Annotated in this window: 61 protein-coding genes (1 of these 61 only partly in view); 49 read left to right on the top strand and 12 right to left on the bottom strand. The window is 70.9% G+C overall.

From position 1 onward, the window contains the following. Both LE181_RS18075 and LE181_RS18070 read right to left on the bottom strand, forming a co-directional pair. Positions 1 to 295 carry the 5' portion of an ImmA/IrrE family metallo-endopeptidase gene (locus LE181_RS18075; protein WP_225662329.1) on the bottom strand. 239 nt of this gene lie to the left of the window's left edge, so the window shows 295 of its 534 coding nt (coding positions 1-295); it begins with the start codon at positions 293 to 295; its stop codon lies off the left edge, out of view. Positions 296 to 913: 618 nt separating this feature from the next. After that, entirely contained in the window at positions 914 to 2,107 is a 1,194-nt protein-coding gene (locus tag LE181_RS18070) for an amidohydrolase family protein (protein WP_225662328.1), read from the bottom strand. 274 nt (positions 2,108 to 2,381) lie between these two features. On the opposite strand from LE181_RS18070, the gene LE181_RS18065 reads away from it, so the two are divergent. From LE181_RS18065 to LE181_RS18040, 6 genes are all read left to right on the top strand, one after another. After that, positions 2,382 to 2,879, top strand: coding sequence for a hypothetical protein (locus tag LE181_RS18065; protein ID WP_225662327.1), 498 nt, complete (start codon positions 2,382 to 2,384; stop codon positions 2,877 to 2,879). Position 2,880: 1 nt separating this feature from the next. Further along, complete coding sequence (locus LE181_RS18060) at positions 2,881 to 4,182, top strand: DUF6545 domain-containing protein (RefSeq protein ID WP_308103151.1); 1,302 nt, start codon at positions 2,881 to 2,883, stop codon at positions 4,180 to 4,182. A 138-nt stretch (positions 4,183 to 4,320) separates the two neighbouring features. Further along, positions 4,321 to 4,728 (top strand): cell division protein SepF, encoded by a 408-nt coding sequence (locus tag LE181_RS18055; protein ID WP_225662325.1) that lies wholly within the window; start codon positions 4,321 to 4,323, stop codon positions 4,726 to 4,728. 24 nt (positions 4,729 to 4,752) lie between these two features. After that, the gene (locus tag LE181_RS18050) at positions 4,753 to 5,901 is read left to right on the top strand and encodes an AAA family ATPase (RefSeq protein WP_225662324.1); all 1,149 of its coding nucleotides are present in this window, start codon (positions 4,753 to 4,755) and stop codon (positions 5,899 to 5,901) included. Beyond that, entirely contained in the window at positions 5,898 to 6,302 is a 405-nt protein-coding gene (locus LE181_RS18045; RefSeq protein ID WP_225662323.1) for a nucleotide pyrophosphohydrolase, read from the top strand. Before LE181_RS18050 ends, LE181_RS18045 begins: the two co-directional genes overlap by 4 nt. 119 nt (positions 6,303 to 6,421) lie before the next feature. Beyond that, on the top strand, positions 6,422 to 6,880 hold the full coding sequence (locus LE181_RS18040) for a DUF6099 family protein (RefSeq protein WP_225662322.1): 459 nt from the start codon (positions 6,422 to 6,424) through the stop codon (positions 6,878 to 6,880). A 59-nt stretch (positions 6,881 to 6,939) separates the two neighbouring features. Here LE181_RS18040 and LE181_RS18035 read toward each other — a convergent pair whose 3' ends face one another. Continuing rightward, entirely contained in the window at positions 6,940 to 7,161 is a 222-nt protein-coding gene (locus LE181_RS18035; protein ID WP_225662321.1) for a hypothetical protein, read from the bottom strand. Positions 7,162 to 7,456: 295 nt separating this feature from the next. On the opposite strand from LE181_RS18035, the gene mmuM reads away from it, so the two are divergent. After that, positions 7,457 to 8,368, top strand: coding sequence for a homocysteine S-methyltransferase (gene mmuM, locus LE181_RS18030; protein WP_225662320.1), 912 nt, complete (start codon positions 7,457 to 7,459; stop codon positions 8,366 to 8,368). 19 nt (positions 8,369 to 8,387) lie between these two features. Here mmuM and LE181_RS18025 read toward each other — a convergent pair whose 3' ends face one another. Next, complete coding sequence (locus LE181_RS18025; protein WP_225662319.1) at positions 8,388 to 8,825, bottom strand: hypothetical protein; 438 nt, start codon at positions 8,823 to 8,825, stop codon at positions 8,388 to 8,390. Positions 8,826 to 9,344: 519 nt separating this feature from the next. Here LE181_RS18025 and LE181_RS18020 point away from each other — a divergent pair. From LE181_RS18020 to LE181_RS17975, 10 genes are all read left to right on the top strand, one after another. Continuing rightward, positions 9,345 to 10,916: a 3' terminal RNA ribose 2'-O-methyltransferase Hen1 gene (locus LE181_RS18020; protein WP_225662318.1), complete on the top strand. Its 1,572-nt coding sequence runs from the start codon at positions 9,345 to 9,347 to the stop codon at positions 10,914 to 10,916. After that, positions 10,913 to 13,504 carry a polynucleotide kinase-phosphatase gene (locus LE181_RS18015; protein ID WP_225662317.1) on the top strand — a complete coding sequence of 864 codons (2,592 nt, stop codon included), beginning with the start codon at positions 10,913 to 10,915 and terminating at the stop codon, positions 13,502 to 13,504. The genes LE181_RS18020 and LE181_RS18015 overlap by 4 nt, the downstream gene beginning before the upstream one ends. 214 nt (positions 13,505 to 13,718) lie before the next feature. Continuing rightward, positions 13,719 to 13,904 (top strand): hypothetical protein, encoded by a 186-nt coding sequence (locus LE181_RS18010; RefSeq protein ID WP_225662316.1) that lies wholly within the window; start codon positions 13,719 to 13,721, stop codon positions 13,902 to 13,904. 137 nt (positions 13,905 to 14,041) lie between these two features. Further along, complete coding sequence (locus tag LE181_RS18005; RefSeq protein WP_225662315.1) at positions 14,042 to 14,452, top strand: VOC family protein; 411 nt, start codon at positions 14,042 to 14,044, stop codon at positions 14,450 to 14,452. Positions 14,453 to 14,526: 74 nt separating this feature from the next. Beyond that, positions 14,527 to 15,048 (top strand): helix-turn-helix transcriptional regulator, encoded by a 522-nt coding sequence (locus tag LE181_RS18000; RefSeq protein WP_225662314.1) that lies wholly within the window; start codon positions 14,527 to 14,529, stop codon positions 15,046 to 15,048. Next, a complete protein-coding gene (locus LE181_RS17995; protein WP_225662345.1) occupies positions 15,048 to 15,716 on the top strand; it encodes a VOC family protein in 669 nt (222 codons plus the stop codon). The genes LE181_RS18000 and LE181_RS17995 overlap by 1 nt, the downstream gene beginning before the upstream one ends. Positions 15,717 to 15,847: 131 nt before the next feature. Beyond that, on the top strand, positions 15,848 to 17,080 hold the full coding sequence (locus LE181_RS17990; protein WP_190110497.1) for an arginine deiminase: 1,233 nt from the start codon (positions 15,848 to 15,850) through the stop codon (positions 17,078 to 17,080). Between the two features lie 112 nt (positions 17,081 to 17,192). Further along, positions 17,193 to 18,194 (top strand): ornithine carbamoyltransferase, encoded by a 1,002-nt coding sequence (gene argF / locus LE181_RS17985; protein ID WP_225662313.1) that lies wholly within the window; start codon positions 17,193 to 17,195, stop codon positions 18,192 to 18,194. Between the two features lie 224 nt (positions 18,195 to 18,418). After that, on the top strand, positions 18,419 to 19,246 hold the full coding sequence (locus LE181_RS17980; RefSeq protein WP_225662312.1) for an enoyl-CoA hydratase family protein: 828 nt from the start codon (positions 18,419 to 18,421) through the stop codon (positions 19,244 to 19,246). Then, positions 19,243 to 21,495, top strand: a complete 2,253-nt coding sequence (locus LE181_RS17975; protein WP_225662344.1) for a bifunctional salicylyl-CoA 5-hydroxylase/oxidoreductase — start codon at positions 19,243 to 19,245, stop codon at positions 21,493 to 21,495. The genes LE181_RS17980 and LE181_RS17975 overlap by 4 nt, the downstream gene beginning before the upstream one ends. Positions 21,496 to 21,528: 33 nt before the next feature. Here the strand turns inward: LE181_RS17975 and LE181_RS17970 are convergent, their stop codons facing one another. Both LE181_RS17970 and LE181_RS17965 read right to left on the bottom strand, forming a co-directional pair. Continuing rightward, complete coding sequence (locus LE181_RS17970) at positions 21,529 to 22,365, bottom strand: PaaX family transcriptional regulator (RefSeq protein ID WP_225662311.1); 837 nt, start codon at positions 22,363 to 22,365, stop codon at positions 21,529 to 21,531. Continuing rightward, positions 22,358 to 23,998: an AMP-binding protein gene (locus tag LE181_RS17965; protein ID WP_225662310.1), complete on the bottom strand. Its 1,641-nt coding sequence runs from the start codon at positions 23,996 to 23,998 to the stop codon at positions 22,358 to 22,360. The genes LE181_RS17970 and LE181_RS17965 overlap by 8 nt, the downstream gene beginning before the upstream one ends. A gap of 139 nt (positions 23,999 to 24,137) precedes the next feature. Between LE181_RS17965 and LE181_RS17960 the strand changes: the two genes are divergently transcribed. From LE181_RS17960 to LE181_RS17950, 3 genes are all read left to right on the top strand, one after another. Further along, complete coding sequence (locus LE181_RS17960; protein WP_225662309.1) at positions 24,138 to 25,439, top strand: acyl-CoA dehydrogenase family protein; 1,302 nt, start codon at positions 24,138 to 24,140, stop codon at positions 25,437 to 25,439. Further along, positions 25,436 to 25,834: a RidA family protein gene (locus tag LE181_RS17955; RefSeq protein WP_225662308.1), complete on the top strand. Its 399-nt coding sequence runs from the start codon at positions 25,436 to 25,438 to the stop codon at positions 25,832 to 25,834. The genes LE181_RS17960 and LE181_RS17955 overlap by 4 nt, the downstream gene beginning before the upstream one ends. 67 nt (positions 25,835 to 25,901) lie before the next feature. After that, positions 25,902 to 26,525: a TetR/AcrR family transcriptional regulator gene (locus tag LE181_RS17950; protein ID WP_225662307.1), complete on the top strand. Its 624-nt coding sequence runs from the start codon at positions 25,902 to 25,904 to the stop codon at positions 26,523 to 26,525. Between the two features lie 25 nt (positions 26,526 to 26,550). Here the strand turns inward: LE181_RS17950 and LE181_RS17945 are convergent, their stop codons facing one another. Continuing rightward, positions 26,551 to 27,777 (bottom strand): FAD-dependent oxidoreductase, encoded by a 1,227-nt coding sequence (locus tag LE181_RS17945; protein WP_225662343.1) that lies wholly within the window; start codon positions 27,775 to 27,777, stop codon positions 26,551 to 26,553. 72 nt (positions 27,778 to 27,849) lie between these two features. Further along, positions 27,850 to 28,527 carry a histone deacetylase gene (locus LE181_RS17940; protein ID WP_372458398.1) on the bottom strand — a complete coding sequence of 226 codons (678 nt, stop codon included), beginning with the start codon at positions 28,525 to 28,527 and terminating at the stop codon, positions 27,850 to 27,852. A gap of 665 nt (positions 28,528 to 29,192) precedes the next feature. Here LE181_RS17940 and LE181_RS17935 point away from each other — a divergent pair. The 4 genes from LE181_RS17935 (at position 29,193) to LE181_RS17920 (ending at position 32,032) form a co-directional block, all read left to right on the top strand. Then, positions 29,193 to 30,128 carry a hypothetical protein gene (locus tag LE181_RS17935; RefSeq protein WP_225662306.1) on the top strand — a complete coding sequence of 312 codons (936 nt, stop codon included), beginning with the start codon at positions 29,193 to 29,195 and terminating at the stop codon, positions 30,126 to 30,128. Between the two features lie 37 nt (positions 30,129 to 30,165). Next, positions 30,166 to 30,720: a hypothetical protein gene (locus tag LE181_RS17930; protein ID WP_225662305.1), complete on the top strand. Its 555-nt coding sequence runs from the start codon at positions 30,166 to 30,168 to the stop codon at positions 30,718 to 30,720. A gap of 284 nt (positions 30,721 to 31,004) precedes the next feature. Then, the gene (locus LE181_RS17925) at positions 31,005 to 31,451 is read left to right on the top strand and encodes a GntR family transcriptional regulator (protein ID WP_225662341.1); all 447 of its coding nucleotides are present in this window, start codon (positions 31,005 to 31,007) and stop codon (positions 31,449 to 31,451) included. Positions 31,452 to 31,462: 11 nt separating this feature from the next. Beyond that, positions 31,463 to 32,032, top strand: coding sequence for an HD domain-containing protein (locus LE181_RS17920; RefSeq protein WP_225662304.1), 570 nt, complete (start codon positions 31,463 to 31,465; stop codon positions 32,030 to 32,032). Here LE181_RS17920 and LE181_RS17915 read toward each other — a convergent pair. Further along, positions 32,020 to 32,493, bottom strand: coding sequence for an NUDIX hydrolase (locus tag LE181_RS17915; RefSeq protein ID WP_225662303.1), 474 nt, complete (start codon positions 32,491 to 32,493; stop codon positions 32,020 to 32,022). The genes LE181_RS17920 and LE181_RS17915 overlap by 13 nt on opposite strands. Continuing rightward, positions 32,490 to 33,260: a helix-turn-helix domain-containing protein gene (locus LE181_RS17910; protein WP_225662302.1), complete on the bottom strand. Its 771-nt coding sequence runs from the start codon at positions 33,258 to 33,260 to the stop codon at positions 32,490 to 32,492. Before LE181_RS17910 ends, LE181_RS17915 begins: the two co-directional genes overlap by 4 nt. Before the next feature lie 482 nt (positions 33,261 to 33,742). Here LE181_RS17910 and LE181_RS17905 point away from each other — a divergent pair, with 482 nt between their 5' ends. The 21 genes from LE181_RS17905 (at position 33,743) to LE181_RS17805 (ending at position 47,260) form a co-directional block, all read left to right on the top strand. Next, positions 33,743 to 33,988 (top strand): hypothetical protein, encoded by a 246-nt coding sequence (locus tag LE181_RS17905; protein WP_225662301.1) that lies wholly within the window; start codon positions 33,743 to 33,745, stop codon positions 33,986 to 33,988. 93 nt (positions 33,989 to 34,081) lie between these two features. Continuing rightward, a complete protein-coding gene (locus LE181_RS17900; RefSeq protein WP_225662300.1) occupies positions 34,082 to 34,549 on the top strand; it encodes a transcriptional regulator in 468 nt (155 codons plus the stop codon). Positions 34,550 to 34,631: 82 nt separating this feature from the next. After that, positions 34,632 to 34,919, top strand: a complete 288-nt coding sequence (locus LE181_RS17895) for a hypothetical protein (protein WP_225662299.1) — start codon at positions 34,632 to 34,634, stop codon at positions 34,917 to 34,919. Continuing rightward, positions 34,919 to 35,398, top strand: coding sequence for a WhiB family transcriptional regulator (locus tag LE181_RS17890; protein WP_225662298.1), 480 nt, complete (start codon positions 34,919 to 34,921; stop codon positions 35,396 to 35,398). Before LE181_RS17895 ends, LE181_RS17890 begins: the two co-directional genes overlap by 1 nt. Continuing rightward, positions 35,395 to 35,598 carry a hypothetical protein gene (locus LE181_RS17885; protein ID WP_225662297.1) on the top strand — a complete coding sequence of 68 codons (204 nt, stop codon included), beginning with the start codon at positions 35,395 to 35,397 and terminating at the stop codon, positions 35,596 to 35,598. The genes LE181_RS17890 and LE181_RS17885 overlap by 4 nt, the downstream gene beginning before the upstream one ends. Further along, positions 35,595 to 36,248: a GGDEF domain-containing protein gene (locus LE181_RS17880; protein WP_225662296.1), complete on the top strand. Its 654-nt coding sequence runs from the start codon at positions 35,595 to 35,597 to the stop codon at positions 36,246 to 36,248. Before LE181_RS17885 ends, LE181_RS17880 begins: the two co-directional genes overlap by 4 nt. Further along, positions 36,245 to 37,516, top strand: a complete 1,272-nt coding sequence (locus LE181_RS17875; RefSeq protein ID WP_225662295.1) for a DUF2637 domain-containing protein — start codon at positions 36,245 to 36,247, stop codon at positions 37,514 to 37,516. The genes LE181_RS17880 and LE181_RS17875 overlap by 4 nt, the downstream gene beginning before the upstream one ends. Next, positions 37,516 to 37,896, top strand: a complete 381-nt coding sequence (locus LE181_RS17870) for an RRQRL motif-containing zinc-binding protein (protein ID WP_225662294.1) — start codon at positions 37,516 to 37,518, stop codon at positions 37,894 to 37,896. The genes LE181_RS17875 and LE181_RS17870 overlap by 1 nt, the downstream gene beginning before the upstream one ends. A 31-nt stretch (positions 37,897 to 37,927) precedes the next feature. Further along, positions 37,928 to 38,170 (top strand): hypothetical protein, encoded by a 243-nt coding sequence (locus tag LE181_RS17865; RefSeq protein WP_225662293.1) that lies wholly within the window; start codon positions 37,928 to 37,930, stop codon positions 38,168 to 38,170. 5 nt (positions 38,171 to 38,175) lie between these two features. Next, positions 38,176 to 38,478, top strand: a complete 303-nt coding sequence (locus tag LE181_RS17860; protein WP_190107636.1) for a hypothetical protein — start codon at positions 38,176 to 38,178, stop codon at positions 38,476 to 38,478. A gap of 90 nt (positions 38,479 to 38,568) precedes the next feature. Further along, complete coding sequence (locus LE181_RS17855; protein WP_225662292.1) at positions 38,569 to 40,737, top strand: cell division protein FtsK; 2,169 nt, start codon at positions 38,569 to 38,571, stop codon at positions 40,735 to 40,737. 140 nt (positions 40,738 to 40,877) lie between these two features. Then, positions 40,878 to 41,129, top strand: a complete 252-nt coding sequence (locus LE181_RS17850) for a hypothetical protein (RefSeq protein WP_225662291.1) — start codon at positions 40,878 to 40,880, stop codon at positions 41,127 to 41,129. Positions 41,130 to 41,162: 33 nt separating this feature from the next. Further along, positions 41,163 to 41,351: a hypothetical protein gene (locus LE181_RS17845; protein ID WP_225662290.1), complete on the top strand. Its 189-nt coding sequence runs from the start codon at positions 41,163 to 41,165 to the stop codon at positions 41,349 to 41,351. Between the two features lie 14 nt (positions 41,352 to 41,365). Then, positions 41,366 to 41,974: a hypothetical protein gene (locus LE181_RS17840; RefSeq protein WP_225662289.1), complete on the top strand. Its 609-nt coding sequence runs from the start codon at positions 41,366 to 41,368 to the stop codon at positions 41,972 to 41,974. Position 41,975: 1 nt separating this feature from the next. Continuing rightward, positions 41,976 to 42,146 (top strand): hypothetical protein, encoded by a 171-nt coding sequence (locus LE181_RS17835; protein ID WP_225662288.1) that lies wholly within the window; start codon positions 41,976 to 41,978, stop codon positions 42,144 to 42,146. A gap of 62 nt (positions 42,147 to 42,208) precedes the next feature. Further along, complete coding sequence (locus LE181_RS17830) at positions 42,209 to 42,433, top strand: hypothetical protein (protein WP_225662340.1); 225 nt, start codon at positions 42,209 to 42,211, stop codon at positions 42,431 to 42,433. A 25-nt stretch (positions 42,434 to 42,458) separates the two neighbouring features. Beyond that, positions 42,459 to 42,926 (top strand): single-stranded DNA-binding protein, encoded by a 468-nt coding sequence (gene ssb / locus LE181_RS17825; protein ID WP_225662287.1) that lies wholly within the window; start codon positions 42,459 to 42,461, stop codon positions 42,924 to 42,926. An 86-nt stretch (positions 42,927 to 43,012) separates the two neighbouring features. Beyond that, positions 43,013 to 43,948, top strand: coding sequence for a bifunctional DNA primase/polymerase (locus LE181_RS17820; RefSeq protein ID WP_225662286.1), 936 nt, complete (start codon positions 43,013 to 43,015; stop codon positions 43,946 to 43,948). Positions 43,949 to 44,150: 202 nt separating this feature from the next. Further along, on the top strand, positions 44,151 to 45,560 hold the full coding sequence (locus LE181_RS17815) for a DNA primase family protein (protein WP_225662285.1): 1,410 nt from the start codon (positions 44,151 to 44,153) through the stop codon (positions 45,558 to 45,560). An 88-nt stretch (positions 45,561 to 45,648) separates the two neighbouring features. Continuing rightward, on the top strand, positions 45,649 to 45,891 hold the full coding sequence (locus tag LE181_RS17810; RefSeq protein WP_225662284.1) for a helix-turn-helix transcriptional regulator: 243 nt from the start codon (positions 45,649 to 45,651) through the stop codon (positions 45,889 to 45,891). A gap of 91 nt (positions 45,892 to 45,982) precedes the next feature. Beyond that, complete coding sequence (locus LE181_RS17805; protein ID WP_225662283.1) at positions 45,983 to 47,260, top strand: tyrosine-type recombinase/integrase; 1,278 nt, start codon at positions 45,983 to 45,985, stop codon at positions 47,258 to 47,260. Positions 47,261 to 47,272: 12 nt separating this feature from the next. On the opposite strand, the gene LE181_RS17800 is transcribed toward LE181_RS17805, so the two are convergent. After that, a complete protein-coding gene (locus LE181_RS17800; protein WP_225662282.1) occupies positions 47,273 to 48,802 on the bottom strand; it encodes a helix-turn-helix domain-containing protein in 1,530 nt (509 codons plus the stop codon). A gap of 130 nt (positions 48,803 to 48,932) precedes the next feature. On the opposite strand from LE181_RS17800, the gene LE181_RS17795 reads away from it, so the two are divergent. The 3 genes from LE181_RS17795 (at position 48,933) to LE181_RS17785 (ending at position 51,342) form a co-directional block, all read left to right on the top strand. Beyond that, on the top strand, positions 48,933 to 49,868 hold the full coding sequence (locus LE181_RS17795) for a DUF1648 domain-containing protein (RefSeq protein ID WP_225662281.1): 936 nt from the start codon (positions 48,933 to 48,935) through the stop codon (positions 49,866 to 49,868). A gap of 1 nt (position 49,869) precedes the next feature. Next, the gene (locus LE181_RS17790; RefSeq protein ID WP_225662280.1) at positions 49,870 to 50,232 is read left to right on the top strand and encodes a GntR family transcriptional regulator; all 363 of its coding nucleotides are present in this window, start codon (positions 49,870 to 49,872) and stop codon (positions 50,230 to 50,232) included. A 216-nt stretch (positions 50,233 to 50,448) separates the two neighbouring features. Next, the gene (locus LE181_RS17785) at positions 50,449 to 51,342 is read left to right on the top strand and encodes an alpha/beta fold hydrolase (RefSeq protein ID WP_225662279.1); all 894 of its coding nucleotides are present in this window, start codon (positions 50,449 to 50,451) and stop codon (positions 51,340 to 51,342) included. Between the two features lie 3 nt (positions 51,343 to 51,345). Here LE181_RS17785 and LE181_RS17780 read toward each other — a convergent pair whose 3' ends face one another. Next, positions 51,346 to 52,458, bottom strand: coding sequence for a PP2C family protein-serine/threonine phosphatase (locus LE181_RS17780; RefSeq protein ID WP_225662278.1), 1,113 nt, complete (start codon positions 52,456 to 52,458; stop codon positions 51,346 to 51,348). Positions 52,459 to 52,829: 371 nt separating this feature from the next. On the opposite strand from LE181_RS17780, the gene acnA reads away from it, so the two are divergent. Further along, positions 52,830 to 55,544, top strand: a complete 2,715-nt coding sequence (gene acnA, locus LE181_RS17775; protein WP_308103149.1) for an aconitate hydratase AcnA — start codon at positions 52,830 to 52,832, stop codon at positions 55,542 to 55,544. Positions 55,545 to 55,668: the final 124 nt, after the last annotated feature.

Here is a 55,668-nt window from a genome sequence, read left to right as displayed (position 1 = left end):
CGTCGATGCCCGAGCGGTGGTCGCACACCATGTGGCCGATCTCGTGCATGATGATGTGCTCTTGGTGCAGGGGGCTGGTCTGCTCGTCGTAGAAGACGTAGTCGGCGCGCTCGGTCGCCAGCCACATGCCCGAGGGCGTGCCGGGGGCGGTGGGCGTGGGCAAGGGCAACAGGTGGAGCGGGCGGGAGCGTTCCGCCGCGAGGCGGGTGCAGAGTTCCTGGGCGGAGAAGGGTTCCGGCAGAGGGATTTCGCCGATCACCTTCTCGCACTGCCGACGCAGCCGCCTCCAGTGCATGTCGGTCCGCTCTCCGTGACTCGTCGGGACAGGAGGGCACACGACCTCGTACCCGCGTCGCATCATGCCACCACTGGGGTTCATGCGGGGGATGAGGACGGGGGCTTCCTCGCGCCCTGTTCCAGGTCGCGGAGCCGGCGGATCATCTCCGCGGCCATGCGCCTGCCCTCGGGGGAGAGGGCCGCGAGGTTGCCGCGAGCGCCTTGCAGGACGGCTTGCCGTCCCCGCTGGACTCGGCACGCACGATGAGCAGGTGATCGAGCTTCTCGGCCGCCGTCAGTGGGCGTCGGACATCGTCGTCCTTCTCCCCGTTCATGGGCTGCTGTCCCCCTCTTGCCTGGCATCGGTGAATGCGCCCGCTCGACCGCCGACAGGCTGTGGGCCACCCACACTTTGCCAGATACCGGGCGCAACTGGAACTGGTTCGATGTGCACTTGAAGGTTCGCCCTGGCTCACATCGAGCGGGGTGCACCGTCCCGGGTCGGTACTGGTGCATGCCGCTGGTGACCGCGTGCCCGCAGAGTTCGCGCACCGATTCCGGCAGGCGGTTCGGGGCGCCCACGGGGCCGCCGATGGTGCGGGCCGACGTGGCGGCGCCTCAAGTGTGGCGGCCGGGCTCAGCCGGTGGCCGTCGCCCCGCGCAGGACGGGACGGCCGGCGCGGTGGACCGCACGGACCTCGCCTATCGCCCTGATGTCGTGAACGGGGTTGCCCGCCACGGCCAGCAGGTCGGCGTCGTAGCCCGGTGCGATGCACCCCTTGCGGTGCCCCAGACCGCAGGCTTCCGCGGCGAGCGAGGTGGCCGACACGAGCGTCTCGGTGTTCGTGGCGACCTGTGAGGCGAAGTAGACCAGGTCGCTGGGGAGCACGTCGTGCGGCTTGTGCGGGTTGATGCCCGCGTCGGTGCAGCAGACGACGCGCACGCCGTTGCGGTGCATGTACGCCTGGTTCTCCCAGTACGGCTCGATGGTCGCCAGCACGTCGGCGGGCATGCCCTCGCGCGGCCTGACGACCGTGCAGCCGACGAACGTGCCGGCCGCCGCCATCGCCTCCACCGTCTTCTCGTCGCGCCGCACTCCGGACGGCGTCATGAACGTGCAGTGCTCGATGCCGTCCACCCCCGCGGCGACGGCGTCGGCTATGCCGGCCGCCGCGTGGGCGTGCGCCGTGACGGGCAGGCCCCGTTCGTGCGCGGCGCGCGTCACGGCCTGCAGCTCCGCAAGGCCGTACTGCGCGCCGCCGGGGTTCGAGCCGCGCGTGGACATGCCCCCGGTCGCCATGATCTTCACGAGGTCGACGCCGCGCTCCGCCCGGGCGGCGACGGCGGCCACCGCCTGCTCGCTGCCGTCGGCCTCCCCGCCGAGGTACCAGCAGTGCCCCTCGCTGCGCGTGATGGGCGGACCGGCGGCCACGATCTGCGGGCCCGCGGCACCGGCGGCGTACTCGTCACGCAACCGCAGGGACAGATAACCCCGGTCGCCGAGATCGCGAACGGTCGTGATGCCGGCCCGCAACGCGCGCGTGGCGTGCTCGCGCATCCGGGCCAGCACGAGCTCGTCCTCGTCGTGCACCATCTGGTGCTCGGTGGGACCGCTCGGGTCGAAGACGAGGTGGCTGTGCGCGTCGACCAGCCCCGGGAGCAACGTGACGTCGCCCAGGTCGGTCAGTGCCACCCCCTCCGGGGGGAGGGCGCCGGTGAGGTCGACGTCGGTGATGCGGCCGTCGTCGACCAGAACCATGACCGGGCCGGTGTGCAGGGTGCTTCCGTCGAACAGGCGCGCGGCTCGGATGGCTGAACGGGAATCGTCCACGGACGTCGCTCCAAAGGGTTCGGGGGTGGTTCGGGGGGTGTTGGCACCGACGTAACCTGCCGGAACGGCCGACGGCTATCAGATCATTCCCCAAGTGTCCACCGGGATGTACAGTTGAACAGCTGATCGGACGGGCGGGGGGACTTGGGGGAGTCACCGGGTGGGACGCGAACGCGTCGGGGGATGATTTCCGGCGCCAGCCAGGACGTTTCGCGCACCCCATCGGAGAGAGATGAGTCGGCGATGCCCGCCCACGCAAGGAAGAGGTAAGCCCATGACTGGTAAGCATGTGCGGGCCGTCGCCGAAGAGCTCGTCACACAACTCCCCGAGCTTCCCCGCCCGTGGGACATCGAAGCGCTGTGCCGCGCGTTGTCCCAGCAGCGGGGCCGGCCCCTGACCCTGCATCCGATGGACCTGCCGGCCATGCCCTTCGGGCTGTGGTTCGACGACGGGTCCGGGGACCGCATCATCTACCGTTCCTCGGCCACCGGTTACTACCGCGACCACATCGTCCTGCACGAGATCTGCCACATGCTGGCCGGGCACGGCAAGTCGCCCGAAGAGCTGCTCGACGAGTCCCAGGCGGAACGCGCGGCCGGCGACGGGCAAGCCGAACAGACCGCGGGCGGCAAGGCGTGCAGCAACGCCGAGGAGGAGCTCGCCGAGACGTTCTCCACCATGGTCCTGAAGCGCGCGGGCCAGCTGCAGCCGACGGGCGTCAGCGCAGTGGAGCGGCGTGCGGAACAACTGCTCGGAGCCGGCTTTGCATAATGTGCCGGACTGGGTGGAGAGCCTGCGCGGGCTCATCCTCTTCATCGTCTGGGCCGTTCTGGTCCTCCGCATATCCGCGCTCTGGCGCGCCCCCCAACGCCCGGTCTGGATCGTGCTGCTGGTGCTGGCCACCGGCTCGCTGATGATTCAGGCCCCGGTGGGCAAGTGGCTCGACAGCACCACCGGCGTGGCCAAGGCCGGCGAGCTCTCCGTCGCCCTGGTGGCGCTCACCGACTTCGCCGCCGTCTGGTGGTTCGCAGTGGCACTGCACCGGGCCGGCCACGCCACGCCCGCCTGGCTGCGCCGCGCACCGGCCGTCAGCGCGGCCATCATGGCGGCGCTCGCCGTGGCCTTCTTCGTCGTCACCCCGGCGCCCGACCGCTTCGGGGCACAGGCCCACGGCTGGTGGGCCGGGTACGCGGTTGCCTGGATCACCTTCGGCCTGGTCACGGCGGTGGGCGCCGGCGCCCTGTTCTGGCGGCACGGCATCACCATGCGCAGTCCCGTCCTGCGGCTGAGCATGCTGGCGCTCGCCGTCGGCACCACCGCCGAGCTGCCCTACCTGGTGATCCGCGCCATCCGGTGGTTCACCGAGGCGCCGCCGACGCTCGCCCTGGTCGGCTTCTGGTGCTCGTTCACCCGCTTCGTCCTCGTCGCCCTCGGATGCTCTCTCGCGGCACTCGAACCGCTGCGGCGGGCGGCCCTGTACTGGTACCGCCGGCAGCGTCTGTACGGCCTGTGGATGCTGCTCCGGCAGGCCACGCCCGAACTCGTCGTCCTCACCCCGCGCTCGCGCACCGCGGACCTGCTGACCTTCACCAACCCCTGGGAGCAGCTCCACCAGCGCGTCATCGACATCCGTGACAGCATCACGTTCCTGCACGACGGCTGGGCCTCGCCGCAGCTGCTGCAGGAGGCGGCGCGCCACGCGCGCGGCGGGCGGGATGAGGGGTCCGGCGGGCAGGCCGAGGGGTCCGGCGAGCGGGCCGAACAGGACAACAGCCGGGCCGAAGGAGCCAACGGCCAGGACGAAGGCGAAGGGGCCAAGGGCCGGGACGAAGGGGAGCGGCTCGTCGCCGTGGCGTGCTGGATCGAGGCCACGCGGCGCGACGCGCTGGCCGGCGCGAGCAAGCTGCACCACGAGCTCGACAAGGACCTCCTGCCGGACGTGCAGGCCAGCGAGTCCACCGTGCACCGCGAGATCCGGCACCTGCTGCGGCTCCACCGGGCGCTGCGGACCCGTGCCGTGCAGGTCTTCGCCGACACCGTGGACCACCGGCCGCCCGCGCCCGCCGCCCCGTGAGCGGCGCGCCGGTACAGCCACCCCCGGGGTGACGTCATTGGGTCGGACGGGCGCGTGTCATTGGGCCTAACGGGGGTGTTTATCCCTAGAATCGCGGGATGTACATAGCCAGCACGTTCCCCGGAAGGGTGTGATCCGGTGAACAGGTCCGAGGCCACCGACGAACAGTGGCAGGGACTGGCCCAGGTCGTCCCGCTGCGCGGACACCAGACATGGCCGTCATGGCCCGACCACCGGGCCTTGCCCGAGGAGGAGCCCGAGCAGAACACGCGGCGGCTCGTCGTGCTGCGCGTGCAGGTCTTCGCGGACGCACGCGAAGTCGCCGAGTATCTGATCGCCCGCATTCCGGTGCTGCTGGACCTCACCAACGCCGACTCCGACGTCGCCAAGCGGATCCTGGACTTCTCCAGCGGAGTCGTCTTCGGGCTGGGCAGCGGTATGCACCGGGTCGACACGAATGTCTTTCTGCTCGCGCCCGAAGGGACGGAGGTGGCCTCGTCGTACCCCGATCGTAGGAAGAATGATCAGCTGAAACGGTTTGGCTGAGGGGTCGGCACATACGGTCCGGGCATGGACGCAGCCACCCAGCTTCAGCGCCCCGCCGTGACCGAACTGCGGCTCTCCGCCTTCAAGTCGCACCGCAACGCCGTCTACCCGCTCGGCCCGCTGACGCTGTTCCGAGGGCCGAGCGGCAGCGGCAAGTCCAGCGCCCTCCAGGCGTACGAGGCCCTCGCCCGGCTCGCCGGAGGCGACACCCTCGACGAGGCGCTCGCGCCCGTGGCCGGCGGTGCCACGGCCTGCGTGCCCCATCAGGCCAGGCCCGACGAGCAGGGGCGGCGCGGCTTCCGCATCGGCTGCACGGTGGAGGGCCCGGCAGGGCCGGTCCGCCTCGACGTGGCCGTGCAGGCGGAGCCGGAAGTCCGGGTGGTCGGCGAGCGGCTGACGGGTTCGGGGCGCACGCTGCTCTCCACCGCCCTGCGCGACCCGGGACTGCCCAGGGTGGAGGCGGCCTGGCACACGGCGGGGTCCGTGCCCGTGACCCGGGCCCCGCTGCCCGACGACCGGCTGGGCACCGCACTGCTGCCGCTGCGGGTGGCGGGCAAGACGGCCGGGCAGCGGATGGTGCTGGACGCGGCCGAGCAGGTCGTGGTGGCGCTGCGGTCGGTCTTTCCCTGCGACCCGCGGCCCGAGCTGATGCGCGCCCCCGTCGCCGCGCGCGACGGGCTGCTGCGCGGGGCGTGCGACAACGTTGCCGCGGTGCTCGGACGTACCCGCAGCGAATGCGTCACGCGCCACGCGGCGCTGGTCACGGCGGCGGGTGCCGGGTGCCGGGGCCGGGTCGACGGGGTGTCGGTCCAGGGGCTGGAGGGCGGCTTCGTCCGGGCGGTGCTGGCCCGGCAGACGGGGTCGGCGACGCCCCTGGAACACCTGGGCGACGGGGAGCTGCGCTATCTGGCCCTGTGTCTTGTGCTGCTGACGGGGCCGGGGGTGCTGGCGATGGACCAGGCGGCCGAGGTGCTGCCGGCCCGGCAGGTGCTGACGATCCTGGCGGACGGACTCGACCGCTGCCTCGACCCGCGGCAGGCCCGTGAACTGCTGCGGCTGGCGGCGCGGATGTGCGAGCGGGGGCACATCAGGCTGGTGGGGACGGTGCGGGGAGCGGTGGCTGATGCTGCGGAGGAGGTGGCCGGGGCGTCGATGGTAGACCTGGGGGCGTGACCGAACACCCCCGTAGGACTCCCGAGGGTAAGACCCCCGACCTCGATGCGCTGCAGCGCCGGCTGGCCGCGTTCGCGGCGGAGCGCGACTGGCAGCCCTTCCACACGCCCAAGAACCTGGCCTCGGCGCTGAGCGTCGAGGCGTCCGAGCTGCTGGAGATCTTCCAGTGGCTGACGCCCGAGCAGTCGGCGCGGGTGATGGAGACCCCGGAGACCGCGGGGCGCGTGGAGGACGAGGTCGCCGACGTCCTGGCCTACCTGCTGCAGTTCTGCGACGTGCTGGGGATCGACGTGCTGGCGGCGCTGTCGGCGAAGATCGACCGAAATGAGCGGCGATTTCCGGCACTGGGCCGGGTTGCCGGAGAGGGCGGGGGCGAGGACGTCGGTCACTCTCCGGAGTGATGGGGTTATCCACACCGCACCTGGTATCCACAGATTTCTGAATTCCCCTTCCTTTTCCGGCGGTTAGTCATCACTCTGGGTAGTGAGAGCGGGTGGACGGAAAAGCATGGGGGACGGTCATGGAGGCAGCGCGGCTGATCGAGGCCACGAGACGCGCCTTGGCGCAGGCCAGGACGGTGCAGGAGGTCGTCGTCGAGGCGTGGCAGGCGCAGGCACTGGCGGAGGCCGTCGGCAGTCATCTCGCGGTGCACGGGCCCTTCGAGGCGCGTTCCGCGGCCCGGGGTCTCGGCGAGGCCGGCGGCCGGGCCTCCGGCGCGCTGGGCCGCGCGGCGCTGTGCGCCGGAGGCTTACGGGCCGCGCAGCTCACCGAAGTGCGCGATCCCTGGACGGTGTTGACCGGACTCGGCGAGCTCCTCGGCGAGGTGGGCATAGCCCTGGTGGGCGTCGCCTGCGCCTGCGAGGAGGACGCCGTGTACTGGCAGTGCATAGAAGGCATCGACGCCGCCGACGAGACAGCCGACCGGATCGGCGGGCTGCTGAGACGGCTCGCCCTGCGGGAGCGGGGAGGTGCCGCATGAGAAGGACGGCGTGGAACGCGGGCGCGGGCCTGGCCGCGCCGGTGGTGCTGTGGGTGTCGTCAGTCGGTGCCGGCGCCGCCCTGGTCCGTGGTCCCCTCGGCGGTCCGCCCGGCCGCGGACGGCCGCTCCGACGACTGAAGGTCGGCGTCGAGCTGCGTCAGATCGGCGTTGAGCGCCGCCATCAGCTCCTCCATCTGCTGCAGCAGGCCCTTGGGTGCGCCCTGCTGCTGGGAAGCGGCCTGGTTGGGCACGGCCTCGTCGGGCACGGCTTCCTGGGTCATGGTGGCCTCCTCGGCCCTCGCCCTCCCACGGGGGGCGGGCGGCGTTGCGTTCGACGCCCCCGGCAGCGAACACCGGTGCGCGGGCCGGGCGGTCCGGCTCCGCCCGAGCCAACGATCTCCGGCCGCGCCGGGACACTGGCGGATACTCCGCCGGCCGGCCGTGCCCGGGTGTTTTCACCCGGCCGGAGTGAGTCGGGCGGGGTGGAGGGTCGCGGGTTGACGGGTGTTCGAAGGTGCAGGATGGGGGCCCGGGCCGCGGCCGGCGCGGTGCCGGAGTGCTGGAGGAGCCCCTGTGATGTCCCCGCCCACCACCCCCCTCGCCGACGCGCTCGCGCGCGGCCCGCTCGTCCTGGACGGCGGACTGTCCAACCAGCTGGTGGCCCAGGGCTGTGACCTGTCCGACGAGCTGTGGTCGGCCCGGCTGCTCGCCGACGCACCCGAGCAGATCGAGGCGGCCCACACGGCGTACGTCCGGGCCGGCGCCCGGGTGCTCATCACCGCCAGCTACCAGGCCACCTTCGAGGGCTTCGCCCGGCGCGGCATGGGTCCGGAGCCGGCGGCCGCGCTGCTGCGGCGCAGCGTGGAGCTGGCGCGCCGGGCCGCCGGCCGGGCCGAGCAGGAGGTGTGGGTCGCGGCGTCCGTCGGCCCGTACGGGGCGATGCTCGCCGACGGGAGCGAATACCGGGGCCGCTACGGCCTGACCGTGGCGGAGCTGGAGCGCTTCCACCGCCCGCGGATCGAGGCCCTGGCGGCGGCCGGCCCGGATGTGCTGGCCCTGGAGACCGTTCCCGACACGGACGAGGCCAGGGCCCTGCTCCGGGCGGTGCGCGGCTGCGGAGTGCCGGTCTGGCTCTCGTACAGCGTGAGCGATACCGGCACGCGCGCCGGCCAGCCGCTGTCCGAGGCGTTCGCGGTGGCCGCGGACGACGACCAGGTCGTCGCGGTCGGGGTCAACTGCTGCGAGCCCGCCGACGCGGACCGGGCCGTGGAGGTCGCGGCCCGGGTGACGGGCAAGCCGGTGGTGGTCTATCCGAACAGCGGGGAGGGATGGGATGCGCAAGCACGGGACTGGAAGGGACGCGCCACGTTCGACGCCACCCGGCTCGGCGCCTGGCGCTCCGCGGGTGCCCGCCTCATCGGCGGTTGCTGCCGCGTGGGCTCGGAGCGGATTGCCGAGCTGGCGGCACTGGTGGAGGCCGAGGGGTGAGCGCCCCCGCGCGGGGGCACTAAGCGGCGTGCCAGCGGTTGCGGCCGTCGGAGCCGGGGCCGCAGACCATGGGGGTGCCCTTGGCGGTGACCCCGGTGGCCCCTTGAGGAGCGCAGAAGGAGCCGCCGCGCACGGTGGTGGCTCCGCCGCCTCCGCCCGAGGACGAGCTGCCGCCGGAGCCGGTGCCACCGCTGTCACCGGAGCCCCGGGAGCCGGAATCTCCCGAGGGGCTGCCCTCCGCATCGCCGGTGCCGCCGGACGTCCTGGAGCGGGCAGCGCCGCTCTGGGCACCGGAGTGGGATCCGGAGGTGTCCTCGTCCGCCGGGTGGTCGCCCCGCTGGTCCGCCCGGCGGGCCGGGGCGGTGGCTGCGGTAGGTGTCGGGTGCAGCGTGGAGTTCCGGCTGCCGGGGAGCAGGTGGGTAATGTCCTTGGACGCCTCGCCGTCGGTGGGGTTCACCGCGCTCGGCGTCTGCGGACCGGGGCTCGACGACGGGGAGGGCGAGGCCGTGGTGGTGGCGGACGGCGTGGCCTTTTCCGTGGCTGCCGGCTTCGAATCCGCACGATGTGCCTTTTTCTCGTCCGGGGGATCGGATATGAGAAGCAAGAGAAACCAGAGGCCGGACACCACACTGACGACGATCTTTTTACGCGTGGACCAACGGCCCAGCCACGCCAGCAGAATGCCGGCCGGCGGGAAAAGCACGAGCAGCGTGATGCACAGTGCCGGATGCTGCCACCCACGCCGGGGCCGCGACACCGTCGTGGCGTAGGGATGGGGCGGGTCCTGCGAGATGGCGGGCATGAGGGCTCCGGCGGTGGCGGGATCGACAGGCGCAGCACTGTAGTCCGCGGGCACGACCGGGGCCGGCTGATCACACAATTATCGCCCGCGGTATCGGCCCCTCCCTTTCCGGGGGGTGGATGTGCGGGGGAAAATAGGTCGTCTCTTCGGAGGGGTCAGGAGACAATCGCTCCTGTGTTCCTGACGATCAGTGCCTTCGGCACCCCCGGACGTCCCGCTACCGACCTCGGCTTTCTGCTGCACAAACATCCCGGCAAGGCGCAGCAGTTCTCCACTTCCCATGGCACCGCGCATGTCCTCTACCCCGAGGCGAGCGCGGAGCGCTGCACGGCGGCGCTGCTCCTTGAGGTCGATTCGGTGGCCCTGGTCCGTCGCGGCAAGGACAAGGGCCGGGGCGGCGCGCCGGATACGGCACTGGCCCAGTACGTCAACGACCGCCCCTACGCGGCCTCCTCGCTGCTGGCCGTGGCCATCGGCAGCGTCTTCTCCAGCGCCGTCAAGGGACAGTGCGCGGCCCGTCCGGAACTGCCGGGGCAGGAACAGCCCTTGCGCATCGAGGTGCCCGTCCTTCCGGCCCGCGGAGGCGCGGCGCTGGTGGAGCGGCTCTTCGCGCCACTGGGATGGACGGTGACGGCCCGGCCGGTGGCGCTGGACGAGCGGTTCCCCGAGTGGGGCGCATCGCGGTACGTCTCGCTGGTGCTGGAGGGCGAGCTCCGGCTGTCCGACGCGCTGCGCCACCTGTACGTGCTGCTGCCCGTCCTCGACGACGGCAAGCACTACTGGGTGACGCCCGACGAGGTCGACAAGCTGCTGCGCCACGGCGAGGGGTGGCTGGAGGGCCACCCCGAACAGCGCCTGATCACCAGCCGCTACCTCGCCGGTCGCTGGTCCCTGACCCGGGACGCGCTCGAACGCCTCGCCCTGGCCCGGCTCGCCGAGGCCGACGACTCCGAGGCCGAGGAGCTCGACAACGCGGTCGACGAGAAGGAGGACACCGAGGAGCGGCCCGTCCCCCTGGCCGTGCAGCGGCGCGCGGCGATCGTCGACGCCCTGCGCAAGGCCGGCGCGGCGCGGGTGCTCGACCTCGGATGCGGGCAGGGTCAGCTGGTGGGGGAGCTGCTCAAGGACGTGCGCTTCACCGAGATCGTCGGCGTGGACGTCTCCGTCCGCGCGCTGAAGGAAGCCTCGCGGCGGCTGCGCCTGGACCGGATGCCGGAGCGGCAGGCCGCCCGCGTCGCCCTGCTGCAGGGCTCGCTCGCCTACACCGACCGGCGGCTGAACGGGTACGACGCGGCCGTGCTCAGCGAGGTCATCGAGCACCTCGACCTGCCCCGGCTGCCCGCACTGGAGTACGCGGTCTTCGGCGCCGCCCGACCGGCGACGGTCGTGGTGACCACCCCGAACGTGGAGTACAACGTTCGCTGGGAGAGCCTCCCGGCCGGCCACGTGCGCCACGCGGACCACCGCTTCGAGTGGACCCGCGAGGAGTTCCGTGACTGGGCCGCGAAGGTCGCCGAGCGGCACGGATACGCAGTGGAGTTCATACCGGTGGGCCCGGACGACCCCGAGGTGGGGCCGCCGACCCAGATGGCCGTCTTTCACCGGCGCGACCAGCACGAGACGCCCGCCAAGGGCAGCGAGCACGACAAGCATGACCTGAAGGACCAGCGCGGCCTGGAGAACCAGCGCCACCGGCGCGACACGACCCGTACCCACGAGACCCCGAAGGAGGCGGAAGCCGTATGACCACGACGAGCACCACCGTCGCCGTCCCCGACCTGTCCCTCGTGGTCCTCGTCGGTGCCACCGGCTCCGGCAAGTCCACCTTCGCCGCACGCCACTTCAAGCCGACCGAGACCATCTCGTCCGACTTCTGCCGCGGGCTCGTCAGCGACGACGAGAACGACCAGAGCGCCAGCAAGGACGCCTTCGACGTCCTGTACTACATCGTCGGCAAGCGGCTCGCGGCCGGCCGGCTGACCGTGGTCGACGCGACCAACGTGCAGCCCGAGGCCCGCAAGCAGCTCGTACGGCTGGCGCGCGAGCACGACGTGCTGCCCGTCGCCATCGTCCTCGACATCCCCGAGGACGTCTGCGCCGAGCGCAACGCCGCCCGCCCCGACCGGGCCGGTGTCGCCCGCCGCGTCATCCAGCGCCACCAGCGCGAACTGCGCCGTTCCCTCAAGCACCTGGAACGCGAGGGCTTCCGCAAGGTGCACGTGCTGCGCGGCGTCGAGAAGGTCGCGGCGGCCGAAGTCGTCCGCGAGCGCCGGTTCAACGACCTGCGGCACCTGACGGGCCCCTTCGACATCGTCGGCGACATCCACGGCTGCCGCTCCGAGCTGGAGAGCCTGCTCACCGCACTGGGCTACGACCTCGTCCGCGACGGGTCCGGCCGCCCGGTGGACGCCGTGCACCCCGAGGGGCGCACCGCCGTCTTCGTTGGCGACCTCGTCGACCGAGGCCCCGACAGCCCCGGCGTGCTGCGCCTGGTCATGGGCATGGTCGCCGCCGGGCACGCCCTGTGCGTCCCCGGCAACCACGAGAACAAGCTGGCCCGGTTCCTGGGCGGCCGGCAGGTCAAGGTGGCGCACGGTCTGGCCGAGACGGTCGAGCAGATGGAGCGCGAGGCGCAGCGGGAACCGGAGTTCCGCGAGAAGGCGCGGGCCTTCATCGACTCGCTCGTCAGCCACTACGTCCTCGACGGCGGGCAGCTGGTCGTGTGCCACGCCGGACTGCCCGAGAAGTACCACGGCCGCACCTCCGGACGGGTCCGCTCGCACGCCCTGTACGGCGACACGACGGGGGAGACGGACGAGTTCGGGCTGCCCGTGCGCTACCCCTGGGCGGAGGACTACCGGGGCCGCGCTGCCGTCGTGTACGGCCACACGCCGACGCCCTCGGCCACCTGGCTCAACAACACCATCTGCCTGGACACCGGCGCCGTCTTCGGCGGCAAGCTGACGGCGCTGCGCTGGCCCGAGCGCGAGCTCGTGGACGTACCCGCCGAGCAGGTCTGGTACGAGCCCGTGAAGCCGCTGGCCGCCGAGGCGCCCGGCGGCGCGGACGGCCGTCCGCTCGACCTCGCCGACGTCACCGGGCGCCGCGTCGTGGAGACCCGGCACCTGGGCCGGGTGGCGGTGAGGGAGGAGAACGCCGCGGCGGCCCTGGAGGTCATGAGCCGCTTCGCCGTCGACCCCCGGCAGCTCGTCTACCTGCCCCCGACCATGGCCCCCTGCGCCACCTCGAAGGAGGAGGGATACCTGGAGCACCCGGCCGAGGCGTTCGCCGCGTACCGCGCGGACGGGGTGCGGCAGGTGATCTGCGAGGAGAAGCACATGGGCTCCCGCGCGGTGGTGCTCGTCTGCCGGGACGAGGAGACGGCGCGCGAACGCTTCGGCGCGGCCGAGGGGCTTCCCGGGGCGGTGTTCACCCGTACGGGGCGGCCGTTCTTCGACGACGCCGGCCTGGCGGGGCGCTTGCTGGGCCGGCTGGGCGAGGCCGTCGGCGGTGCCGGCCTGTGGGAGGAGCTGGAGACGGACTGGCTGCTGCTGGACGCGGAGCTGATGCCGTGGTCGCTGAAGGCGACCGGTCTGCTCCGTCACCAGTACGCGGCCGTGGGCGCCGCCGCCCGTACGGCCTTCCCCGGCGCGCTCGCCGCGCTGGAGGCGGCCGCGGCGCGCGGCGTGGACGTCTCGGCCCTGCTCGACCGCCAGCGTGAGCGTGCGGAGGACGCCGCGGCCTTCACGCAGGCGTACGGGCGCTACTGCTGGCCGGTGGGCGGCAGCGGGGAGGACGGCCTGGAGGGCATCCGTCTGGCGCCGTTCCAGATCCTGGCCGCCCAGGGGCGCAGCCTCGCCGCGTTGCCGCACGACGAGCAGCTGGCGCTGATCGACCGGCTCGTCGAGGCGGACGGTGCCGGGGTGCTCGCTCCCACGCGTCGGCTGCTGGTCGACACCGGGGACGAGGCGTCCGTGGCCGAGGGCACGCGGTGGTGGCTGGAGATGACCGCCGCCGGTGGCGAGGGCATGGTCGTCAAGCCGCTCGGGTCCCATGTCCGGGGCGAGGACGGCAGGCTCGTCCAGCCCGGTATCAAGTGCCGGGGCCGGGAGTACCTGCGCATCATCTACGGGCCGGACTACACCCGCCCGGAGAACCTCTCCCGCCTGCGCATACGTCACCTCGGCCACAAGCGCTCCCTGGCCCTGCGCGAGTACGCGCTCGGCCTGGAGGCCCTGGACCGCCTGGCGGCGGGCGAGCCCCTGTGGCGGATCCACGAGGCGGTCTTCGCGGTCCTGGCCCTGGAATCCGAACCGGTGGACCCCCGCTTGTAGCCGCCCCCTCCGGCCCGCCCCTGGCCGGGGCCGGCCACCACCACGGCCGAGGCCCGCCCCCCGGGGGGGGGCGCGGCCCGGCCCGGCCTCGGCCCCGCGCCCCGGGCCGAGCGGTCAGGACCCGAGCCCGACCGGGGGCCGGCCCGGCGGGGCCCGGTCCGGCGGGGTCCGGTCTCGGCCGGAGCCGGCCTCCGGTCAGGATCGGCCTCCGCTGGTGGCCGGCGCGCCCCCCGACCGGGCCAGCCGCCACCACGCCGAGGCCCGGCCTCGGGGTCTCGTCCTCGCGACGGGCCTTGTGCTGGGCCGGGACCGCCGCGACGCCCTGGGTGCCGTCGAGCGGCCGGCAGCGGGCGGGGAGCTGGCGGTGCACGGCGGGGACGGCGACGCGCAGGGAGGGTAGCCCGCCCTTGCCGCCCTTGGCCTCGACGGCGCGCAGTCCGTCCTGGGGTCAGCTCCCGCTGGAGGCCGCGCTGGTGTAATCCGGATCGATCAGGAATCGAGAAGCGCGGTCACGGAGCCGCCTCTAGCCTGCTCATCATGGACATCACCATTCACACGACTTCTCTTCCGCACGACGACCCGGACGCGTCGCTCGCCTTCTACCGCGACGTCCTCGGCTTCGAGGTCCGCAGCGATGTCGGGCAGGGCAGGATGCGCTGGATCACGGTCGGCCCGGCCGGTCAGCCGGGCACGTCGATCCTTCTGGTGCCGCCTGCCGTCGATCCCGGCATCACCGAGGACGAACGCCGGACGATCACCGAGATGATGGCCAAGGGAACCTACGGGTGGATCATGCTGGCCACCCCGGACCTAGACGCCACGTTCGAGAAGGTGCAGGCCGGTGATACCGAGGTCGTCCAGGAGCCGACCGAGCAGCCGTACGGCGTCCGCGACTGCGCGTTCCGCGACCCCGCGGGCAACCTGGTCCGCATCCAGGAGCTGCGCTGAGCTGGGCGGGTATCGATGCGGCCGTGCGGGCCGACATCGTGGGGCCCGACCGAACGACGAAGGGGAGGGTTCTCATGTGTGAGCCTGAATGGCGGCGTGCACGCGTCCAGGCGCAACGCCTGGCTGATCTTGCGCGGCTGCGCCGCGTCCGCGACCGGATCGACAGGGAATACGCGCAGCCGCTGAACGTGGAGGCGCTCGCCCATGCTGTGAACATGTCCGCCGGGCACCTGAGCCGGCAGTTCCGGGCCGCCTACGGTGAGTCGCCGTACGCGTACCTGATGACGCGTCGCATCGAACGGGCGACGGCGCTGCTGCGGCGGGGCGACCTCAGCGTGACCGAGGTCTGCTTCGCGGTCGGCTGCGCGTCGCTGGGAACGTTCACCACCCGCTTCACCGAGCTGGTCGGCATGCCGCCCGGGGCCTTCCGGCGCCAGGCGGCGGAGGCGACGGCCGACCCTGCGGATGCCGCGGGTACAGCCCGCGACGCGGGGCCGGCGATCACGGTGGAGGGGATGCCGGCGTGCGTGGCGAAGCAGGTCTCAAGACCGGTCAGGAATCGAGAAGCCCCGGGCGCCGCACCGCCCCTAGCGTGATGGTCATGGCAACCACCACTCCCACCGCAGCCGCCACGTCCCTCACGTCCGTCACCCTTGAGGTGGCCGACCCCGAGGCCGCCCGCCGCTTCTACAGCGCCTTCGGCGTGGACACGTACCTGCGCCTGCGGAAGTCCGAGGCGCCCTCCACCGGATTCCGCGGCTTCACCCTGGGGATCACGGTGCCCGGGCCGGCCACCGTCGACGGCTTCGTCGGCGCCGCCGTGGACGCCGGTGCCACGGTCCTGAAGCCCGCCGCGAAGTCGCTGTGGGGCTACGGCGGCGTCGTCCAGGCCCCGGACGGGACGATCTGGAAGATCGCGACCTCGGCGAAGAAGGACACCGGCCCCGACACCCGCGAGATCGACGAGATCGTCCTGCTGCTCGGCGTCGAGGCCGTGAAGGCCACCAAGCAGTTCTACGCCGGGCGGGGCCTGACCGTGGCCAAGAGCTTCGGCGGCAAGTACGTCGAGTTCGCCCCCGGTCAGTCCAGCCCCGTCAAGCTGGCGCTGTACAAGCGTCGCGCCCTGGCCAAGGACCTCGGCGTCCCCGCCGACGGCACGGGCTCGCACCGCATCGTCCTCGGCAGCACCGCCGACGCCTTCACCGACCTGGACGGGTTCGTCTGGGAGGCTGCCGCGTCGCTCGCCCTCACGCCGTCCTGCTGACTCCACCCCCCACCGGATGCCCCACCGGGCACCCCCCCAACCCGGCGGCCCCCGCCATCCGCTCCCCGTCCGCCCCAGGCTTCCGTCGTCGGTGCCGAGTGATCACGGCGGGTTCAGGTCAGGATGGGGGGATGGGATTCCATGTCGATTCCGAGGCCGGGCGGCTGCGCCGTGTCATCCTGCACCGCCCCGACCTGGAGCTGAAGCGGCTCACGCCGTCCAACAAGGACGCTCTCCTCTTCGACGACGTGCTCTGGGTGCGCCGCGCCCGCGCCGAGCACGACGGCTTCGCCGACGTGCTGCGCGAGCGCGGCGTGGAGGTGCACCTCTTCCAGGACCTGCTGGAGGAGAGCCTGCGGGTGCCGGCCGCGCGGGCACTCGTTCTCGACCGGGTGTTCGACGAGAAGGAGTACGGCCCCCTCGCCACCGATCACCTGCGGGCCGCGTTCGACGGGATGCCGGTGGGCGAGCTGGCCTCGTGGCTCGTCGGGGGGATGACCAAGCGGGAGTTCCTGGCGCGGCACTCCGAGCCGGTCTCGGTCCGCTTCCACGTCATGGACATGGACGACTTCCTGCTCAATCCGCTGCCCAACCACCTCTTCACCCGCGACACCTCGGCCTGGATCTACGACGGCGTGTCCGTCAACGCCATGCGGTGGCCCGCGCGGTGGCACGAGACCATGCACTACGAGGCCGTCTACCGTCACCACCCCCTCTTCGCCCAGGGCGGCTTCCACATCTGGTGCGACGGCCAGTCGGCCTACCCCTCCACCATCGAGGGCGGTGACGTGCTCGTCATCGGCGAGGGCGCGGTGCTGATCGGCATGAGCGAGCGGACCACCCCGCAGGCGGTGGAGATGCTGGCCCGCGGGCTGTTCGCGGCGGGCTCGGCCCGCACGATCGTGGCGCTGGACATGCCCAAGACGCGCGCGTTCATGCACCTGGACACCGTGATGACCATGGTCGACGGCGACACCTTCACCCAGTACGCGGGGCTCGGCATGCTCCGTTCGTACACCATCGAGCCGGGCGTCGGCGAGCGCGAGCTGAAGGTCACCGACCACCCGCCCGAGCACATGCACCGCGCGATAGCCGCCGCCCTGGGCCTGGATTCCATTCGGGTGCTCACCGCCCGGCAGGACGTCCACGCCGCCGAGCGCGAACAATGGGACGACGGCTGCAACGTGCTGGCCATAGAGCCCGGGGTGGTGGTTGCCTACGAACGGAACGCGACGACCAACACCTTCCTGCGCAAGCACGGGATCGAGGTCATCACCATCCCCGGCAGCGAACTGGGCCGGGGCCGCGGCGGTCCGCGCTGCATGAGCTGTCCCGTCGAGCGGGACCCGGTGCCGGGCGCCTGAGTCACCGGACACCGGACCCATCTGCATAATGATGCGAGTGGTCGTATAGACTTACGTTTTTGGCGTCTATGCGCGTGTACAGCGCACTGTTGATGACCTAGGAGCCCATCCCATGGCGACAGACCTCAAGGGCCGTCACTTCCTCAAGGAGACGGACCTCACTGCCGAGGAGTTCCACAGCCTGATCGAGCTGGCTGCCGAGCTCAAGGCCGCCAAGCGGGCGGGCACCGAGCGGCCCTGCCTGCAGGGTCGCAATATCGCGCTCCTCTTCGAGAAGACCTCCACCCGCACCCGCTGCGCCTTCGAGGTCGCCGCCGCGGACCAGGGAGCCCGTACGACCTATCTCGACCCGAACGGTTCGCAGATCGGCCACAAGGAGTCCGTCCGCGACACCGCCCGGGTGCTCGGCCGGATGTTCGACGCCATTCAGTACCGCGGCCACGGCCAGTACATCGTCGAGGAGCTGGCCGCGTACGCCGACGTGCCGGTCTACAACGGCCTCACCGACGAGTGGCACCCCACCCAGATGCTGGCGGACGTGCTCACCATGACCGAGCACACGGCCAAGCCGCTGGAGCACGTCGCCTATGCCTACCTCGGCGACGCCCGGTACAACATGGGCAACTCCTACCTCGTCACCGGCGCCCTGCTGGGCATGGACGTGCGCATCGTCGCCCCCGAGGAGCTCTGGCCGGCCCCCGAGGTCGTCGCCCGCGCCCGGCGGCTGGCCGAGTCCAGCGGGGCGCGCATCACCCTCACCGAGGACGTCGCCGAAGGTGTGCGCGGTGCGGACTTCATCGCCACCGACGTGTGGGTGTCGATGGGCGAGCCCAAGGAGGTCTGGGACGCCCGCATCGCCCTGCTCGCCCCGTACACCGTCACCATGGACGTCCTGCGCGCGACCGGGAACCCGGCCGTGAAGTTCCTGCACTGCCTGCCGGCCTTCCACGACCTGGGCACCACCGTCGGCCGCGAGATCTACGAGCGCCACGGCCTGACGGCGCTGGAGGTCACCGACGAGGTCTTCGAGTCGGTGCACTCCGTCGTCTTCGACGAGGCCGAGAACCGGATGCACACCATCAAGGCGGTGCTGGTGGCCACGCTGGCCCGCTGATCCGGGCGGGGCCGCGCATCCCGCGCCCCCGGCCCCGCCCCACCCGCCGCACGCGTGCGCACCTCCCCCTACCCGCCGCACGCGTGCGCGCCCCCGCCCCACCCGCCGCACGCGTGCGCGACCGGGCCTCCAGCCCTATCGCGCACTCGTGACGACGGTCACGCAGCGGTGATAGCTTCACCGGGCAGGCACCAGCCCCTCCCGGCTGAAGGAGGCCGTGCTCCATGAGTCCGTTCACCGGCTCCGCGTCCCGCACCGAGGAATGGCGGCACCTGCGCCTGACCCTCGACGCCGGCGTCGCCACCGTCACCCTCGCCCGCCCCGCCAAGCTCAACGCCCTCACCTTCGGCGCCTACGCCGACCTGCGCGACCTCCTCCCCGAACTCGCCCGCGACGGCTCCGTACGGGCCCTCGTGCTCGGCGGCGAGGGCCGCGGCTTCTGCTCCGGCGGCGACGTCGACGACATCATCGGCGCCACCCTGGCCATGGACACCCGCCGCCTCCTCGACTTCAACCGCATGACCGGCCAGGTCGTCCGGGCCCTGCGCGAGTGCCCCTTCCCCGTCGTCGCCGCCGTGCACGGGGTCGCGGCGGGCGCCGGCGCCGTCCTCGCCCTCGCCGCAGACTTCCGCGTCGCCGACCCGACCGCCCGCTTCGCCTTCCTCTTCACCAAGGTCGGCCTCTCCGGCGGCGACATGGGCGCCGCCTACCTCCTGCCCCGCGTCGTCGGCCTCGGCCACGCCACCCGCCTGCTGATGCTCGGCGAGCCCGTCCACGCCGACGAGGCCGAACGCATCGGCCTCATCAGCCGACCGGCCCCCGAGGGCGAGGCGCCGGCCGCCGCCGCGGCCCTCGCCCGCCGCCTCGCCGACGGCCCCGCCCTCGCCCACGCCCAGACCAAGGCCCTGCTCACCGCCGAGCTCGACATGCCCCTCTCCGCCGCCGTCGAACTCGACGCCGCCACCCAGGCCCTGCTCATGAACAGCGCCGACTACGCCGAGTTCCACGCCGCCTTCACCGAGAAGCGGCCCCCCGCGTGGCAGGGACGATGACGGCGGCCGCACGGGTCGCCGTCATCGGCGGCGGCCCCGGCGGGCTCTACGCCGCCGCCCTCCTCAAACGCCAGGCGCCCGGCCGCGACATCACCCTGTGGGAACGCAACGCCCCCGACGACACCTTCGGCTTCGGCGTCGTTCTCTCCGCCGGGACCCTCGGCGGCATCGAGCACGCCGACCCCGAGGTGTACGCGGCGCTCCGCCGCGAGTTCGTGCACTGGGACGACATCGACGTGGTCCACCGCGGCAGGGTGCTGCGCTCCGGCGGCCACGGCTTCGCCGCCCTCGGCCGCCACCGGCTCCTGGCGATCCTGCAGGCCCGCTGCCGCTCGCTCGGCGTCGCCCTGAAGTTCGGCACCGAAGCCCCGGCCGTCACCGACCTGGCCCGCTCCCACGACCTCGTCATCGCCGCCGACGGCGTCCACAGCCGCACCCGCGACACCCACCGCGACCTCTTCGGCCCCACCCTCACCACACACCGCTGCCGCTACATCTGGCTGGCCGCCGACTTCGCCCTCGACGCCTTCCGCTTCGAGACCGCCGAGACCGAGCACGGCGTCATGCAGTTGCACGCCTACCCCTTCGCCCCCGGCGCCAGCACCGTCATCGTCGAGATGCGCGAGGAGGTCTGGCGGCGGGCCGGCCTCGACCGCTGCGACGAGCAGGAGTCCGCGCAGCGGTGCGCCGCGTACTTCGCCGGCCTCCTCGGCGGCCGGCCCCTGCGCTCCAACCGCTCCGCCTGGACCGCCTTCCGCACCGTCGTCAACGACCGCTGGTCACACGGCCGTACGGTCCTGCTCGGCGACGCCGCCCACACCGCGCACTTCTCCATCGGCTCCGGCACCAAGCTCGCCGTCGAGGACGCCCTGGCGCTGGCCGGCCACGTCCGGGACGCCGCCACGGTGCCGGAGGCCCTGGCCGCATACGAGGCCGAGCGACGACCGGTCGTCGAGTCCACCCAGCGCGCGGCCCGCGCCAGCCTTGAGTGGTTCGAGGACCTCGCCCTCCACACCGGGGGGCCGCCGCACCGGTTCGCCTTCGACCTCCTCACCCGCAGCCGCCGCGTCACCCACGACAACCTCCGCCTGCGCGATCCCGGCTTCGTGGCGGCCGTCGAGCGCGAGGCCGGCGTCCCGCCCGGCACCCCGCCGATGTTCACCCCGTTCCGGCTGCGCGGCCTGACCCTGCGCAACCGCGTCGTCGTCTCCCCGATGGACATGTACTCCGCCACCGACGGCACCCCCGGCGACTTCCACCTCGTCCACCTCGGCGCGCGCGCCCTGGGCGGAGCCGGCCTGGTGATGACGGAAATGGTCTGCGTCAGCGAACAGGGGCGGATCACCCCCGGCTGCGCGGGCCTGTACGCACCCGCCCACGAACGGGCCTGGCGCCGCATCACCGGCTTCGTCCACGACCGGGCGCCGGGCACCGCCATCGGCGTGCAGCTCGGCCACTCCGGCCGTAAGGGCTCCACCCGCCTGATGTGGGACGGCATCGACCAGCCCCTCCCCGACGGCAACTGGCCGCTCGTCGCGCCCTCCGCGCTGCCGTACCGCCCCGGCGTCAACCAGATCCCGCACGCCCTGATCGCCGACGAACTGCGGGCGATCCGCGCGCAGTTCGTCCGCTCGGCCGCGTCCGCCGCCCGCGCCGGCTTCGACCTCCTCGAACTGCACTGCGCCCACGGCTACCTGCTCTCCAGCTTCCTCTCCCCCCTCACCAACCACCGCGACGACGCCTACGGCGGCAGCCTGCGCGGCCGGCTCGCCTATCCGCTGGAGGTCTTCGACGCCGTGCGGGCCGTGTGGCCCGCGGAACGGCCGATGACGGTACGGATCTCCGCCACCGACTGGGCGCCGGGCGGCACGACGGGGGACGACGCGGTCGTCATCGCGCGGGCCTTCGCCGAGCACGGGGCCGATGCCGTCGACGTGTCGACCGGGCAGGTCGTGCCGGAGGAACGGCCGGCGTACGGGCGCTCGTACCAGACGCCGTTCGCCGACCGCATCCGGCAGGAGGCCGGGGTGCCGGTGATCGCCGTGGGGGCCATATCGTCCTGGGACGACGTGAACTCCCTGATCCTGGCGGGCCGCGCCGACCTCTGCGCGCTGGGCCGCCCCCACCTGTACGACCCGGCGTGGACCCTCCACGCGGCAGCCGAGCAGGACTACGCGGGGCCGGGCGCCCCCTGGCCCGTCCCGTACCGCGCCGGCAGCCGCAAACCCCCGGCCGGCCGCGGGAGCTGAGACCCCCGTACTGCCCGGCCCGGACCCGTACGCCTAGGCCAGCCCCGCCGCCACGAACCGCCCCCCGGCATCGCGCAGCCGCGTGTGCAGGGCGCCGAAGACGCGGGCCGCCCGCCCCCCGGGCCAGTCCGCCGGCAGCAGGGCCGCGGGCAGGCCCGGGTCCGCGTACGGCAGGCGGCGCCAGGAGTCCAGCGCGAGGAGGTAGTCGCGGTAGGCCGCCTCCGGCGGCACCGGCTTGCGGCGGGCCCACCGCCGCAGCACCGGTTCGTGGGCCTCCAGGAACGCCCGGTGCTGCCGGGCCAGCGCGTCCAGGTCCCACCAGCGGGCCACCGCCTCCGCCGTCGGCTCGAAGCCCAGGTGGCTGCCCCGGAAGAGGTCGACGTAGTCGGCCAGCCCGAGGCGCTGCAGGGTGTGCCGCGTCTCCTCGTGCACATGGGCGGGGGCCACCCACACGCCCGGTGCCGCCGTGCCGAAGCCCAGCCGCGCCAGCCGGGAGCGCAGCAGGTGCCGCTTGTGCCGCTCCTGCTCCGGGACCGAGAAGACGGCCAGCAGCCAGCCGTGGCCCGGGCGGGCCGAGGGGCGGCCGTAGATGCGCCGGTCGCCGTCCTCCAGCAGCTGACGGGCGGCGTCCGAGAGCCCGTAGCCCGCGGCGCCGTCGGGCGTGCGGTCCGCGACCAGCAGGCCGCGCCGCTTGAGCCGGGAGACGGCGGACCGTACAGACGGCGAGTCCACGCCCACCGAGCCCAGCAATCTGATCAGCGCCGCGATCGGCACCGGGCCGGCGGGGGCGTCGACGCAACCGCGTCCGTACGCGCCGTAGAAGGTGACGATGAGGGACCGGGGGGTGTGGAGCGGTTGCTGGTCAGTCACGGGGAAACTGTAAAGCGCCCGCGCGCAGCCGGAATCGCTGCAGTTTGCCGGTGGGCGTGCGGGGGAGGGCGTCGTGGAACACGATCTCGCGAGGGCACTTGTACGGCACGATCTCCTTTTTGGTGAACTCCCGCAGAACCACCGTCGTTTCGGCGGTGCGCGGCACACCCGCCCGCAGGACCACATGGGCGACGACGACCTGCCCGCGGCGCTCGTCCGGACGGCCGACGACGGCTGCTTCGAGGACGTCGGGGTGGCGCAGCAGAGCCTCCTCCACCTCGGGGCCGGAGATGTTGCAGCCGGCCGAGATGATCATGTCGTCGGCGCGGGCGACATAGCGGAAGTGGCCGTCGGGGTCACGGATGTAGGTGTCGCCGGTGAGGTTCCAGCCGTCGCGGACGTACGCCCGCTGGCGGTCGTCGGAGAGGTAGCGGCAGCCGGTGGGTCCGCGCACGGCCAGCAGTCCCGGCTCGCCGTCGGGCGCGGGCCGCCCGTCGGCGCCGAGGACGCGGGCCTCGTAGCCGGGGACGGGCAGGCCGGTCGTGCCGGGGCGGATGCGGCCGTCGGCCGCGGAGATGAAGATGTGCAGCATTTCGGTGGCGCCGATGCCGTTGATGACCCGCAGTCCGGTGGCGCGGTGCCAGGCGTGCCACAGGGCGGCGGGCAGGTGCTCGCCCGCCGAGACGCATCTGCGCAGCGACGAGACGTCGTACGCGCCGAGCGTGTCCAGCATGGCCCGGTAGGCGGTCGGTGCGGTGAACAGCACGGTGACGCGGTGGCGTTGGATCCGCTCCAGCAGCTGCTCGGGGCCGCAGCGGTCGGCCAGCAGGGTCGAGGCGCCCGCACGCAGGGGGAAGACGAGCAGGCCGCCCAGGCCGAACGTGAAGCCGAGCGGCGGTGTGCCGGCGAAGAGGTCGTCGGGGCGCGGGCGCAGGACGTGGGCCGAGAACGTGTCGGCCACGGCGAGCACGTCGCGGTGGAAGTGGAGGCAGCCCTTGGGGCGACCGGTGGTGCCGGAGGTGAACGCGATGAGCGCGACGTCGTCGGCGGAGGTGTCCGACGCGGCGTAGAATGTGGGTTTTTTGGCCGCACGCCGCAGCAGGTCGTCGGATGCGCCGCCGCCGTAGAGCGTAATCCGTAAGTGTGGCACCGCCGCCTTGATCAGGTCGTCGGCCGATCGGGTGTCGCACAGTGCGTGCCGCACCTGCGCGATCCGGCAGACGGTGGCCAGCTCCTGCGGGCGCTGCGCGGCGAGCACGGTCACGGCCACCGCGCCGGCCTTCATCACCGCGAGCCAACAGGCCGCCAGCCAGGGCGTGGTGGGCCCGCGCAGCAGCACCCGGTTGCCGGGAACGACCCCCAGGTCCGTGGTGAGGGTGTGGGCGATCCGGTCGACGTGCGCCCTGAGTTCGCCGTACGACCACACTCTGCCCGAGCCGTCCCGCACCGCCGGACGGTCCGGCCCCAGCCGTTCCACCGTCGCATCCAGCAGCTCCGCACCGCAGTTGAGCCGGCCGGGATAGCGCAGGCCCGGGGAGCCCGGGAGGTCGAAGCGGAGATCAGGCCATTGGCCGGGGGCCGGCAGGTGGTCGCGCGAGAAGGTGTCGACGTGGGCGGACCGGTTGAGCTCCATCGCGGATGCGCCCCCTCGCGCCGGGGAGGAATGGGAGGTGAACGGGGGTCTTGCCAGCGACTCGGATGCACTGTCAGCGTAACGAGTTGGTGACGGCAGTCAACAGAGCGCGATAACTCACGCACGGGAGGCGGGCCAGGTGACGACACCGTTCACAGGGGACGGGGAGCAGCGCAAGTGGTGTGCGCAGCTGCGTGCGCTCGCCGCGGAGCGGCTGCGCCCGCTGGCTGCCGCGGGCGCCCCCGGGCGCGTCAACCGGCCGCTCGTCGAGGCGCTCGGCGAGCTGGGCCTGCTCGCCCGCATGCTGCCGGCGCGCGGTCCCGTCCGCGCCACCGACCTGTGCCTGATGCGCGAGTCGCTCGCGCAGGAGTGCACGGAGGCCGAGACGGCCCTCGCCCTGCAGGGCCTCGGCGCGTACCCGGTCCTGCGCTACGGCAGCCCGCAGCAGCGCGCGCAGTGGCTGCCGCCGGTCGTCGCGGGCCGGGCGGTCGCCGCCTTCGCGCTGAGCGAACCGGGTGCGGGCTCCGACGCGGCGGCCTTGGAGCTGCGGGCCGAACCGGAGCCGTCCGGGGGCGGCTGGCGGCTCACCGGCGAGAAGTGCTGGATCTCCAACGCCCCCGACGCCGACGTGTACACCGTCTTCGCCCGTACGGGCCCGGCCGCCCGTGCCGCGGGCGTCACCGCCTTCCTCGTGCCCGCTGACCGCCCCGGCCTCACGGGCCGGCCGCTGGAGATGCTGGCACCGCACCCCGTCGGCACCCTCGCCTTCGACGCCGTTCCCGTCGGCCGCCAGGACGTCGTCGGCGAGGTCGGCGGCGGCTTCCGCGTCGCCATGGGCACGCTCGACCTGTTCCGCCCCAGCGTCGGGGCCTTCGCCGTCGGCATGGCGCGGGCCGCCCTCCGGGCGGCGCTGGCACACGCGGGCGAACGCCACGCGTTCGGAGGTCCGTTGAAGGACCTGCAGGCCGTCTCGCACACGCTCGCCGACATGGCCACCCGCACCGAGGCGGCCGCGCTGCTGGTACGCGCGGCGGCCGCGGCGTACGACGCGGGCGAGCCGGGCGTCGCCCGGCGCTCGGCGATGGCCAAGCTCTTCGCCACCGAGACCGCGCAGTACGTCGTCGACGCCGCCGTGCAGATCCACGGCGCCCGCGCGCTCCGCCGCGGCCACCTCCTCGAACACCTCTACCGGGAGGTCCGCGCGCCGCGCATCTACGAGGGCGCCACCGAGGTCCAGCGCGCGATCATCGCCCGGGAGCTGTACCGGAACGCGGAGGAGCGCGAGGACGACCATGGGGAGGTCAGCGGGGAGGTCCATGGGCAGGTCCACGCGAAGGAGCAAGCGAAGGGGGATGTGAAGGAGCAAGCGAAGGAGCAAGCGAAGGGGCAAGCGCAGGACGACGTGCAGGACGACGTGCGGGACCAGGAGGCCGGCTCATGACGTTGCGGCGCGTCAACCCCGCCGGGCTCTGCCCGCCCTCCGGCTTCAGCCACGCCGTCACGGCCACCGGTGACCGGCTGGTCTTCCTCGCGGGCCAGACCGCGCTCGACGCCGGCGGCCGGATCGTGGCGGGCGGCCTCCCGGAACAGTTCGAGCGCGCCCTGGCCAATCTGCTGGCCGCACTGCGCGCCGCCGGAGGCGAACCCCGCCACCTGGCACGGGTGACCGTCTACGCCACCGACGTCGCCGCGTACCGCGCGTGCGCGCGCGAACTGGGGGAGGTCTGGCGACGGCTGGCGGGCCGGGAGTACCCGGCCATGGCCGTCGTCGGCACCACCCGGCTGTGGGACGCGCAGGCGCTGGTGGAGCTGGACGGGGTGGCCGTGCTGCCCTGAGCGGACGGCCCGGTGTACGGTTTGCTGCCGGTATGGGTCCGCAGACGAAGGTGAGGGTGGCGTTTCGATGGCTTCTCGCCGGAGTGCCGGGCCGGCCGGTCCGACCTTCACCGAACGCGCCCGGCGGCAGCAGATCGTCGAGTGCGCCATCGACCTGATCTCCACCAGGGGCTACCCGGCGACGTCGCTGGCGGCGATCGCGGAAGAGGCCGGCATCTCCAAGGCCGCGGTCCTCTACCACTTCACGTCGAAGGACAAGCTGGACCGGGCGACGCTGGACCACGTGCTGGAGCAGTTCTTCGCGTACGTCACCGAGCGCGTGGAGCGGGAGCGGGACCCGGTCGAGGCCGTCGTCGCCTACGTTCGCGCGATGATCGGCTACCAGCAGGCCAACCGCCGCCACGTCCGGGTGATCACCGAGATGCTGCTCGACGACGGGGGCGGCACGCGACTGAAGACGCCGGGCTCCCACGACACCCACGACCGCTGGCAGCGCCTGGCCCGCATGCTGGCCGCGGGCCAGGAGGCGGGCCGGCTGCGGGAGTTCGACACCCGGACCACCGCCCTGGCCATCGGCGGGGCGATCGACAACGTGATCTCCTACTGGCTCGTCCACCCGGACGTCGATCTCGACGCCGCGGCCGACGAACTGGTGGCCTTCACCGTGAACGCGATCGAGCGCCGGGGCTGACCCCCGTCCGGCCCCGGCGCTCCGCTCACCTCCGCGCGAACGCCGGCGCCCGCTCGGGACGTATCCCGACCCCGCCGAGGTATCCGGCGAGGACGGGAAGCAGGGGGACGCGTCGCATCAGCCGGAGGGGCAGCGGAAGCCGGCCGGGGTCGAGGGTGCCGGCGAGCACCGGTCGCAACAGCGCTTCGTGCTCCCCCTGTTGTGACTTCTGGGTGAAGGCCACTGGGAGCATGCGCCGCCGCTGGACCCGTGCGAGGTCCTCGCCGCGGACCGCACCGCGCCGCAGGGGCTGCGCGAGGATCCGGGCGGCGGCGACGGCGTCCTGCACCGCGAGGTTGACCCCCACGCCGCCCGTCGGCGACATGATGTGCGCCGCGTCCCCGATGCAGAGCAGCCCCGGCCGGTGCCAGCGCCGCAGCCGCCCCATGGTCACCTCCAGCAGCTTGACGTCGTCCCAGGAACGGATCGTGCCGGTCACCTCCTCGCCCCAGCCGAAGAGTTCACCGAGGCTGTCGCGGAACCACTGGACACCGCGGGCGCGCAGCCGCGCGTCCGCGCCCTTCTCGATGAGGTAGGAGGTCTGGTAGTAGTCGCCCCGGTCCATCGTGACGGCGAACCGACGGCCCCGGGTGCGCATGAAGACCCGGCCCTCCTTGGAGCCGTCGCGCTGGGCCGGCACCCGGACGATCCACACGTCCATGGGGACGTCCACGTAGTCGGGGACCAGCCCGGCCGCCTCGCGGACCAGCGAGTCGCGCCCGTCGCAGGCGACGGTGAGGTCGGCCGCGAGCTCGCCCGGCGTGCCGTCCTCGTCGACGTAGCGCACACCGGTCACCCTGCCCCCGTCGGTGCGCAGCCCGGTGACCGCGGTGCGCATCCGCAGGGTGAAGGAGGGCTCCTCGGCGGCGGCGGTCGCGAGCAGATCGAGGAAGTCCCACTGCGGGACCATGGCGATGTAGGGATGCCGGCCGGGTATGCGCCGCAGGTCGGACAGGGTGATGACGGTGTCGTCGCCGATGTGCATCCGCACTTCGTGCAGCTTGCTGGCCGGCAGGCGTGCGAACCGTTCGCCGAGGCCGAGTTCGTCGAGCAGCCGCAGCGTCGAGGGGTGGACCGTGTCCCCGCGGAAGTCCCGCAGGAAGTCCTTGTGCTTCTCCAGGACGGTGACCTCGATGCCCGCCCTGGCGAGCAGCAGCCCCAGCATCATCCCCGCCGGACCCCCGCCCACCACGCAACACGTCGTGCGCTCCATGACGATTCCGCTCCCCTCCGGGTGGCTGACCGCTCGGTCAGCCATCTAACCGAGCGGTCAGTCTACGCATCGTCACTTGCCGGGGAACAGGGCGGTGATCGCCTCCACGGTCCAGTTCCCCGCCGCGCCGGGCGCCCGGGAGAGGTAGGAGGCGATGGTGTGGTCGTCCCACGCGCCCGCCGTGCGCAGACCGGCCGTGAGATGCCGGAGGTAGGCGGGGGACGGACGGGTGGGGCGCACCGCCGACAGCGGCCAGGGGGCGGTGAAGGTGAGGACGGGCACGTCCTCCAGGTACCCGGGGCACACGAGCGTCTCGTACCGCCCCGGCCCCAGCACGTGCCGCCCGTCCCTGAGGACCACCGCCAGATCGAGGTCGCCGCCGGGCGGCTCGTACATCTCCTGGGCGGCGATGTCCCCGAACTGCTGCTCGGTGACGAGATGGGCGCACCCGCGGACCGTCCCGGGCGCCTGCGGGTCGTAGAAGGCCCTGCCGCCGGTCCAGACCGGCGACTCGGTGGCGAAGTACAGCGCCCCGGGCAGCTCGACCGGCACGGACTCCCGGGGCGGCGTCCGGTCACGGCTGCCCGGAAACCCCCTCCCCGCCCCGGGCGGCCGCCCTCCGGACAGGTAGTAACGCAGCCGCGCCGGGTCCATGTTGGACCCGTAGGAGGCGTACCAGACCATGCCGGGCCGAGGGGGCCGGCCGGGAGCGGCCGACCTGACGGGACGACGGGCGCTGGACAAGCTCACTCCGGGGAGGACGTCGTGCGGTGTCGTACGACGGCCCACGCGCGGCCCGGGGCGACGAATGCGCCACCCCGGCCCGCCGGGCCGTCAGATGTCCCGGATCTTACGAGGCGGGGGCCTGGCCTTGGGGGATGCCGGAGGGGGCCGCGCTGACCTGCGGCGGGGCTGTCGTTGGCTGTCGTCGTTGGCCGTCTCCGGGCGACCTCGGACGGCCCGGTGACGGCCCACGCTTGGTGTCGGCTCCCTCGCTACCGTTGATCAGCTTCGGTAGCTCTGTCTGTCACTGGAGCAGCCAAGCGCTTAGAAGGGGCTTGGCCGGTGGCGGAGCGCCGCTGGACCGGTCGGCAGGTTTTCTGCTTTGAGGAAGCCCGATGCCGCCAACCTCATCGTGTATTCGTCGAGCCCCTCTGTGGGGCGTGCCGCTACCCACCCTGCGGCTCAGTCGAGCTTCGTCCCCACCGCCTTGGCTGCCCTTGGCTTGCGTTCCGCCATGCTGCAGGTGGGACCACTTCCCTTGGTTCGGTCAACGTCGTGGCTCTCTGATGTCGACCGGGTCCTCGCACCGCTGCCAGAAGCGGTCCGAGTGTTTGGATTGGGCAACTTCGCATGCGTGATGGGAGCACACGCCGTAGACTCCACGCTCTAGGTGCGGCTGGCATGGGGGGACCATGGCTACTCGTGTGGGGACTGTTGCGTTTTTTGAGGTTGTCCGAGCAAAGGATGCCCAGAATGCGCGCATGGAATCAGTTGATTGGCAGTCGGCGCTGGCTGAACTCCAAGAGAAGCCCTTTGAAGATCGGATGTCGACCTGCAATCAGGATACATTCATCGGTCAGGCCGTTCCTTCTGATGGGCGACTTCATTTGCTGAGTGGCCGCATTGGTACTCGCGAACTTCAAACCGTGGATCTTGATCACGGGTACATCGAAGACCTTCGCCTTGAAGGAAACAAGGGGACAATTGACACCACGACAGCTTGTTTCCTCGATTACGGTAATATCGTTGGAGTTTTGCAGGGGAAGCCGGGGTCTCCGCGCGCCTCTGCGCTTCAGCGATGGATGAACTCATGCGGGATGGTGGATGAGGAGATCGCCTTGTGGCCGGTTATTGGTCACAACGTGTGGGATAAGCTCGAAAGGGCATCTGCTGTTCACAGCTTCGAGTTCAGCTATCGTCCCAGCCCGGCGATTCCACCTCCCGAGGGTGTAGGGCTTGCGAGTTTTGTGAGACTCGGGAGTTCTCGCTACCCCGATCATCGTATTACGCTGAAGCTTGAGACTCCCCGAAAGGGGGGAGTGGGTCCTGTCGCCAGGCTTCGAGGACACCGGCAATTACAGGGAGAAATTCAGTCGCTAATGGCGGATCTGGGGTACCTGGAAGGTCCGACAGGGATTGAGAGGGCGCGAGCTCAGGTGACCCTCCAGGAGGAGGACGGAAATCTAAGCGACGAGCCCTTGGACTTCATCAAGCATCACATCACGGCGAAATGCAGGGTGCAGGTCAGTCCCATGGATGGGCGGCCCCGCTACGAAGCGGCGGTCGATGCAATTATGCAGGTGGCCGCTGATCGGGAACGAGACCTACGAGCCGCTGTCAGTGCCTGACGGTAGAGTCTTCCTCCTCTGGTGAGGGGGTGGTGTCGTGTCGGTTCCGTGGATGCCTTTTCGGCGCCTAAAAGATGCATGGAGCGAAGTTCCGGCCCTTGACTGGGGCATCGTCTTAGTGGTTTCTGTGGTTCACTTTGTGATCTCGCGATGGCTGGATGGATCAGGAAGCATAGTTGACGGCCTAACGGCGGATCGGCGAAAAGACACCTATACGACAGTCGCCTCAATTTCTGCTTTGGTTGGTGGCTTCGGTACTGCGGCTATCGCTCAATATGCAAGTTCCCATGGTGCCGCCATGCAAGGGCTGCGAAGATATTTTGGTCACAGCCTGCGCAAGAATTGGTCAGGCGTCCTTACGGGGATGCTCCTCGTTTCAGGCGGGTGTCTGATTCTCCTGATCGTGGATAGCGGAGAAAGTATTGGTTTGGCCGGTTGGTTGGCAGAGGGGCTGTTTCTGTTCGGTGCGGTAAGGTCAATTCGATTGGTATGGCTATTCAACATGTTGATTGGTGTGTCTGACCGGGATGCCGTAGAACCAGAGAGATCACCTGCTGTCCGGGTGTCGAGTAGTTCGAGAAACAGGGAGTAACTCACTGCTTTAAGCAGATGAAAATCTGAGAGCGGGAGTGTCCTGCCTTGGGTGAGCATGCTAAGGGGCCCCATACGCTAGCCAGGCAGTCGGGCAGGCTCGCCGCCTGCCCGTATTCTGCCCGAGCGGCCCCTGGCCTTGCTCGACGCGAGCCCCGATAGCGGGACAGCCTTTAGGCGTCCGCCGTTCCCCCTAGCAAGAGGGGCTGGAGGATGGGCGACGTGCGAAGCTTGGGCCTGGAGGCCCCGGTGGGCGTCGGGGAAGGCGAAGAAGGGGGAGGCCGCGTGCCGCAGGCCAGTCCGCGGGGTACGTACTTGCAGATCTCGGAGTCGCTGCGCCAGAAGATTGAGGCTGGCAAAATCAGCGAGGCGTTGCCGTCAGAGGCAGAGCTGATGCGGACCTATGGCGTGGGTCGCTCCACGGTGGGGCGTGCGCTCAAGGTGTTGAAGGCTGACGGCATCATCGACTCTGTCCAGGGCGCCGGCTGGTACGTGGCAGGGACCGGCGACCGGCGGCCGCTCGTTGAGAGGGTCATGGACCTCCTCAGGGCCCAGGGTGTCGCGGTAGGCGACGTTTTCCCCTCTGAGAATGAGCTGTGTGAGAGGTTCGGTGTGTCTCGTACTGCGGTGCGTTCCGCGATCGCGCAGCTTGAGGGTCGGGGGCTCATCGCCATGGGCGCGAACCGCCGGCGACAGGTTCGCGCCCTGCCTGCAGAACGAGGGGACTCGTAGCCTTGAGCACCATGAACCTCACCGAGCGGGCGTATGGCCTGGCTGAGTCGCTTCTATCTGAACCGCTCCCGCGCCGCTGGGCGCACTCTCTCGGGGTTGCTGAGCGGGCCCGCTCGCTCCGGCTGATCCTCGGGGACGATGCTGGGCTGATGGAAGCTGCGGCGGTACTGCACGACATCGGCTACTCACCGCGGATCGCTTCCACAGGCTTCCACCCGCTTGACGGAGCCCGCTTTCTGCGTGATCAGGAAGGTATGGACGAGCGAGTCGTCCGCCTCGTAGCGCACCATTCCTGCGCTCTGCTGGAGGCGGAGGAGCGTGGCCTACGAGGGGAGTTGGAGTCTGAGTTTGAGCTGGAGCGGCCTCCCCTTGTCGATGCGCTGCTGTTCTCGGACATGACCACCACCCCGGACGGTGAGCCGACAACCTCCGAGGCGCGGGTTTCCGAGATCATCGAGCGGTACGGGCCGGAGACGATCGTTGGCCGCTTCATCCAGCAGGCCGCTCCCGAGATCCACGCGGCAGTGCACCGCGTGAAGAGCCGCCTGACCTCCGTTGCGAGTGCCGGTCAGCCGATATAGGGAGCGGTGCGCGCCTCGTCCAGGCCGTGAGTGATCCGGAGCCGCATGGACGGGTGAATGTCGAGTTTGTCGAGGTCTGCAGGGGAGATCCAGCGGACCTCTTTGGATTCGGAACTGGTCCGCAGGGTGCCGCCAATTGGGCGGGCGCGGAAGCAGATCGAGAACTGCTGTCGGACTTCTCCGTCGTCGTATGCCATGACGTGTTGCGGGTCTGTGTAGAGCCCGACGATGTCTTGCACGGCGACGGAGATTCCTGTCTCTTCCTCCACCTCCCGTATGACCGTCTGTTCGATGCTCTCCCCTACGTCGTGTCCACCACCTGGCAACGCCCACAGATCGTTGTCGGTCTTATGGATGAGCAGGACGTTTCCCTCCCCATCTCGTACGACGGCGGTTACGGACGGCACGACCGAATTCGCCTCAGGGGCGTTCGGGTCGCGGAAGTAGTCGATGCGGCTCATGCGGCGGCGCCTTCGTAGTCGGTGGGTGATGTGATCCTGCGCGAGGCTTCCCAGACGCGTTCCACGCTCTCGGCGTAGGTGTCGAATAACTCGCCCCCCGGAACCCGCTGGAGGTGCAGGACGGGCGCCATATAGGCGCCCACGCCGTAGACGTGGCCGTTCGCCAACAGCTCGTTGTCGCTACGGTAGATCGAGTTGTACAGGGTCGTGTCGTGGAGCCTGAACTCCACGCCGGGAAGCCGAAAGAGCGGCGCGTAGTTGAGTAAGGCATTTCGGATCTTGGCTGCCATGGATGACCCGATCCCCTCATCTTCACCCCGGACGGCCACGGCTGGGCTGTTGGGGTCACCCATCATGAATCGGACGGGGACTCCGGCAGTCGACTTCTCTCGTACAAGTCGGTGAAATCGGGGGTCCTCGGTCAGCCAGAAGCCCGAGTAGACCAGCACGTCGAAGTGGGTGGTGGCGTCGGCGTACAGCTTGGTCCACGCATCCTGCGGGACAACGGATCGGTGTGGGTAGAGCTTCAAGACCTCCGAATCGCTGGATGCGGTTACCTCCTCCGAGGTCCGCTCGTCGGGCCAGAGGTACGAGACCTCGCGCCGCAGCATGGAGGCGACGGCGTACTGGAACCGCCGGTAGGGCTTGCGCTTCGGTTCGGAGATCCAGCGCTCGACCGTCTTCGGGGAGACCCCGAGACGCTCCGCGACCTGCTCAAGCTTGAGGCCGCTCTCCACAATCGCTCCGCGAAGTCGCTCGTTCGCCATGCGGTCTCCCACGTCTAGGACGTCCTGGGACGACTTGACTGTAGCGAGCCGGGGTCAAGTCGTACATGCACGGAGTCCAACGTCCTGCGCTTCGTTGCCAAGCTGGTCATGTCGCTGATCGAGGGCGGCAGTTCCGACTTCTCAGACCTGAGGGTTGACGACGCGGACCTGACCTGCCACGGTGAGAGACATGTAATACATGCATCGCTTCCGGGCGGTGTGTGCGCACGGCAAAGGCGGCCCCGAGAGGGGCTGAGGGCACCGGCGACCCTTGGCAACCGGATGGCTTAGACCGAAAGGTCACGTCTCCACATGCCTACCAACGTGAGCGGGCTCCGTTCACGGAAGGAGACACAGCACTTGTTCAACCTGTTCGCAGGGCCTTCGGGCGCTGCGGCCGGTTGCCTCCCTCGCCCGTCTCGTACGGGCGGGGTTGAGGGGAGCCGGACAGCCCGGACGACCTCATCTCGGAAGGCACTGACATGGGCAAGTTCTTCGACAGCGTGTTCATCAGCACCGGGACCGTCCACGGTGGCCAGCACATGCGCACCCATCACGAGGACGGCACGACCACCACCGTCTCGTACCAGGATGGCCAGACCTTCACCACGGTCACCGACAAGGACGGCAACGAGCACATCACGTACGCCGACGGCAGCACCCACACCCGCTACAGCGACCCGCTGGACGTCTTGGACGCCGTGATGCGGGCCCGTCGCGAGCGCTGATCAGCCCCCCGCCCCAGGGCGGCCGGCAAGCCACCGGTCCTGATCGGCCGCCCCGGGGTATCCGAGCGTCACGTCATGAGAGGTACCGCCACCATGGCCGCCGTTTTCGCTGCTGCCTTCATCGCTCTGTACGTAGCGCACTCCGTTGGGGATCACTGGGTCCAGTCCTCCTGCCAGGCCGCGGAAAAGGGGTTACCGGGCTGGCCCGGGCGCCTCGCGTGCGCCCGCCACGTCTTCGGGCTCACCGTGACGAAGTGCGCTGTCCTCGTTCCTGTCGTCCTGCTGCTGCGCCTGCCGGTGACTGTCCTCGGGCTGGCTCTGGCGCTCGTGGTGGACGCGGGGACTCACTACTGGGCCGACCGTCGCACGACGCTCGCCTGGCTTGCCCGGGCCTGCGGCAGGGGCGAGTTCTACAGCCTGGGAACCCCCTCGCACCCCGCTGTGCCGGCCACGGCCACGGGGACCCCGGCTGCCCATCTTGGGACCGGCGCGTACGCCCTTGACCAGAGCTGGCACCACCTGTGGCTCGGGGTTGCTGCCCTGATCATCGCCACCGTCTGAACAGCTTCGCTTTCGGGGCGGTCGCCTCTCACCACAAGACCGCGGCCGCCCCGCTCCTGTCCCTTCGACTTCGGGAGAGACCATGCGTGCGTACGTCTGCGGCCAGGTGGCCGCGAGTATCGAGGAGTTCATCGAACTGGCCCTTGGCACCCCGCCCGAACTGTGGCTCGGGGTGGAGGGGGAGAGCAGCGAGGACCGTACCGCTCGCCTGGCGGCCGCACGGGACATCCTCGCGGATGACCCGGAGCTGGTGGACCGCGTGTCCGCCGTCGCCGCCCGTGCGATCGAGGAGCACACCCCGGAGCTGTTCACCGTTCGCCAGCTCCCCGCCCGGCCCGTGTCGCGCGGGGCCCGGAAGGCGGTGGCGTGATGTCCCGACGGATCACGGGAGCCCGCAACGCGGTCGACGGCTGTCGACGGCCGACCAACGGTGAACTGGAAGTCGACCTGACGCCCGACCCCGGGCTGCGGGGCGCGCTGTGCAAGGTGATCGAGCCAGAGATCTTCTACCCCGAGCCCGGAGAGGACGCCACGGCGGACATGGCTCGCGAGCTGTGCGGCCGCTGCCCGGTCCGGAGCGCCTGCCTGGAAGCCGCGCTGGCGGCGGAGGGCAGCGCCGTGGCGAACAAACGGTTCGGGATCCGCGGTGGCGAGGGGCCCAAGGAGCGGTACCTGATCTACCGGCGCCGTCGCCGGGTCACCCTGGGGGACGAGGCCACGCGCACATGCGGGAAGGCGGCGGGCTACCACCGGCACCGCCGGGACGGTGAGGACCCCTGCCAGGCGTGCCTGGACGCCTACCGCCAGCGCCGCAGCTCCGGCCGCGCCGGGAAGGCGGTGGCGGCATGACCTCCTCTCTTCCCCGCGTGAAGACGGCCGGTGGGGTGGTACTGGAGCGGCTGTTGGCTGAGCTGCGGGCCGCGCAGCCCGGTGGCGTGCTCGCCGAGCAGCGGCACCAGTTCCTCGACCTGGACCCGGACCTCGTCCGCGACGACTACACCCGGCCGGCCGCCCTCGGCGAGTCCAAGGACGAGGGGAGGCGGCCATGAGTGCTCTGCTGCCGGCAATCGCTGCTGCCGGTCCGCTGGCAGCCGGCTGGTCGCTGCACGTCCTGCGGCTCCGTAGCCGCATCGAGGTGGCACGCCGCGATCCGCTGACCGGTCTGCCGACCCGCGCGGCGTTCACGGAACAGGCAGTCAAGGCCCTGGCCGCTGCCCCCTGCGCCGTCTACCTCATCGATCTGGACCGCTTCAAGCAGGTCAACGACACCTACGGGCATGCCGCAGGGGACGCGGTCCTCCGCGCCGCGGGGGAGCGTTTGACCCGGTGGGCAGAGCTGAACGAGGGCACGCCCGCCCGGCTGGGCGGCGACGAATTCGCTGCCATCACCCCTGTACGAAGCCGCCAGGAACACACCTGGCTGCTGGAGGACCTGGCCCGGGCGATGAAGCTGCCGGTGCAGTTCGAGGAGCACTCGCTCACCGTCGACGCGTCCATCGGGTCGGTGGCCTACGACCCGCGAACGGACGAGGGTGACCTCCCGACGCTGCTGCGCGTGGCCGATGAGCACATGTACGCGGCCAAGCGTGCTGGCGCCCCGTGGCTGAACGCGCTGAGCGTTGAAGCGGCATGCGCGACGGTCAACGGCCGCCGCGCCGGCCGCCGGGGCGCGCAGCCTCCGGCAAGGGGGACGTCGTGAGTGATCTGGTCACGTGGCAGGAGCAACGCCGCCAGGACCGGCTTGCCGACCGCCAGCAAAGCCGGGAAGACCGTCGCCTGGAGCGCGAACAGGACCGGGCCGACCGGGCAGAGGCCCGCGCGGACAAGCGCCGGGACAAAGCCGACCGCGCCGAACGACGGCGTGCTCGGCGCGCCTGGCTGGTCGACAACGGGGCGCTGATCTGCACGGTCATCGTCATGCTGTGCGCCATCGTCCCGGCCTTGGCCTCACAGTTCCTCGCATTGTCGACCGCCGGGGTGGGGCCGCTGCTGGCTGCCCTGCTCTCGGTGATGCTCGAAGGCGCGGCCTGGGCAGCGACGCTGGGGGCGGCTCACGCCGCACAACGCAACGAGCCCACCGGCCGCTACCGCGCCGCAACCTGGACATGTGCCGTCATCGCTGCCGCAGTCAACGGCTGGCACGGCACTCACGACTACGGCCTATGGCTCGGCGTGGTCCTGGCCGCCGCGTCACTGTTCGCGGTCGGCATGTGGGAACTGCACCTGCACGGTACCAACGCCCCATCCCACGAGGAACGGGACAAGGCCCGCCACACACGCCGCCGGCGTCGCCACCACCGGAAGGTGTGCCAGATAGCCGACCGCCTCATCTCCGCCGCGCCCTACGGTGACTTAGGGGCGGAGGAGGCGTTCAGGGCCGCGTGGCAGGTCCATCACGGCACCACCCCGGGCCTTACCGCCGACCTGTTGTCCCACCGACTCACCGCGGAGGCAAGCCTCGGCGAGGTCATCGAGTCGGCCGCCGACACCACGCCCCAACGGGTCGCTGCCCGGCTCTGGTCGGGCTTCGACCACCCCCTGCCCATCCTCGGGCCCGTCTCCCCTCTGCCGATCGCAAACCAGGAGGAAACAGCGCCTTCCAGTGCAAAGCGATCTAGGGGTGACCTGCAGGAATCGACCCACAACCGGGCCGATCGAGCGGTCGATGAACCGACCGGATCGGCACCTGACCGGGTCCCGATCCGGCCCGCCCGATTCCCGCTCGACGGATGCGGTCGGCGGCGGCCGACTGGCCGTGTCCCGGAAGTGGCCCGCACCCCGCAGCCCTCGCGTAGCTGGGAAGAACTCCTCACCACCGCCCGCACGGCAACCGCCGAATGGGCGGACGAGGACCTGACGGCCGAGGCTCTGCGCAAGACCCTGCGCACCGCTCCTTCCCGCGCCCGGGCCTTGCGTGAGGCCCTCAAGGCCGAACGCAAGACCGGCCTTGCCCTTGCGGGGCCGTAATGTCTCCCGACTCCGGCCCGTGCCACGACCCGATCGACACCACATCGGAGCCACCCGCCTACCCCTGGCGCTGCGCCCCCGACGGGCTTGCTACCCGCCGGCAACTGCGTGCCGCCGGGCTGCGCCCCGGCGGCCAACCGGTCGTCGCCCAGCTCGAACGTCCTCGCCGCCGGCGCGGTCCGCTGGTCGCTTACCTCTATCGCATCGACTTGGCCAAGCCGGTCCGGCCGATGACCCCGGCCCGCTGGGCGGCACTGGCGAAGGCCAACGCCGCCCAGCGGGTCTGCCCGAACTGCAGGACCGACGCCGGATACCGCATCCCGACATCGATCGGCATGTGCGTGACGTGCGCCTATCCCGAGGAACAGTGCGCTGCCTGACCACCTCACCCGACTCCCAAGGAGAACCACAATGACCACGCAGACCGTCCACGGCAGCACCCAGACCGCCCAGCAGCAGGGTTCCCACCACTGGGTCATGACCGTGGAACTGCCCGGGCACATGACCTACAGCACCTACGGCACGTGGACCCCGCCGGCCGGGGCGACCCGCCACGACGTGTTCACGGCCATCAAGGAGCAGATAGCGAAGAACAACCCCGAGCTGGCCACGGCCAACGTCATGTTCTTCGCCCTGGAGCCCAACCAGCTCTGACGCTCATGAAACTCCGCTGGATCGGCCCTGCCGCCGCCATCACGGTGGGCGCCGTCGCTGCAGCTGATTACGCCTGGCAGCTCGCCACCCACGGTGTACCGGTTCTGATCAATGTGGCGTGCACGCTGGCCATTTACGCCACCGTTCATACGGCGGTGCGGCGGGCCGTGGACGAGCTGCTGGCGACCACGCACCGCTGTCCCGTGCCGGGGTGCCGCTTCCGGATACGGCTGGTCAACCCCGATCCGGGTGAAAGCCGCCGCTGGCAGGAGATTGCCGCAGCTCACCCGCTGCACCGCCATCACTGAGCCTTCGGGCTCCAATGCGGGGCCCAGCCGCATGCCGTCCAAAGCGCCGGCCAGGCCCCGCTTTCCCTCCCCGTACGGAAGGAATCGCAAGTGAACCACGTACCTGACCCCAACAATCAGGAAACGGACGCCCAGTTACCCGACCAGGGCAACGAGCCGGTCGCCGAGGTAGTCGACCTCGGCAAGGCCCGTACCGCCCGCACCGAGCCCGAACCGCCCGCCACTGCGGCTGACCCGGATGCGGTGGTCATGGTGGACGGCCCGGACGTGCCCGGCCCAGGGTTCCTGGAACGGCTGATGAAGGCCAAGCGCCGTCCGGTGATCCCCTCGTGGCTCAGGTCGCGGGCGGAACTGGAGACGGCAGCGAAGTGGGCCGGCAGCCACTACGGCCACCTGGCCGCCTACCACGCGTGGCGCTCCCCGGTCTACGCCATGCGCCTGGCCGTACAAGCCCCCCGCGGCACCGCCCGTTTCGTCGGCGACACCCTGCGGTGGGTCGCCGACGCCGAGGGCGAACCAGTGCGCCTGGCCGCCGTGCGGCGCGAGGACGCCGGAGAGTACCTGCGACTGTCGCGCCAGCGTGACGGGCGTGTACGCCTGCGCACGCTCGTAACGGTCCTGGCCTGCATCATTGGCTTGGGCGCCGCTGTGGCCCTGTACGTCCTGGCGCCGGGGTGGCTGCAAGCGGTATCGCTCAGTGCCTTGGTCCTGGCTCTCGGGGTGGCCGGCACCCCGGCCGACGCACCGGTCATCACCCGGGCCGTGGAGACGCCGAAGGCACAGAAGCTGACCAGCGACATCGTCCTGCGAGCCCTGGGTGCTCTGGGGATCACGGCCATCAACCAGGCACAGGCCAAGGGCCGGGAAGGCTTCACCTTCACCGCCCCCATCACCCGCGACGGGCCCGGCTGGCGCGCCGAAGGCGACCTGCCGTACGGCGTGACCGTCACGGACGTCATCGACAAGCGGGACAAGCTCGCCTCCGGCCTGCGTCGGCCGCTGGGCTGCGTGTGGCCCGAGGCGGTGCCCGAGGAGCACACCGGGCGCCTGGTGCTGTGGGTCGGGGATCAGGACATGTCCAAGGCCAAGAAGCCGGCGTGGCCGCTGCTGAAGGGCGGCAGCGTCGACCTGTTCAAGTCGGCCCCGTACGGCACCGATCAACGCGGCCGCTGGGTTGAGGTCACGCTGATGTACATCTCCGGCATCATCGGTGCGATCCCTCGCATGGGTAAGACGTTCCTGCTCCGTCTCCTCCTGCTCGTGGCCTCTCTCGACCCGCGGGCCGAGCTGCACGTCTACGACCTGAAGGGCACCGGCGACCTCGGACCGCTGGAGCGCGTGGCCCACAGCTACCGCGCGGGCGACGACGATGAGGACATCCAGTACGCCTTGCGCGACCTGCGGGCCCTGCGCGAGGAACTGCGCCGACGGGCGAAGGTGATCCGGGGCCTGCCGCGGGACCTGTGCCCCGAGTCGAAGGTCACCAGCGACCTGGCCAACCGCAAGGGGCTTGGCCTGCATCCGGTCGTGGCCGGTGTCGACGAGTGCCAGGTGTGGTTCGAGCACCCCGAACACGGCAAGGAATTCGAGGAGATCTGCACCGACCTCGTCAAACGCGGTCCCGCCCTCGGGATCACGCTCCTGCTGGCCACCCAGAGGCCGGACGCCAAGGCCCTGCCCACCGGCATCTCCGCCAACGCCTCGGCACGCTGGTGCCTGAAGGTCATGGGCCAGCTGGAGAACGACATGGTGCTGGGCACCTCCGCCTACAAGCGTGGCGTGCGGGCGACGATGTTCGCCTGGGCCGACAAGGGCATCCACTACTTCGTCGGCGAAGGCTCAGATGCCCGCATCGTCGGCTCGGTCTACATCGACGCCCCCACCGCCGACCTCATTGCCCGCCGCGCCTACAAGCTCCGCGAGGCCGCCGGCACCCTCTCCGGCCACGCCCTCGGCGACGAGCCGACCCCGGACGAGACCGCCACGTACGACCTGCTGCGCGACATCGCCGCGGTGGTACCGGCCGCGGAGCCGAAGGTGTGGAACGAAACCGTGGTGACCCGCCTGGAAGAACTCCGGCCCGACGTATACGCCGGATGGGCAGCCGAGCAGCTGACCGCCGCCCTGAAACCGTTCGGGATCGAGACAGTCCAGATCGGCCGCCGCGTGGAAGGCAAGGTCGTCAACCGCCGCGGCATCGTCCGCGCCGACATCGCCGCCGCAATCGCAGAGCGTGACGGAAACCAGGACGCTGGTTGACCCGGCGGGGCCGCTATCGCTAGCAGCACACCCCGCTAACGTTAGCGGCCCCGCTAGCACCCCACATATGCCCTGATCAGGCTGCTAGCGGATAGCGGCCTTCCCTGAGCGCGCCCCGAAAACCGTCCGGGAGGCCCTCCATGCCCTTCTCGCTCACCGCTATACCCGCCCTGCTGTTCATCACCCTAAGTTACGCCGCGCTGTGTGTGGTCAGCCCGTTCGGGACCTGCCGCAAGTGCCGCGGCTTCGGCTTCGCCATGACCACCGACCGCAAGGGACGCCCCAAGCGCGGCAAGCACTGCCGCCGCTGCGACGGCCACGGCATCCGCATCCGCGTCGGCCGCCACCTGTGGAACCGCTGGTCGCGCACCTACCGCGACGGCACCCGCTAACCGCCCCACGCCCTGCCTCAAGGAGGTCTCCTCATGGGCGTCACCGTCTCGCTGGTCGCTCTCTACGGCCTGGTCCTGCTCTTCCTGCTGCGCTCGAAGTCCCTCGGCTACGGCTCCGCGTTCATCGCCATCATGTTCGGCTTCTCCCTCGCCTCCACCGGCGCCGCGGGGCCCGTGAACGAGCTCACCACCGCTGTCGTCAACGCCCTCGGCAACCTCTGAGAGAGGCCAGGCCCGTGAACGAACCCATCGTCGCCCGCCACTGGCTCGCCATCGCCGCCCCGAAAGCAGGGCCGGCCGTAGCCACGTCCACCGTGCTCATCCTCGGCCGCATCTGGAACGCCAACGGCGCCGAACACTCCGTCGGCAACGCCGCCCTCATGGTCGTCCTGGCCACCGGCGCCGCGGCGGCCGGCGTCGCCTCCTCCACCGGCTGGGCCGGAGACCGCGTCACCGCCGGAACCGCGTTCGCCACCTCCGGCGCCCTCGCCCTGGCCGGAGTCGCCGGATACGCCGACGGACTCTCCCTGCCCCTGCTCCTGTGGGCCCTGGCCACCGCCATCGCCTACGGCATCGCCGCCCGCCACTGGCGCACCGACCGCCGCGAAACCGTCGGCTACCAGCGCCACACCACCCTGCAGCGTGAGCAACACGCCCACGTCGAACGCGTCGAAGCCCTGCGCGCCGGCGCCCAGATCGAAGTCGCCCGCGAAGGCGTCGCCTACGCCACCGCCCTCGCCCAAGCGCTCACCGCCCGGGCCGCGCTGCCCGGCTTCGACCCTGCCGCACTCACCCGCACCGGCCTGCCTGAACTCCCCGCCATCGACATCACCAAGGAGAGCTGACATGGACGTCGACCCGGAAGAGATCGTGACCGTGGAAATGTGCTGGGACAACGGCGGATGGATGCCGAACCTCTACAGCCGCAACGTCACCCGCCGCCAGCTCGCCCACCTGCTCACGAAGCTCGACGAGCTGGCGGACGCCACCGCCGAAGCCCGGAAGCGGACCGCATGAGCCGCCGCTCCCGCTCCCTGCCCCGACTGCGCATCCAGCGCACGCACTGACCGCGCCCGGCACTGGTCCTCGTCGACACGCCTCGGCGCGACTGCACGGAGTGCGACGGCGACGGTGGGACCGCCCACGACTACGGCGACCCGGAAACCGGCGAGTACGCCGGCACTGATTGGGAGCCGTGCAACTGCTGGAACCAGGCCCGCCGCTGGGTCCTGCTACCGCTGCCGCACCTGCCCCGCCGCCGACAGCGCCAGTGCACCGGCTACAGCGACGAACCGTCCTTCTGAAACCCCACAGATGAGGAGCTAGCTCATGTCCGTAGGCGAGACCCCGATCACCGTCGTCGGAAACCTCACCGACGACCCCGTACTGCGCTTCACCCCGGCCGGAGTGGCCATGGCCCGCTTCACCGTAGCCTCCACACCCCGCAGCTTCGACAGGGACAGCGGACAGTGGACCGACGGGACATCGATGTTCCTGCGGTGCACCGCCTGGCGAGCCCTCGCCGAGAACATTGCCGCAAGCCTCGGCAAGGGCAACCGGGTCGTCGTCACCGGCCGGCTGCGTCAGCTCGACTGGGACACCGACGAGGGGGAGAAGCGCTCCATGCTCGTCCTGGACGCGGACGACATCGGCCCCTCACTGCGCTTTGCCACAGCCATGCCCAAGCGTGCCCAGACCTCTGTTGCCCACGGCTCCGGCTTGGGGACGCCGGCCACTGCGGCTGCTGTGCCGCAGGCAGCGCCCTCGCAGCCTGCCTCCGACGGGCCCCCGTTCTAGACACGCCCGAGGCGGTCGCCTCTCACCACAAGACCGCGACCGCCTCGGCTCCTTGTCCCTTCGACAGAACCAGGAGAACTCCCAGCATGACCCACCCCACCCCGATTCCGCGAGTAGGCGCCGGCACGAACACCGACACCTACAACCCCCTGCTGGTCGAAGCCCTTCACGCTGCCGGGAACAACTGGCCTGTCTTCCCGCTCATCCCCGGCGACAAGCGCCCCGCCCTGCATGGTGAGGAGCGCTGCCCGCGGACCGGTGCCTGCGTGGACGGGCATGTGAAGTGGGAGAACCGTGCCACCACCGATCCGATCCGCATCGGCCAGTGCTGGCAGACCGGTGCATTCAACATCGGCATCGCCACCGGCCCGGCCGGGTTACTCGTCGTCGACCTGGACGTGCCGAAGGACAAGAGCATGAAGGGCATGCCTGACGGCATGACGACCTTCAAAGCGCTCTGCGAGCGCGCCGGCGAGCCGCTGCCCACCACCCACACCGTGCGGACTCCCAGCGGCGGCCGACACCTGTACTTCCACCCCCCGTGCAAGACCCGCCTCGGCAACACGGCAGGCAAACTCGCCCCGCTCATCGACACCCGCGGATGGGGCGGCTACGTCCTCGCCCCCGGCAGCACCACCGAACAGGGCACCTACGAGATCGTCGAGCATGCACCCGTGGCGCCCATGCCCAAATGGCTGACCGCCGCCCTCACCCCCCGGCGCCCATGCACCCCCGTGATGGTCCCTGCGCCGCGCAACGCCTCGGCCTATGCCACAGCCGCTCTTCGCAACGAGGTGGCGAACGTGGCGAACGCCCCTGAGGGCACGCGCAACCGCACCCTCGTCCGGGCCGCACGAGCACTCGGGCGGCTGGTCAAAACCGGCGACCTCACCCGCAGCGAGGTAGAGCAGGCTCTTAATCAGGGAGGGCAGGCGTGCGGACTGGGTGAACGCGAGTGCATGGCCGCGATCACTCACGCACTGAACTGGTCCATCGCCAACAACCCGGGCCTGGCCTCATGACCGGCCGCCCCACCACCTCCCCCATTAAGAGCCCTCTCCCGCCCACGACGCCGCGGGACCTCGCCACGGGGCCGACACGCCCCACAGTGGTGGGCGCCCGAAGGGTCGTCGGCCGTCAGGCCGTCCTTTCAGCTCTTCGCCCGGACTGGCAGCCTGCGGCCAGGCGCAAGTCCCGCCTCCACCCCGAGGGGAAGGACGCAGCATGACCGGCCGTGAAGTGCTGCCGGCCCCCTCGAACCCCATGGCCGTGGCCCGCCGTCTCCTTCCGGCCTGGCAGACACCGGACGGACACCTGCTCTGTCGCCGCTGGCGGGGCTCCTGGATGCGTTGGACGGGGGCCTGCTGGCGCGAGCTGGACGACCTGCAGATGCGAGCATCCCTGTACGAGCGGTTGGAGCACGCCACCTTCTGCGTCGGCCTGACCAAGGACGGGGAGCCCGACATCCGTGACTGGGCTCCCACCAAGCAGAAGATCAGCAACCTCCTCGACGCCCTTGCTGCCATCACCTTCCTGCCCACGGACACCGACGCTCCCGCCTGGATCGGCCAGGAAGCAGACCAGGACGACGGAAGCCCGGTCGTGGCCTGCCAAAACGGACTGCTGCGCATCCGGGACCGCGCCCTGCTCTCGCACAGTCCCATGTTCTTCAACCTCGTCTCTGTCCCCTATGCCCACGACCCGCAGGCCACCGCACCCACGTGGGAAGGGTTCCTGGCACAGATCTGGCCCCACGACCCTGACGCCATTCAGGCACTTCAGGAGTGGTTCGGCTACGTCCTCTCAGGCTGCACGGACCAGCAAAAGATCCTTCTCATCGTCGGCCCGTCCCGCTCCGGCAAAGGCACTATCGCCCGCGTCCTCAAAGAGCTGGTCGGCCGCGAGAACCTCGCCGGGCCGACGCTTGCCGGGCTCGGCACGAACTTCGGGCTGTCGACCCTGGTGGACAAGCCGCTCGCGGTCATCTCGGACGCCCGGTTGTCCGGCAACGACAACAGCCAGGTCGTCGAACGGCTGCTGACCATCTCCGGTGAGGACACCATCGACGTCGACCGCAAGTACCGCGAAGTGTGGACCGGGAAGCTCCCGACGCGGCTGATGATTCTTTCCAACGAGCTGCCGTACTTCGGCGACTCCTCCGGAGTCATCGCCCGCCGGTTCGTGGTGCTCAACATGACCGTGTCGTGGTTGGGCAGAGAAGACCCGACCCTGTTCGGTCGGCTTGTCGCCGAAATGCCAGGGATTCTGAACTGGGCCCTCGACGGGCTGGCCAGGTTGGAGGCCAAGGGCCGGATCACCGAGCCCGCATGCAGCCGCGAGGCGGTCACCACCATGCAGGACACCGCGTCGCCCACGTCGGCGTTCATCCGCGAACGCTGCACCACCGGGCCGGCGTGCAGCATCCCGGTGGACACCCTGTGGGCCGTCTGGCGGGAATGGGCCGAAGACAACGGCGTGCGCGCTGTCGGCACGAAGCAGATGTTCGGCCGCAACCTGCTCTCCGTCGTCCCCCAGCTCCACCGCACCCGGCCCCGGGACGCCTACGGCCGGCAGGTCGCCACCTACAACGGCATCACCCTCAAGCAGTTGGATCCACATCAGCCTGAGTCGTGACTCATCGCGACTCAAAACCCTGCGGACCGCCTCTGAGTCGCGATGAGTCGCGACTCAGAGCAATGTGGTTCTACCTCGCGGAGGACTTGTGAGGCTCGCCAAGACCGCACCGACCGATCCCCGGGCCGCCCTTCGGGGCGGGCTCCCTGACCGGTACCTCACCCCGGACGACATCGCCGGCCTGTTCGGTGTGCCGAAGGAGACCGTCTATCAGTGGCGCAGGAAGCGCATCGGACCACCTGCGTTCCGGATCGGCAAACACCTCCGTTACGACCCGACCGAGGTCGAGAGGTACGTAGCCGGTCTCAGAGCGGCTGACACGGCCGCGTAGCGACAACACACGCATGACCACACCCACGCCTCGGGGCGGAGCCGGCACGGCTCCGCCCCGAGGCGTTCTCAGAAGGGATCAGCGAGCCGTCATGGCAGGCCACATCCAGGATCGTTGGTACAAAGCAGAAGTCGGGGTCAGCGGCAGACCGGTCAAGGTGAAGACCGACCGCCACGGCAAAGGCATGCGTTACCGCGCCCGCTATGTCGCTCCGGACGGGACGGAGAAGAGCCGCTCCTTTCCCGACAAGCAGAAGCGCCTCGCGGAGGCGTGGCTGGCTCAGATCGAAGCGGACCTGGTTCGCGGCCTGTACATCGACCCCCACGCAGGCAAGGTGACGTTCGAGACCTACGCCACCGCCTGGCTGCGCTCACAGACCAGCGACATCTCCACAGTCGACACCATTGACCAGCGGCTCAGGCTGCATGTCTTCCCCCACATCGGGGGTCGCTCCATGAATGCGTTCCTCCCCGGGCACATCAGGGCCTGGGTGCGGGCCCTCCAGGATCGCGGTCTGTCGGTCTCGTACCGTCGAGTCACGTTCGCGAACGTCTCCGCCATCTTCTCCGCAGCGATGGACGACGGTCTCATCGTCAAAAACCCTTGTCGTGCCGGCTCGGTGCGTCCTCCCAAGGCAGAGAAGAGGAAGGTGAAGCCGTGGCCCCTGGAGCAGGTCTTCGCGGTCAGGTCGGCACTGCCTGAGCGCTACCGCAAGGTGGTCGACGTGGGCGCCGGCTGCGGCCTGCGGCAAGGCGAGATCTTCGGACTCGCAGCGGACGCCGTCGACTGCACCGGCGGAGTGTTGCATGTCGTGCGCCAGGTGAAGATGGTCAGAACGCAGCTGATCTTTGCGCCGCCGAAGGGCAACAAGGTCCGCGAGGTGCCGCTTTCCGAAGAGGTGGCCGCCGCCCTGACGGAGCACATGGCCCGGTTCCCTCCCCTGGCCGTCACGCTGCCGTGGCGGGCTCCGGACGGCCCTCCGGTGACTGCCCCGCTGCTCTTCTACTCAAGGGAACGGAAGGCAGTGAACCGGAACTACTTCAACATGAGGGTCTGGAAGCCTGCCCTCGTGGGCGCCGGCGTCATCGCCGAGCGCGAGCCGGGGAAACTGTTCGAGCCGTCCAGTGAGCACGGCATGCACGCGCTGCGGCACTTCTACGCCTCCCTGCTCTTGGACGAGGGAGAGAACGTCAAAGCCTTGGCCGAGTACTTAGGGCACTCGGACCCGGGCTTCACCTTGCGCACGTACACCCATCTCATGCCGAGCAGCCAGGCCCGGGCGCGCAGGGCCGTCGACCGTGCCTTCCGCCGAAGCAGAGGAACGGGCGACGGCCCACAGACGGCCCAGGGGGATGAAACACCGCCCTGACCTGGGGAAACGTCAGATGTCCCGGAACGTCTCGATCTGGGCGCCGACCGAGTTGAGGCGCTCGGCGAGGTCCTCGTAGCCGCGGTTGATGACGTAGACGTTGCGGAGGACGGAGGTGCCCTCGGCGGCCATCATCGCCAGGAGCACGACCACGGCCGGGCGCAGGGCGGGCGGGCACATCATCTCGGCGGAGCGCCAGCGGGTGGGGCCCTCGACCAGGACGCGGTGCGGGTCGAGCAGCTTGACGTCCGCGCCGAGGCGGTTGAGGTCGGTGAGGTAGATGGCGCGGTTGTCGTAGACCCAGTCGTGGATGAGGGTCTGGCCCTGGGCGAAGGCGGCGATGGCCGCGAAGAAGGGCACGTTGTCGATGTTCAGGCCCGGGAACGGCATCGGGTGGATCTTGTCGATCGGCGCGCGCAGCTTGGAGGGGCGTACCGTCAGGTCCAGCAGGCGGGTGCGGCCGTTGTCGGCGCGGTACTCGGCGCTGCGCTCGTGGTCGAGGCCCATCTCCTCCAGGACGGCGAGCTCGATCTCCATGAACTCCACCGGCACCCGGCGGATCGTCAGCTCCGACTCCGTCACCACGGCGGCGGCCAGCAGGCTCATGGCCTCCACCGGGTCCTCGGACGGTGCGTAGTCGACGTCCCGGTCGATGGTGGCCACGCCGTGCACGGTGAGCGTGGTGGTGCCGACGCCCTCGACCCGTACGCCGAGCTCCTCCAGGAAGAAGCAGAGGTCCTGGACCATGTAGTTGGAGCTGGCGTTGCGGATGACGGTCACGCCGTCATGGCGGGCGGCGGCCAGCAGGGCGTTCTCGGTGACGGTGTCTCCGCGCTCGGTCAGCACGATCGCCCGGGTGGGTGCGACCGAACGGTCGACGCGGGCGTGGTACGTGCCGTCGGTGGCCGTGATCTCCAGGCCGAAGTGGCGCAGGGCCGTCATGTGGGGCTGGACCGTCCGGGTGCCGAGGTCGCAGCCTCCGGCGTACGGGATCTTGAAGTGGTCCATGCGGTGCAGCAGCGGGCCCAGGAACATGATGACGCTGCGGGTGCGGCGGGCGGCCTCGGTGTCCATCGCGGCCAGGTCGAGCTCGGCGGGCGGGACGATCTCCAGGTCGTTGCCGTCGTTGATCCAGCGGTGGCGGACGCCGATGCTGGCGAGCACTTCGAGGATCCGGTAGACCTCCTCGATCCGGGCGACCCGTCGCAGGGTCGTGCGGCCGGCGTTGAGCAGTGTGGCGCACAGCAGGGCCACGCAGGCGTTCTTGCTGGTCTTGACGTCGATGGAGCCCGAGAGGCGGCGGCCGCCGACGACGCGCAGGTGCATCGGGCCGGCGTAGCCGAGCGAGACGATTTCACTGTCGAGCGCCTCGCCGATGCGGGCGATCATATCAAGACTGATGTTCTGATTTCCCCGCTCGATGCGGTTGACCGCGCTCTGACTCGTGCCGAGAGCGTCCGCGAGCTGGGACTGGGTCCAGCCACGGTGCTGCCGGGCGTCACGGATGAGCTTGCCGATGCGGCCGAGGTAGGCGTCTGTCATGAGACAGACGGTATCTCAGATATGAGATTACTTCGCCTCGCGCCATGGTTTCCCCTTTGTTCTACTACTATGCGAACAACATGGAGGGGTGATGAACGTACTTCTATCGATTGCGAAGGAACGGCGGCGATTGCTGCTCGTCGTCTTGCCTTATCTGCTCGGCTGTGCCGCCTTCCTGACGGTCTTTCTGGCGCGTCATGACCGCCTCCCCGACCCCATGGCCACGCACTTCTCCGGCGCCGGTCGCGCCGACGGCTACACGGCACTGGGTTCGTTCCCGTACGTCGCTCTCGCACTGCTGCTCGTGCCGGCCGTGCTGTTCGCGGCGCTGGCCTACGGCATGAGGGGAGGGCGCACGAGAGCCCTGGTCGCTTTCGGTTACGCCCTCGCGGGGCTCCTCGGCTACCTCCTCTGTGCCCTCGTCCTCGGCAACGCACGGGCCGGCGCCGACGGGACCGGGGCCCGGATGGGGATGGGGGAGCTGGGCGTGGCCCTGGCCGTCGCCGCCGCGGCGGGCGGTCTGGGGTGGCTGCTGGCCGGCCGGGACGCGACGCCCGCGCGCGAGCCGGCACCCGTCGTTGCGCCGCGCCTCGAACTGCGGGACGGCGAGGCCGTGACGTGGACCCGGTCCATCACCTCCCGCCCCCTGCGCCGGATCGGCCTTGCGCTCGTCCTGCCGGGCGCGGCCGTCGGGCTCCTCGCCGGCTGGGGCGCCGGCGCCGGCCCGGTCGTCGGCGGGCTGCTGGTCTGTGCCTTCTCCGCCGCCCGCATCACCGTCGACCGCCACGGCCTGACCGCGACCCTGCCCTGGCTGCCCCGCCCCCGGCTGCGCATCCCCCTCGACCGCATCGCATCGGCGACCAGCCGCCCCATCGACCCCCTTCCCGACCTCGGGGGCTGGGGCTACCGCGTCGTGCCCGGCCGCAGCGGCCTCGTCCTGCGCTCCGGCGAGGCCGTTGTGGCCCGGCTGATCACCGGCAGCGAATTCGTCGTCACCGTCGACGACGCGGCCACGGCGGCCGCACTGCTCGACGCGCTCGCGGCCCGGGCCGGAGGCAGGGCCTGACGTGCTCGTCCGCCTCGACCCCGGCTCGCCCCTGCCGCTCGGCGACCAGATCGCCGCCGCCGTCCGCGGCGCCATCGCCGACGGCTCCGTCCGCCCCGGCGAACGCCTCCCCGCCGCCCGCACTCTCGCCGACTCCCTCGACGTCAACGTCCACACCGTCCTGCGCGGTTACCAACGGCTGCGCGAGGAGGGCCTCATCGACCTCCGCCGCGGCCGCGGCGCAGTCGTGGCCACGGGCGCCGCACCACCGGGCCGCGCCCGGCTGGTCGAGGGCGTACGCGACCTGATCGCGGACGCACGGGCGCTGGGCATGTCGGACCAGGAGGTGATGGACCTCGTGCGGACGGGGCTCGCGGCGGGGTGAGACGTCGGCGTCGGAGGGTCGGTCCTCCCACGGACGTCGTGACTGCAGCATCACGACTGTCCAAGGTCTACGGCAATCGCCATCAGCGACGCGCCCGTTCGGCCCAACCCTCACTCGTACTGGTGAACCAAACCTGCCTGCGGCCCGCGACCGGCCCCCTGCGAAAATCGGTCAGCAGGCGGCCACGGGGGCCGTCCAGGGGGAGAGGTGTGTCCTGTGGCCACTCTGATCAGTTCCTTCACCGGTGACGAGGCGCGGGCCCGGGTGCTCGCCGCGTATGAGAGGGCCCTGGCCTTCTGGCCGCAGCCCCGCGAGGAGCGCGACGTCGAGACGGCCTTCGGGACCACGCGGGTCCACACCTACGGAGCGGACGGCGGCGGTACCCCGGTCGTGCTGCTGCACGGTCAGAGCGCCTCGCCCACCGAGTGGGCGCCGCACGTCGCCGCGCTTGCCGAGGGGCGCATGGTCTACGCCGTCGACCGGGTGGGGGAGCCGGGCCACAGCACGCAGACCGCGCCCATACGCACCCAGGACGAGACCGCCGCCTGGCTGGAGGAGGTCCTCGCCGGGCTCGGGCTGGAGCGGGCGCATCTCGTCGGGCACTCGTACGGCGGGTGGGTGGCGCTCAACCACGCCTCCCGCGCCCCGGGCCGCGTCGCCTCGGTGGCCGTCTACGACCCGCCGCGCGCCCTCGCCCCGCTCAAGGCCGGCTTCGTGCTCGGCGCCATCGCCTCCCTCGTCGGCGGTGCGGGATTCCGGTACCGGTGGTTCGAGAAGATCATCGGCGGTACGGGCGCGCCGGCCGGCCAGGCCGAGGCCCAGACCCGGTTCACCGTGGAGGCGCTGGGCGGCTTCCGCGTACGGCTGCTCCCGCCGCCGGAGATGGCCGACGAGGAACTGGCGACCATCGAGGCGCCCGCCCTCGTCCTTCTCGGAGGGGAGAGCCGCGTCCACGACGCCCGCCGGGCGGCGGAGCGCGCCCGTGTCATTCCTGACGTGCGTGTCGAGGTCGTCCCCGGCGCCGACCACGGCATCCCGGTCGAACTGTTCAACAGCCGCGTGCCCGAGTTCGTGCGCGAGGTGGAGGACGGGCGGGCCGCGCGGGCCTGACCGTCACCGGTCGTCCGCGTCCTCGCCCCGGGTGAGTGCCAGCAGCGCCATGTCGTCGGTGATGCGGCCGCCGGTGTGCCGGCCCACGTCGGCGAGCAGGGCGTCGAGCAGTGCGTCCGGTCCGGAGAAGTCGCGCCCGGACAGCCGGGCGACGGGGTCGTAGAAGACGCCGGCGCGGTTCCGCGCCTCGGTGAGGCCGTCGGTGTACAGCAGGAGGGTCGTGCCCGGCGGGAACGGCACCGTGTCGGCCCGGTCCTCGCCGGCGCCCAGCTCGGCCAGGGCCAGCGGCAGGGCCGGCTCGGACGGTTCCACGGCGCGCACCGCACCGCCGTGCAGCAGCAGCGGCGCCGGATGGCCGCGGTTGACCAGCCGCAGTGCGGTGCCGGAGGGCGGCATCTCGGCCAGGACGGCGGTGACGAACCCCTCGATCCGCTCGATGCCCGCCCGCCGCTCCGCCTCCCGCCGCAGCGCCCCGTCCAGCCGGCCCGCGACCCCGGTGAGCCGGGGCTCCTGCTCGGCGGCCTCCCGGAACGCCCCCACCGCCACGTCCACCGCCTTGACCGCCTCCATGCCCTTGCCGCGGACGTCGCCGACGACGCAGCGCACCCCGTGCGGGGTCTCCTGCACCGCGTAGAGGTCCCCGCCGATCTGGGCGTCCTGCACGGCCGACTGGTAGCGCACGGCGATCCGCAGATTCCCGATCGAGGCGGGCGGCTCCGGCAGCACGGCGCGCTGCACGGCCAGGGCGACCCGGCGTGCGGACTGCAGCCGCACGTCGCTGTAGTACATGAGGCGGCTGACGGCCACGGCGAGGGCCGAGACGGTCGCGACCGCCGCCAGCTCGCTCCGGCCGCCCGGGTCCCCGAGGAAGCCGAAGTGGCTCAGCAGTGCGGCGTCGGCGGCGCAGGCGCCGAGGCCCGCCAGGACCGTCGCGCGCAGCGACAGCAGTGCGGCGGCGGTCATGGGGGCGGCCGTGTAGAAAGCCTCGGCGCTGAAGTGGGGCGGGGTGTTGTAGTCGATGGCGGCGCCCCCGGCGAGCAGGAGGACGGGCAGCCACTGCAGGTGGCCCAGGCACCCGCGCCCGACGCCGTCGCGTCCCGCGCTCGGTGCCCTCACGTACCGCTCCCGCTCTCGCGTGCCGTCCCGTCCGACACGCTCCAGCATCCTCGGGCAGGATTGCGGCTGCCAGTCAGGGGACGGCGCAGGGGTTGCGTGCTCCGGGGATACGGGGGTACGTGCTTCAGGGGGTGCGTGCTGTAGGGATACGTGCCCTATGTCCGTGGGTGCCGACACCGGACGGCCCATCTGGGCATGACCGTTTCGCAGCGATGTACTAGAGTTATCTCGACATCGAGATATCTGCCGAGAGGCGTACCGCCGTCGCGCCAGTAAGGCGTACCTAAGTTAGGCACACCTTAGCGGATCCGCGCGGTGTCGGGGCGGCAGGATTGCCGCAGTACGCGAATTCATGCATGAAGGAGACTGTCGTGTCGGCGAACAGCTTCGACGCCCGCAGCACGCTGCAGGTGGGCGACGAGTCGTACGAGATCTTCAAGCTGGACAAGGTCGAGGGCTCCGCCCGCCTCCCCTACAGCCTGAAGGTGCTGCTGGAGAACCTGCTCCGCACGGAGGACGGCGCGAACATCACCGCCGACCACATCCGCGCGCTGGGCAACTGGGACTCGCAGGCCCAGCCCAGCCAGGAGATCCAGTTCACGCCGGCCCGCGTGATCATGCAGGACTTCACCGGTGTGCCCTGCGTCGTCGACCTCGCCACCATGCGTGAGGCCGTCAAGGAGCTCGGCGGCGACCCGGCGAAGATCAACCCGCTGGCCCCGGCCGAGCTGGTCATCGACCACTCCGTCATCGCCGACAAGTTCGGCACGAAGGACGCCTTCGGCCAGAACGTCGAGCTGGAGTACGGCCGCAACAAGGAGCGCTACCAGTTCCTGCGCTGGGGCCAGACCGCCTTCGACGAGTTCAAGGTCGTCCCCCCGGGCACCGGCATCGTCCACCAGGTCAACATCGAGCACCTGGCCCGTACCGTCATGGTCCGCAATGGCCAGGCGTACCCCGACACCCTCGTCGGCACCGACTCGCACACCACCATGGTCAACGGCCTCGGCGTGCTGGGCTGGGGCGTCGGCGGCATCGAGGCCGAGGCCGCGATGCTCGGCCAGCCGGTCTCCATGCTCATCCCGCGCGTCGTCGGCTTCAAGCTGACCGGTGAGCTCCCCGCCGGCACCACCGCCACCGACCTCGTCCTCACGATCACCGAGATGCTGCGCAAGCACGGCGTCGTCGGCAAGTTCGTCGAGTTCTACGGCGAGGGCGTCGCCGCCACCTCGCTGGCCAACCGCGCCACCATCGGCAACATGTCGCCGGAGTTCGGCTCGACCGCCGCGATCTTCCCGATCGACGGCGAGACCCTGAACTACCTCAAGCTCACCGGCCGCTCCGAGCAGCAGGTCGCGCTCGTCGAGGCGTACGCCAAGGAGCAGGGCCTCTGGCTCGACCCGGCCGCCGAGCCGGACTTCTCCGAGAAGCTGGAGCTCGACCTCTCCACGGTCGTCCCCTCCATCGCCGGCCCGAAGCGCCCGCAGGACCGCATCGTCCTCTCCGAGGCCGCCGCCCAGTTCGCGCAGGACGTCCGCAACTACGTCGACGAGGTCGACGAGGCGGGCAAGGAGTCCTTCCCGGCCTCCGACGCCCCGGCCGTCTCCACCGGCGCCCCGTCGAAGCCGGTCACCGTGACCGCCCCCGACGGCTCGACCTACGAGATCGACCACGGCGCCGTCACCGTCGCCGCGATCACCTCCTGCACCAACACCTCGAACCCCTACGTCATGGTCGCCGCGGCGCTCGTGGCCAAGAAGGCGGTCGAGAAGGGCCTGACCCGCAAGCCGTGGGTCAAGACCACCCTCGCCCCGGGCTCCAAGGTCGTCACCGACTACTTCGACAAGGCGGGCCTGACCCCCTACCTCGACAAGGTCGGCTTCAACCTCGTCGGCTACGGCTGCACCACCTGCATCGGCAACTCCGGCCCGCTGCCGGAGGAGGTCTCCAAGGCCGTCAACGACCACGACCTGGCCGTCACCTCGGTGCTCTCCGGCAACCGCAACTTCGAGGGCCGGATCAACCCCGACGTCAAGATGAACTACCTGGCCTCCCCGCCGCTGGTCGTCGCGTACGCCATCGCGGGCTCCATGAAGGTGGACATCACCAAGGACGCCCTGGGTGTGGACACCGAGGGCAACCCCGTCTTCCTGAAGGACATCTGGCCCTCCGAGGCCGAGGTCAACGACGTCGTGGCCAACGCCATCGGCGAGGACATGTTCAACAAGTCCTACCAGGACGTCTTCGCGGGCGACGCCCAGTGGCAGGCCCTGTCGATCCCGACCGGCAACACCTTCGAGTGGGACGCCGAGTCCACCTACGTCCGCAAGCCCCCGTACTTCGAGGGCATGCAGATGGAGCCGGCCCCGGTCACCGACATCACCGGCGCCCGCGTGCTCGCCAAGCTGGGCGACTCGGTCACCACCGACCACATCTCCCCGGCCGGTGCCATCAAGGCCGACACCCCGGCCGGCAAGTACCTCACCGAGCACGGTGTCGAGCGTCGTGACTTCAACAGCTACGGCTCGCGCCGCGGCAACCACGAGGTCATGATCCGCGGTACGTTCGCCAACATCCGCCTGCGCAACCAGATCGCGCCGGGCACCGAGGGCGGCTTCACCCGCGACTTCACGCAGGACGACGCGCCGGTGTCGTTCATCTACGACGCCTCGCAGAACTACCAGGCCGCCGGCATCCCGCTGGTCATCCTGGGCGGCAAGGAGTACGGCTCCGGCTCGTCCCGCGACTGGGCGGCCAAGGGAACGGCCCTCCTCGGCGTCAAGGCCGTCATCACCGAGTCGTACGAGCGCATCCACCGCTCGAACCTCATCGGCATGGGCGTCCTGCCGCTCCAGTTCCCGGCCGGCCAGTCGGCCGACTCGCTCGGCCTGACCGGCGAGGAGACCTTCTCCATCGCCGGCATCACGGAGCTGAACGAGGGCACCACCCCGAGCACGGTCAAGGTCACCACCGACACCGGTGTCGAGTTCGACGCGGTCGTCCGCATCGACACCCCCGGTGAGGCGGACTACTACCGCAACGGCGGCATCATGCAGTACGTGCTGCGCAACCTGATCCGCGGCTAGCGGTTCCGGTAACAGACGGCTGAGGGCCGCACCCCGTTCGTACGGGGTGCGGCCCTCGGGCGTTTTCGTGGGCTTCCGGTCAGAACATGGTGCTGTACTGGCCCCAGCCGCCGCCGATCCGCAC

This window comes from Streptomyces sichuanensis, assembly GCF_020328095.1.
GTDB lineage: Bacteria > Actinomycetota > Actinomycetes > Streptomycetales > Streptomycetaceae > Streptomyces > Streptomyces cinnamoneus.
Note: the sequence above shows the minus strand (reverse complement) of the source record. Positions and strands in the feature narration are given on the sequence as shown.

Excerpts from the sequence above, each read along its gene's own strand:
- LE181_RS18065 (WP_225662327.1), top strand. The coding sequence starts at position 2,382 with ATGACTGGTAAGCATGTGCGGGCCGTCGCCGAAGAGCTCGTCACACAA.
- LE181_RS18050 (WP_225662324.1), top strand. The coding sequence starts at position 4,753 with ATGGACGCAGCCACCCAGCTTCAGCGCCCCGCCGTGACCGAACTGCGG.
- LE181_RS18040 (WP_225662322.1), top strand. The coding sequence starts at position 6,422 with ATGGAGGCAGCGCGGCTGATCGAGGCCACGAGACGCGCCTTGGCGCAG.
- LE181_RS18035 (WP_225662321.1), bottom strand. The coding sequence starts at position 7,161 with ATGACCCAGGAAGCCGTGCCCGACGAGGCCGTGCCCAACCAGGCCGCT.
- mmuM (WP_225662320.1), top strand. The coding sequence starts at position 7,457 with ATGTCCCCGCCCACCACCCCCCTCGCCGACGCGCTCGCGCGCGGCCCG.
- LE181_RS18015 (WP_225662317.1), top strand. The coding sequence starts at position 10,913 with ATGACCACGACGAGCACCACCGTCGCCGTCCCCGACCTGTCCCTCGTG.
- LE181_RS18005 (WP_225662315.1), top strand. The coding sequence starts at position 14,042 with ATGGACATCACCATTCACACGACTTCTCTTCCGCACGACGACCCGGAC.
- LE181_RS18000 (WP_225662314.1), top strand. The coding sequence starts at position 14,527 with ATGTGTGAGCCTGAATGGCGGCGTGCACGCGTCCAGGCGCAACGCCTG.
- LE181_RS17995 (WP_225662345.1), top strand. The coding sequence starts at position 15,048 with ATGGTCATGGCAACCACCACTCCCACCGCAGCCGCCACGTCCCTCACG.
- LE181_RS17990 (WP_190110497.1), top strand. The coding sequence starts at position 15,848 with ATGGGATTCCATGTCGATTCCGAGGCCGGGCGGCTGCGCCGTGTCATC.
- argF (WP_225662313.1), top strand. The coding sequence starts at position 17,193 with ATGGCGACAGACCTCAAGGGCCGTCACTTCCTCAAGGAGACGGACCTC.
- LE181_RS17980 (WP_225662312.1), top strand. The coding sequence starts at position 18,419 with ATGAGTCCGTTCACCGGCTCCGCGTCCCGCACCGAGGAATGGCGGCAC.
- LE181_RS17975 (WP_225662344.1), top strand. The coding sequence starts at position 19,243 with ATGACGGCGGCCGCACGGGTCGCCGTCATCGGCGGCGGCCCCGGCGGG.
- LE181_RS17965 (WP_225662310.1), bottom strand. The coding sequence starts at position 23,998 with ATGGAGCTCAACCGGTCCGCCCACGTCGACACCTTCTCGCGCGACCAC.
- LE181_RS17955 (WP_225662308.1), top strand. The coding sequence starts at position 25,436 with ATGACGTTGCGGCGCGTCAACCCCGCCGGGCTCTGCCCGCCCTCCGGC.
- LE181_RS17950 (WP_225662307.1), top strand. The coding sequence starts at position 25,902 with ATGGCTTCTCGCCGGAGTGCCGGGCCGGCCGGTCCGACCTTCACCGAA.
- LE181_RS17945 (WP_225662343.1), bottom strand. The coding sequence starts at position 27,777 with ATGGAGCGCACGACGTGTTGCGTGGTGGGCGGGGGTCCGGCGGGGATG.
- LE181_RS17935 (WP_225662306.1), top strand. The coding sequence starts at position 29,193 with ATGGCTACTCGTGTGGGGACTGTTGCGTTTTTTGAGGTTGTCCGAGCA.
- LE181_RS17920 (WP_225662304.1), top strand. The coding sequence starts at position 31,463 with ATGAACCTCACCGAGCGGGCGTATGGCCTGGCTGAGTCGCTTCTATCT.
- LE181_RS17915 (WP_225662303.1), bottom strand. The coding sequence starts at position 32,493 with ATGAGCCGCATCGACTACTTCCGCGACCCGAACGCCCCTGAGGCGAAT.
- LE181_RS17910 (WP_225662302.1), bottom strand. The coding sequence starts at position 33,260 with ATGGCGAACGAGCGACTTCGCGGAGCGATTGTGGAGAGCGGCCTCAAG.
- LE181_RS17905 (WP_225662301.1), top strand. The coding sequence starts at position 33,743 with ATGGGCAAGTTCTTCGACAGCGTGTTCATCAGCACCGGGACCGTCCAC.
- LE181_RS17900 (WP_225662300.1), top strand. The coding sequence starts at position 34,082 with ATGGCCGCCGTTTTCGCTGCTGCCTTCATCGCTCTGTACGTAGCGCAC.
- LE181_RS17895 (WP_225662299.1), top strand. The coding sequence starts at position 34,632 with ATGCGTGCGTACGTCTGCGGCCAGGTGGCCGCGAGTATCGAGGAGTTC.
- LE181_RS17890 (WP_225662298.1), top strand. The coding sequence starts at position 34,919 with ATGTCCCGACGGATCACGGGAGCCCGCAACGCGGTCGACGGCTGTCGA.
- LE181_RS17885 (WP_225662297.1), top strand. The coding sequence starts at position 35,395 with ATGACCTCCTCTCTTCCCCGCGTGAAGACGGCCGGTGGGGTGGTACTG.
- LE181_RS17880 (WP_225662296.1), top strand. The coding sequence starts at position 35,595 with ATGAGTGCTCTGCTGCCGGCAATCGCTGCTGCCGGTCCGCTGGCAGCC.
- LE181_RS17870 (WP_225662294.1), top strand. The coding sequence starts at position 37,516 with ATGTCTCCCGACTCCGGCCCGTGCCACGACCCGATCGACACCACATCG.
- LE181_RS17865 (WP_225662293.1), top strand. The coding sequence starts at position 37,928 with ATGACCACGCAGACCGTCCACGGCAGCACCCAGACCGCCCAGCAGCAG.
- LE181_RS17860 (WP_190107636.1), top strand. The coding sequence starts at position 38,176 with ATGAAACTCCGCTGGATCGGCCCTGCCGCCGCCATCACGGTGGGCGCC.
- LE181_RS17850 (WP_225662291.1), top strand. The coding sequence starts at position 40,878 with ATGCCCTTCTCGCTCACCGCTATACCCGCCCTGCTGTTCATCACCCTA.
- LE181_RS17845 (WP_225662290.1), top strand. The coding sequence starts at position 41,163 with ATGGGCGTCACCGTCTCGCTGGTCGCTCTCTACGGCCTGGTCCTGCTC.
- LE181_RS17835 (WP_225662288.1), top strand. The coding sequence starts at position 41,976 with ATGGACGTCGACCCGGAAGAGATCGTGACCGTGGAAATGTGCTGGGAC.
- ssb (WP_225662287.1), top strand. The coding sequence starts at position 42,459 with ATGTCCGTAGGCGAGACCCCGATCACCGTCGTCGGAAACCTCACCGAC.
- LE181_RS17820 (WP_225662286.1), top strand. The coding sequence starts at position 43,013 with ATGACCCACCCCACCCCGATTCCGCGAGTAGGCGCCGGCACGAACACC.
- LE181_RS17815 (WP_225662285.1), top strand. The coding sequence starts at position 44,151 with ATGACCGGCCGTGAAGTGCTGCCGGCCCCCTCGAACCCCATGGCCGTG.
- LE181_RS17805 (WP_225662283.1), top strand. The coding sequence starts at position 45,983 with ATGGCAGGCCACATCCAGGATCGTTGGTACAAAGCAGAAGTCGGGGTC.
- LE181_RS17800 (WP_225662282.1), bottom strand. The coding sequence starts at position 48,802 with ATGACAGACGCCTACCTCGGCCGCATCGGCAAGCTCATCCGTGACGCC.